The sequence below is a fragment of the Nonomuraea sp. NPDC049637 genome (assembly GCF_040675235.1).
In the GTDB taxonomy this organism is placed as follows: Bacteria; Actinomycetota; Actinomycetes; order Streptosporangiales; family Streptosporangiaceae; genus Nonomuraea.
This window is the reverse complement of record NZ_JBFAOM010000047.1, coordinates 1-55893: the sequence shown is the minus strand read 5'-3', so window position 1 is coordinate 55893 and position 55893 is coordinate 1. Positions and strand designations below refer to the sequence as shown.

Below are 55893 nucleotides of genomic sequence, written 5' to 3'. Positions count from 1 at the left end.
GCGCTGGAGGCCGTCGAGCTGGCCCGCGGCCTGGACGACCCGATGCTGCTGGCCAGGGCGCTGAACAACTACCTGATCGCCGGGTTCGTCCCGGGCCGCAACGACGCCCGGCGCCGGGCGGCCGAGGAGATGCTGGCCGTGCCCGGCCTGCCCAGGGAGGCCCGGCTGGTCGGGCGCGTCCTGCGCATGTCGTGCCTGCTGCGCGCGGGCGACCTGGCCGAGTGGGCCAGGGACCTGGACCGCTGCGAGCAGCTCCTGCACGAGGTCGCCCGGCCCGAGCTGGAGGCCATGGTCCGCGTCTCCCAGACCGCCGCGCACACCCTGCACGCCCGCTGGGACGAGGCCGAGGCCCTGCTCGGCCGCTTCCCCGGTCTCGCGTTCGGCGGCAGCCTGTGGGGGGTCGAGGCGCGCCGCCTGGCCGCCCTCTACACCTGCTGGCGCGGCCAGGGCCGGGGCGCGGAGCTGCTGGAGGAGCTGGTGGCGGCGGGGGAGCGGCCGCTGATGAGCCCGGTGCGGCCACTGGCCGTGCTCGCGGCGCTGGAGGCCGGTCGGCCGGAGCTGGCCAGGGAGCTGATCGGCCGCTGGGGGGTGGAGCTGCGCGAGGACTGGGCCGCGGACTTCCTGCACCCCGTCTGGGGGCTGGTGGCCGCCCGCCTCGGCACGCCCGACCCCGCCGAGCTGTACGAACGGCTGCTGCCCAGCGCCGGCCAGCTCATCGTCATGGGCATGGGCAGCGCCGCCTGGGGCTCGGTGCACGACGTGCTGGCCGAGCTGGCCCGGCGGCTCGGCCGCGGACGGGAGGCGCGCGAGCACAACGAGGCCGCCGTCGAGCTGCACCGGCGGCTCGGGCTGACGTACTGGGAGGCGCGCAGCCGGGGGTGGCGTCCCGGCTGACTGTCGGACCCGCCGCGTATCGTGATCTCATGCCTGACATCGAGGTCGCGGGCCGTTCCGTCCGCGTCACCAGCCCCGACAAGGTGGTCTTCCCGCGGTCCGGCCACACCAAGCTCGACCTGATCCGGTTCTACCAGGCGGTCGGCGAGGCGGCGCTGCGCGGCGTGCACGGGCGGCCGATGGTGCTCAAGCGGTTCGTCCACGGCATCGAGCAGGAGGCGTTCTTCCAGAAGCGCGCGCCGGCCAAGCGGCCCGACTGGATCGAGGTGGCCGAGCTGCGCTACCGGTCCGGGCTGAGCGCCGAAGAGGTGGTCTGCACCGATCTGGCGCAGTTGCTCTGGGTGGTCAACCTCGGGTGCGTCGACCTCAACCCCCATCCGGTCCGCGCCGACGACCTGGCCAGGCCCGACGAGCTGCGCATCGACCTCGACCCCGTCCCCGGCGTCGAGTGGGCCGACGTGCTGGCGACCGCGCAGGTGGCGCGCGAGGTGCTGGCCGACCACGGGCTGGTCGCCTGGCCCAAGACGTCCGGGTCGCGGGGGTTCCACGTCTACGCCCGGATCGACCGGCGGTGGTCGTTCGCCCAGGTGCGCAAGGCGGCCGAGACCGTGGCGCGCGAGGTCGAGCGGCGGGCCCCCGACCTGGCGACCAGCCGGTGGTGGAAGGAGGAGCGCCACGGCGTGTTCGTCGACTTCAACCAGAACGCCTACGACCGCACGGTGGCCTCGGCGTACTCGGTGCGCGCGGTGCCCGACGCCCGCGTCTCCACCCCGCTGAGCTGGGAGGAGGTGCCCGGCTGCCGGCCCGAGGAGTTCACCCTCGACAGCGTGCCGAAGCGGCTGGCCGAGCTCGGCGACCCGTGGGAGGACATGGACCTGCACGCCGGCTCGCTCGACGGCCTGCTGGAGCTGGCCGAGGAGCTCGGGCCCGCGCCCAAGCCGCCCAAGGGCAGCGGGCGCAGGCAGCAGACCATGCCGGTCATCGAGATCGCCAGGGCCCAGCACAAGGAGGAGGCCCTGGCCGGGCTCGACCGCTGGAAGGCCCGCCACCCCGAGGTCGCGGCCCTGCTGGAGCCCGCCGACGTGCTGGTCGACGGCATGCGCGGGCGCAGCAGCGTGTGGTACCGGATCCGGGTCAACCTCCAGCACGTGCCGGAGGGCGAGCGGCCGGCGCAGGAGCCGCTGGAGGCCGACTACGACCCCTGGCAGGGCGCGGGCGGCTCCTGACCTCTCACCGACAAGCGGAGGTCAGCGGCCGGAGACCAGGTTGCCGAGGCGGGCGTAGAGCGAGGTGCCGGTGCCGCGGTCGTTCTCGTGGCGGTCGGCGGCCCGGAACAGCGTGTAGATGAGCTGCACGCCCGCCCACCGCAGCGGCTCCGGCTCCCACTGCCGCACCTGCCGGCCCACCCACGGCAGCGCCGTCAGCTCGGTGTCCCGCCGCAGCACCAGGTCGCGCAGCGTGCGCCCGGCCAGGTTCGTGGTGGTGACGCCGCTGCCGACGTACCCGCCGGCCCAGCCCAGCCCGCTCGCGTGGTCGAGGTGCACGGTCGAGCACCAGTCGCGCGGCACGCCGAGCACGCCGCACCACGAGTGCTGCACCCGCGCGTCGGCCGCCGCAGGGAAGAGTTTCACCAGCATCCGCCACAGCAGCGCCACCGTCCGCGCCTGGGTGGCCCCCCGGTGGTCGGTACGCGACCCGAACCGGTACGGCACCCCGCGCCCGCCGATCGCGATCCGGTCGTCGGCCGTGCGCTGGGCGTAGACGTAGGCGTGGGCCTGGTCGCCGAGCAGCTCGTGCCCGGCCCAGCCGATGTGCTTCCACACCTCGGCGGGCAGCGGCTCGGTGACGATCATGGAGCTGTTCATCGGCAGCCACTGCCGGTGCTGCCCGGCCAGCGACGCGGTGAAGCCCTCGGTGGCGCGGATGACGTAGTCGGCCGAGACGATGCCGAGCGGCGTGTGCGCGGTCGCCTTGCCGCCGCCCACGCGCGGCCGGATCTCGGTCACCGTCGTGCCCTCGAAGACGTCCACGCCCAGCGCGGCCACGGCCGAGGCCAGCCCGACGGCGAGCTTGGCCGGCTGCACGCGGGCGCAGTGCGGCGAGTACGCGGCCTCCAGCGTGCCCGCCACCTGGACGCGTTCGCGCTGCTCGTCGCGGTCCATCAGCCGCATGTCGTCCTCGCCGTAGCCCCAGGAGCGCAGGTCGGCGACCTCCTCGCGGAGCCGCCGCCGCTGGGCCGGGTTGGTCGCCACGTGCACGAGGCCGCCCTTGTGCACGTCGGCGTCGATGCCCTCGGCGCGGGTGACGTCGATGACCTCGTCCACCGCGCGGAACATGGCGTGCTGGAGGTCGATCATGGCCTGCCGGCCGCGGGCCTGGGCGTGCCGCTCGCGGGAGCCGGCGAACTCGGCCGACAGCCAGCCGCCGTTGCGCCCGGAGGCGCCGAACCCGGCGAACTCCTTCTCCAGGATCGCGATCCGCAGGTCGGGCTGGGCCTTCTTCAGGTAGTACGCCGTCCACAGGCCGGTGTAGCCGCCGCCGACGATCGCCACGTCGTACTCGCGGGAGCCGGGCAGCGCGGGCCGCCTGGCGGGCAGGCCGATCTGCCGGTACCAGAACGAGACGCCCCCGTTGGCGTAGTCGTCGGTGAGCGGGATGCCTGTCATGACTGTTCTGCCTCCACGGCTGCTGCTTGCGCGTCCGCTGTCTCCCCGGCGGACGGGGTGGGCGGGCTGATCACCCAGAGCACCTCGGCGGTCTCGTCGCCGTCGTTGACCACCCGGTGCGGGACCGACGTGCGGTACTCCACGCTGTCGCCGGGCCCCAGCGGGTGCGCGGCGGCGGACCCGGCGGGGCCCAGCCAGAGCGTGAGGCTGCCGCGCAGCACGAGGAAGATCTCCTGCGAGTCGCCGTGCGTGTACGGCTCGTCGCCGGTGGAGGCGCCGGGGTCGAACTCGCCGGCGTACATCTCCACGGTGCGCAGCGGGCGCTGGGAGATCAGGAACTTGCGGGTGCCCGGCGCGGTGGCCAGCTCGGGACGCTCGGCGCGGCGCACCACCCGGTGGGCGGGCTCGTCGTCCTCGTTGAACAGGTCGGCCACGGTGATGCCGAGCGCGGAGGCGATCCGGCGCAGCATGCCGATGCTCGCGCTGGTCTGCCCGCGTTCGAGCTGGCTGATGAAGCTGGGGCTCGCCTTGGCCTCGCCGGCCAGGGCGCGCACGGTCATGCCGCGCATGCCTCGGTAGACCCGGATGCGGGTGCCCAGGTCCGTCATCGAACCTCTCGATCGGTCAGGCTGAACAAGTTGTTCAGTGACGGTACCGACGGCGGAGAAAGCCCAGCAAGAGGGGGGTGCCTAACGAATCGGTAACCGGTCCCAGCCGCGGACCGGCGCGGATCGGCTGCGGATCGGCTGTGGGTCAGCCGCGGGTCGGCCGCTGGTAGCCCTCGTCGCCGCCGTAGACGCGTACCGACGGGTCCCGCTCGGGCTGCGTGGCCGGGCTGGTCGGCGAGGCGGTGTGCTCCTCGGCGAAGTCGTCGGAGGGCACGGGCGGCGGCGGGAACAGGTAGTCGTGCCAGGTGATCCGGCCCTTGGGATCGGCCTCGACGGTGAACGCGCCCGCGCGCTGCGCGGCGGCCAGCCGGCCCGGGATGCGCACCGGCAGGCACAGGCGGCGCAGGCGGCGGGCGTCCAGCCAGGTCCTGGTCAGCTCCTCGGTGCCGAGGACCTGCGGGCCGCCGTACTCGACGACGGCGCAGGCCGGGCCGCCGGCCAGCAGCGCGGCCAGGCGGGCGGCGACGTCGTCCACGTGCACCGGCTGCCACAGCAGCGAGCGGTCCACGGGCAGCACGGGCAGCGCCGCCAGGTCGCGCAGCAGCCGGTCCACCGACTGGTGGAACGGGGTGGCGCGGACGACCGTCCAGGCCATGCCGCTCTCCCTGACCAGCCGTTCGGCCTCCAGCTTGTGCCGGTGGCCGGGCGCGCGGTCCGCGCCGGCGATCGAGGGCAGCAGCAGGTGCGCGGCCCCGGCCGCGCGGGCCGCCGCGGTCAGCGTGCGGGTGCCGGCCAGGTCCACCTGGGCGCGGCCCTGCCGGCCGCCGGTGGCCAGGTGCGCGACGGCCTCCACCTGCCGGACGGCCTCGGCGACGCCCTTGCCCGAGGCCAGATCGCCCCACACCCACTCCACGCCCCCGCGGTCCTCGTGCCGGGTACGGCTGAGCGCCCGTACCCGATGTCCCGCCTTGAGCAGGACGGGCACCAGGGCCCTGCCGAGGGTGCCGGTGGCTCCTGTGACCAGAATGCGCATGCCCGGTCCATACCCCCGAATCCCCAGAGATGACAATGATTTTCGTGACGAGGTCTGTGGACGGCGGTGCGGGGTAGAGCCGCCAATATGGCTCGTATCGCATCCGAATCCCTGATCGAACGGCTCGCCGAGTGGGGCGTGGACACCGTCTTCGGCCTGCCGGGCGACGGCATCAACGGCATCATGGAGGGGCTGCGCCGTCATCGTGACCGGGTGCGGTTCGTGCTGGTGCACCACGAGGAGGCCGCCGCCTTCATGGCCACCGGCTACGCCAAGGCCACGGGACGGATCGGCGTCTGCCTGGCCACCTCCGGCCCCGGCGGCATCCACCTGCTCAACGGCCTCTACGACGCCAAGCTCGACCACGTCCCCGTGCTGGCCATCACCGGCATGCAGGAGACCGCCGTGCTCGGCACCGGCTACCAGCAGGAGGTCCACCTCGACAAGCTGTTCGCCGACGTGGCCGAGTACAACATGATGATCACCAACCCGGCCCAGCTGCCCTCGCTGGTGGACCTGGCCGTCCGGACGGCCTACGCGCGGCGCGGCGTCGCCCATCTCACGCTGCCCAACGACATCCAGGTGGCCGAGGCGGGGGAGGACCCGTACCGGACGGTCGCGCCGGTGCGCGCGCCGGAGACCGCGCCGATCTACCTGCGGCCTCCGGGGTTGCCGCGCCAGGAGGACCTGGCACGGGCCGCCGAGGTGCTCAACGCCGCCGAACGGCCCGCCATCCTGGCCGGGCAGGGCGCGCTGCACGCCCGGCAGGAGGTGCTGGCCGTGGCCGAGGCGCTGGGCGCGCCGGTGGTCAAGACGCTGCCCGGCAAGGCCGTCGTCCCGGACGACTCGCCGTACACGACGGGCGGGATCGGGCTGCTCGGCACCAAGCCGAGCGAGGAGCTGATGGACGAGGCCGACGTCCTGTTCATGATCGGCACGAACTTCCCCTACTCGAAGTTCCTCCCCGAGCCGGGCAAGGCGCGGGTGGTGCAGTTCGAGGCCGAGCCGACCAGGGCCGGGGCGCGGGTGCCGACCGACGTGCCCGTGGTGTGCGACGCCAAGGAGGGCCTGCGCGAGCTGCTGCCGCTGCTCACCCGGCGCGACGGCGGCGGGCACCTGGCCAAGTACCAGAAGCTCATGGCCAAGTGGCGCTCCGACATGGACAGCCTGGAGAACCCCGACAGGGACCCGATCGCCCCCCAGTACGCCATGTCCGTCCTGGACGACCTGGCCGCCGACGACGCCATCCTGACCTGCGACAGCGGCACGATCGCCACCTGGGCCGCCCGCCACTGGACGATCCGCGGCGGGCGCGAGTTCTACCTGTCGGGCACGCTGGCCACGATGGCGCCCGGCCTGCCGTACGCCATCGCCATGCAGCACGCCTTCCCCGGCCGGCAGGTCATCGCCTACGTCGGCGACGGCGGTTTCGCGATGCTGATGGCCGAGTTCCTGACCGCCGCCCAGCACCGGCTGCCGGTCAAGGTCGTCATCAACAACAACAACTCGCTCGGCCAGATCCTGTGGGAGCAGATGGTCCTCGGCTACCCCGAGCACGGCGTGCGCTTCGCCCAGCCGGAGGCCGACTACTCGGTCTGGGCCAGGGCGTGCGGCGGGTTCGGCGCCAAGGTCACCAAGTCCGGGGACGTGGCCGCGGCGATCAGGCAGGCGCTCGCCCACGACGGCCCCGCCCTGGTGGACGTGGACGTCAACCCGAACGAGCCGCCCATGCCCGGCAAGGTCTCCTACGACCAGGCCAAGAGCTTCGCCCAGGCGTTCCTGAAGGGGCAGCCGCACAAGGCGGCCATCGCGACCACCCTGTTCAAGGACCGCATCCAGAAGTTCACCGACTGACCGCCCGCCGGGGGCCGGTCACGAGGACCGGCAGGCGGCGGCGATCCGGGCGGCGGTCTCCAGCAGCGGGTCCACCAGCCGGGGCAGCTCGCGGGCGCGCCGCGAGGCCAGCACGATCCCCACGGCCGCCACCGCCCGCCCGTCCACGACGACCGGCGCCGCCGCCGAGCACGAGCCGAGCGTCATCTCCTCGTGGGTCAGCGCGTAGCCCTGCGCCCGCACCGCCGCCAGCTCCCTGGCCAGCCGGCCCGGCTCGGTGACGGTGTGCGGCGTGGGCCGTTCGAGCGCGCGGGCCAGGTACGCCTGCACGAACCACTCCGGCTCGTGGGCCAGCAGCGCCTTGCCCACCCCGGTCGGGTGCATCGGCAGCCGCCCGCCCGTGCGCGAGACGATGGGCACGGCCCGCCTGCCGTACACCTTGTCCACGTACAGGACCTCCAGGCCGTCGCGGACGGCGAGGTGCACGTTCTCGCCGGTGGTGGCGAACAGCTCCTGGAGCCAGGGGTGCGCGCGGCCCTGGAGGCTGCCGGGCGCGAGCTGGCCGAGCTCCCACAGCCGCAGCCCCACCCGCAGCCGCCCGTCGGGGGAGCGGCTGAGCGCCTGCCACTCCTCCAGCTCGGCCACCAGCCGGTGGGCCGTGCTGAGCGGCACCCCGCTCCGCCTGGCCAGGTCGGTCAGCGTGAGCTGCGGATGGGCCGCGTCGAACGCGCCCAGGATGGCCAGCACCTTGGACGTCACCGTCTGCCCCGGACGCCGGGCTCCTCCGGACATGACCACACTCCTGCGCACATCTTCCACTCAGTGGAAGAGGCTACTCGGCTCCGGAGGCCGGCAGGCAGCAGACTTCCCTCATGCGAACTCAGGTCGGGATCATCGGCGCGGGCCCCGCGGGCCTGCTGCTGTCTCATCTGCTCCACCTGCGCGGCATCTCCTCGGTGGTGCTGGAGAAGCGCAGCCGCGCCTACGTCGAGCGGCGGGTCCGCGCGGGCGTCCTGGAGCAGGGCACGGTGGACACGCTCGTCGAGGCGGGCGTCGGCGCGCGCCTGCTGCGCGAGGGCCTGCCCCACCACGGCATCGAGCTGCGGTACGGCGGCGCGGGCCACCGCATCGCCTTCGACGAGCTCGTCCCCGGCCGGGCCATCACCGTCTACGGGCAGCAGGAGGTCGTCAAGGACCTGATCGCGGCCCGGCTGGCGGCGGGCGGCGACCTCCGGTTCGAGGTCGAGGACGTCGAGGTGCACTCCCCGGAGTCCGGGCCGTACCTCACCTTCGGCGGGCAGCGGCTCGACTGCGACGTGATCGCCGGGTGCGACGGCTTCCACGGCGTCTCGCGGCCGAGCGTCCCGGACGGGGCCCTGGAGGTGTTCGAGCGGGAGTACCCCTTCGCCTGGCTGGGCGTCCTGGCGAAGGTGGCGCCCTCGTCGGAGGAGCTGATCTACGCCAGGACCGAGCGCGGATTCGCGCTGCACAGCATGCGCTCGCCCACGGTCAGCCGCTTCTACCTCCAGGTCCCGGCCGACGCCGACGTGGCGCAGTGGCCCGACGAGCGCGTCTGGGCCGAGCTGAAGGCCCGCCTGGAGACCGTCCCCGGCTTCCAACTGGCCACGGGCGAGATCATCGAGAAGGGCGTCACGCCGATGCGCTCGTTCGTCGCCGAGCCCATGCAGTACGGGCGGCTCTACCTGGCCGGGGACGCCGCCCACATCGTGCCGCCGACCGGCGCCAAGGGGCTGAACCTGGCCGTGGCCGACGTCCGGGTGCTGACCGAGGCGCTGGCGGCCTTCTTCGAGCACGGCTCGACGGAGCTGCTCGACGGCTACTCGACGGCGTGCCTGAAGCGGGTGTGGCGGGCGCAGCACTTCTCGTGGTGGATGACGACGCTGCTGCACACCTTCGACGATGACGACGCGTACGGACGGCGGCTCCAGACCTCCTACCTGGACTACGTCACCTCCTCGGAGGCGGCGGCGACCACGCTGGCGGAGAACTACGTCGGCCTGCCCTTCGACTGACCGCGCGACGGCCGCGCGACCGCCCCTGGGTGGGCTGACCTCGGGCGATGCCTTAAGGTTGGCGCGTGGTTTTCGAGGAGGGCTGGGCGCGTTCGCCCCTGCGGTGGTTGATGGACACGCTGGGCCATGCCCAGCTCGCCAGGATGGAGTCCGAGCCGGCGCTGGTCGCGGCCGTGGATCAGCACGCGGCGCTGCTGCGTGACGCGATCCCGCTCGACCGCGAGACCCTCGGCGACTACCTGCTGGGCTTCCTCGACGAGCTGCGCCACCGCGGCTGGATCTTCAGCGGCGACCACGACGCGCCCGCGCTGCGGCTGACGGCGGTCTGCTGGCTCGCCCGCGAACAGGGCTTCCTCGCCGAACCCGCCTGACCCCGCGCCGGACGTCCCGCGCTCAGACGGCCACCACCCGGCACCGGGCCCCGCTCCCGGCCGGCCCGCGAGGCTCACGCTCGCCGGCCGCGCCGCTCACGGCAGGGCCGCCGGGCTCAGGCCCGCCGGTCGGCCGTCCGTGAGGGGTCCGCGTGACCGGGCGCTTGTCCCGGTCACACGGAGCTCAGGTCTCCGGCGGGAGGTCCGCGCGGGTGGCCCCGCCGGTCGGGCCCGTGGTCGGGCCGGTCGTGCCGGGCGCGCCGGGTGTGGTGCGGGCCGGTTCGGCGGGACGGGCCATCGTGCGAGCGTCCTCACGCCCCCGCTGGTACGCCTCGGCGTGCGCCCTGGCCTGCGGCGCCTCCGCCTCGATCCGGCCGATCCAGCGCTCCCAGCGCTGCTGCATCGGGCGGACGAGCCCGCCGCCGAGCCCGATCGCGATGATCGCGCCGATGGTGGCGAGGACGGTGATGAGCACCGGGGTCGTGACGGTCGTGGCGACGCCGATCTGGTTGAGCGCGGCGATGATGCCCAGCGCCCAGATGAAGACGGCCGCCGCGATGCCGAGCCAGCGCCCGTAGGACAGCCCGCCGAGCGCGCCGTCGACGAGATCCCGGACGGCCCGGGCGATCGCCCCGGCGATCACGATGATCACGATGGCGACCACGGCCTTGGGCAGCCAGCCCACCACCCCGTTGAGCAGCGCCGAGATCGGGTTGGGCCCGAAGACGCTGAAGGCGATCTGCAGGGTGATCAGCAGGATCGCGTAGTAGACGAGCTTGGCGAGCAGCCCGCTGGCGTCGTACCGGCTGCTTTCGAGCCAGCGCTGGACGCCGCTGCGCTGCACCGCGCGTTCGAACCCGACGCGGTCGAGGATCTTGTCCACGAGCTTCTGCAGCGCCTTCGCCACGATCCACCCGATGATCAGGATCACCAGGAACGCGACCAGCCTGGGCACGAACGTGGCGACCTGTCGCCAGGCGTCCGTCAGGCCTTGGCCAATATTGATGTCCACGGTTTCCTCCAAAACGAGGAGCTCATGGAGTCGCGGTACCCGGCTGAACTGGGACTATGCACTCATTGCTACCAAATTTTCGCTCAGTGTTACATTTGTACAAGTGTGCGCAGGCGTTAGGAGAGCCGGCGCAGGTCCATCTGGAAGTTCTGGTGCCAGGTCTGGCCGCCGTCCACGGTGGTCTCGCCGATCTCGTGCCAGGCGGTGCCGGTGAACGTCAGCGTGTAGCGGCTGGTGTAGCCGGGCGTCTGGAGGCTCCACTGGAAGGTGTCGTCGCCGACCACCGGCACCACCGTGGTGACGTGGCCGCGGGAGAACGCCTCCCAGCGGTACTGGCCGGTCGCCTCGGAGTAGTTGATCACCGCCAGGGCGCTGTCCACGATCGTGCGCGGGTCGGCCATGTCGCGGCCCTGGCCCTCGACCGAGATCACCAGGTCGCCCGCCTGCCAGCGCACCCGCTCGGTCTGCAGGAACTCCTGCCGGGTGCCGGACGGCGTGACGGTCCACCCCGTCCCGGCCCACGTGCCGATCATGAACGACAGCCGCCGCATGGCCTCCGCCTGCCCGACCGGCGCGGTGGACGTGCGGGCGGCCGCCGTCGCAGGGCCGGGGGAGAGCAGGGCCGCCAGCAAGGCGAGCGGCAGGAGCAGGCGGACCAGTGACTTCATCGAGGCGTCCTCGTCAGTGAGCGGCTGATGCCGAGCCGGGGGTGAGCGGTCAGGTAGAGGCCGGTGGCGGCGTCGTACAGGTCGTTGGCGTCCATGAGCATGGGGGCCAGGGTGCTGCCGGCGGGCGTGACGTCGCGCAGGGCGCGCAGCCCAGCGTCGTGGGCGGCGGCCACCAGCTCGCTCATCGGCGCGGTGCCGCCGGCGGTGGTGGCGTCGGTCAGGTCGGACAGCCCGGCCGTGATCGCGGCGAACGCGTGGCCGGACCGCTCGCCCCTGACCAGGTGCTGGGCCAGCCAGAAGTAGCTGGCCCGGCCGCGGTACTGCCGGTAGACCGACGAGACCATGGTCAGCAGCCGCTGGTAGGCGTTGCGGTACAGGGACTCGTAGAAGCCCAGGGCCTCCTGCTCGCTCACCTCGCCGCGTTCGGCGGCCGTGATCGAGGCCGCGGCCAGCAGGGCGCTGTACATGGCCAGGTGCACCCCGGTCGACAGCAGCGGGTCGAGGAAGCAGGCGGCGTCGCCGGCGATGCGGTAGCCGGGGCCGCAGAAGGAGCCGGCCGCGTACGAGAAGTCCTGCTCGACGCGCACCGGGCCGGTGAACCTGCCGATCAGCCCCGCCACGGCCGGCGACTCGGCCACCACCGCGTGGAACATCTCCTCCAGTGACCGGTGGTGGGGGCGCCGCTCCAGGAAGCGGGTCTGGTGGGTGACGAAGCCGACGCTGAACACCTCGCCGCGCAGCGGGATCACCCAGTACCAGCCCTCCGGCGCGGAGATCACGTTGATGCCGCCGCCCGGCGTGCCGGGAAGGAGGCCGCCGCCCTGGTAGTAGCCCCAGATCGCGACGTTCCTGAAGACGTCGTGCGGTCGCCGGTCACGGAAGTGCTGCGCCGACAGCACCCCGGCGCGTCCGGAGGCGTCGACCAGGTGATCGAAGCGCTCCAGGCCGCGGTCCCACTCGGCGGCGCAGGCGCGGCCGTCCTCGAACAGCACGCGCCTGACCCTGGCCTGCTGGATCACCTCCACGCCCTGGGAGGCGGCGTGGTCCAGCAGCACCTGGTCGAAGTCGTCCCGGTCCACCTGCCAGGAACGCACCTCGGGGCCGAACGTGGCCGCCCAGTTCACCGTCCAGTCGCGCTCGGCGCCCCAGCGCAGCAGCAGGCCCTCCTTGACGGGATAGCCGCGCTCCTCGACCTTCTCGTGCGCCCCGGCGTAGTCGATGATCGTCCGGCAGGACGGCGAGACGGACTCGCCGATGTGGTAACGCGGAAAACGTTCGCGTTCCAGCAGCCGGACGTCCATTCCATTACGGGCCAGCAGAGTCGCGGCGATCGAGCCCGCCGGGCCGCCGCCGATCACTAATACCCTGGTCATCACGAGCCCTTCCGATAATCGATACGTATTACGCAGCGACGGGCCCGGCGTGCGGGGCCCAATACGTAGGCCGATACGTATATTCCGGCGTTATTCTGGACCGCCGGCCCGGCCTGTCCGATGATGCGTCTGAGTTCCGTTCCGTCTTTCTGCAAGGAGCGCGCATGGGATTGAACCTCCGGCTGGTCGTTCCCCTGGTCTACGCCGCCGCGGTGGTCGTGGCCTTCCTGATCGGCAAGACGGTCGGCTCGGTGGTCGTCATCGCCGGCGCCGTCCTGGTGGCCCTGTTCTTCGTGTTGTCCGGCCGGTCACGTCAGCGCGAATAGGGCCCCCCACGGGTCGCGCACGATCGTCGCCCGGGGATGCCCGGGGGCGGTCGTGGCGCCCAGCCGGGCCGCCGCCGCGGCGGTCGCGGCACGGTCGGCGGTCGCGAAGAACGTCATCCACCGCGGCCGCGCCCCCGTCCCCTCGCGGACCGCGGGCGCGGCGCCGAGCAGGTCCCGGTAGAACGCGGCGCCGGCCGACCACAACTCGTGGGCGCACCACGTGCCGGGCTCGCCGGCCAGCACGATCCCGGCCGGCCGGCGCCCCTCCCAGAAGCCGACGGCCGCCCCCGCCGGGTCGGTCGCGAACAGCACGCGCCCGTCCTCGCCGGCCGCCATCGGGCCGAGGACGAGGCTGCCGCCCAGCTCCTTCACCCGTACGGCCAGGGCGTCCACGTCCGGGGCCGCCAGGTAGGTGTTCCAGGAGGCGGGCAGGCCCGGCGGCACCCGGCCGAAACCGGCCACGACCCGGCCGCCCAGCTCGACGAAGGAGTAGCCGCCCTCCTCGCGGAAGGTCCAGCCGAACAGTTCCCCGTAGAAGGCCCGCGCGCCGGCCGGGTCGAGCGCCCCGTAGTCCACCCAGCACGGCTCGCCCGGCTCATAGTGCTCGTGAATCGGCACGCCCGGCCTCCTCCGTCTCGTCGGTTCCCAGGGCCGACAGCCGCAGGTGCGCGGCGACCAGCGGCGCCACGACCTCGGGCCGCTCGATCAGGCACAGGTGTCCCGCGCCGGGGACGGTGACCGTGCGGCACCGGGGGACCGACTCGCGCAGCAGCGCCGCGCCGGCCCGGAACGTCGGCATGTCCCGGTCGCCCACGACCACCAGGGTGCGCGCCCGGATGCCGCGCAGGTCCTCCACCGTGTGCACGTGCCTGCTCAGCCCGTGCATCGCGCCGTCGCGCAGCTCCCGCCACGAGTGCCGGGCCACGATCGCCCGCAGCCCGGCCCGCAGCCCGGGATGGTCCTCGGTGCCGCGGAAGATGTCGGGCGGCGAGGACATCCACAGGTCGGCGAGCTGCTCGCCGTCCGCGCCCATCCGGGCCAGCCCGGCCAGCGCCCGGTAACGCTCGGCGGTGCCCGGCTCGGGAGGCGCGCCGGCGATGGTCGGGGAGCCGACGATCAGCCCGCGCACGTCGCCGGGGTGGTCGACGGCCAGCTGCAGGGCGATCATCGAGCCGATCGACTCGGCCACCACCAGCGTGGCCGACTCCGCCCTGGCCAGCCCGGCCAGCTCGGCCGCCAGCGCGGGCAGCGACGTGCCCGGCCGCAGCGGCCCGGACCGCCCGTGTCCCGGCAGGTCCACGCCGACGTGCCGCCAGCCGGGCAGCAGGTTCCACAGCGGCTCCCACACCGAGGCGTCCATCGTGTAGCCGTGGATCCACAACACGGCCCGGCCCTCGCCGGTCGAGCGCACGTACAGGCTCATGAGGACGCTCCGGCGGAAGCGGGGACGGGGGCGAAGCCCTGGCAGAAGCGGCGGAAGGCGATGACCGGGGTGTCGCCGGCGTCCAGCCGCTGCGGGGCGCCGGTGTCCAGGTGGTCCCAGACGACGCGGTCCTGGTCGAAGGCGTAGCGGGCGCCGTGCACGAGCGCGGGCAGCGAGTCCCGCCGGTCCGGCCGCACGCCGATGGCCACCCGTCCCACGCAGCCCGTCCCGTCCGGCACCGCGCCGGTGACGATCGTGTACGGCGCCGACTCCGTGCCCAGCTCGGTCACCACGAGGTGCGGGCTGTAGGCGCGGGCCACGAACCGGGAGGCGAAGTCGAGCCGCCGCTCCCGCTCCCACGGCGGCGCCTTGGTCCGGAACTCGCCCTCGATGACCAGCTCGTCGTGCCCGCCCATGCTGACCCGCATGCCGCGCACCGAGGGCACCAGGTGGACGGCGCCGAAGTGCTGGGCGTCGAAGGCGTTCTCGACGACGTACTCGGCCGGGACCGTCACCGGCTGGTTCACCGCCGCCACGATCTCCAGGTCCTCGGCCGCCTGCTTGATCACCTGCTCGAAGCCGCGGTCGTCGCCGGGGTCGCCGGACAGCCGGGCGAACAGCGCCGCCCCGGCCCGCAGCGTCCGCAGCTCGCCCACCGACCAGCGGCGGCCGGAGTCGCCCAGCGAGACGCGCTTGCCGTGGAAGGGGCAGATCACGCAGTCGCCGTCCAGCTTGCCGCCGTGGGCCAGATGGGCGCCCCGGTGGGGGCAGGTGGCCTCGAACACCCGGATCCGCTCGCCGTCGCGCACCGCCATCAGGCGCGCGCCGCCCAGCCGCAGCGGGGTGATCCCCGGGCCGATCTCGTCGTCGAGGGCGAGCAGGAACCACCCGCCGTGCAGCTCCCCGTTTCCGGCCGTCATCTCTCCAGCGCCCCAATCACCTCTGTGGCCGCGCGCTCCCCGCTGGCCATCGCCATGTGCGCCATGGGCGGGCCGGACAGGCCGACGGTGGCCTCCCCGGCGAAGAAGACCGTCCCGCCCAGCGGCTCGGCCCAGGCCGGGGACGCCCACAACGTCCCCACACCCGGGTAGGTGTACGCGCCGCCCGCCCACGGGTCGGCGCCCCAGTCGGACACCACCACCTCCGCCTTCAGCCCCTTGGTCCACGGCAGGGCGCGGGCCAGCAGCGCGGCCAGGCCGCCCGGCTCGGCCCACGCGCTCCGGGCCGCCGCGGCGGCCCGGCCCTTGGCCATCACCAGCACCTCGGGCCGCCCGGCGGTCGTGCTGACGAACCCCAGACGGCCGCCGGCGTCGAAGACCACGACGGACTCGGGGGCGGCCACGGGATGGACGGCCAGCCCGCACCAGGCGTCGCCGGGCCGCAGCTCGTAGGCCGCCGCCTGCTTGCGCACCGGCAGGTCGTCCAGCACGAGCCGCCCCTCGGCGACCACCGGCGGCGGCACGGTCACCACGGCGGCGGCGGCGCTCTCCGCCCGCCCCGCGGCGGTCAGCGCCCGCACACGGCCCGGCCTCCAGGACAGGCGGACGACCGCGTCGCCGAGCCGCACCCGCAGCCCCTCGGCCAGCCGCGCGGGCAGCCGGTCGAAGCCGCCGGGCAGCGCGAACTCGCCCCGCCCCGACCGGTCGGCCCGGCGCAGCGCGGCCAGCGCGGGCGCGCTCAGCGCCTCCGGCTCGGCCGCCCAGTTCTGCCGGAACCACTCCGCCGCCGGCTCCAGGGCCTGCGGGCACTGCGCGGTCTCCTCCTTGAGCCACGTCGCGACCGGCACGTCCCAGGGGCTCGCGCCCGCCAGGCGGCGCAGCGGCTCCCGGGCCGCGCCCGACGTCAGCCGCTCCTCCAGCAGCGGCGGCGTGGGCCGCAGCGCGGTCAGCGGGCGCGGCCCGCCGGGCAGCAGCACCCGGGCCGCGCGCCGCGGCACCGGCACCGGCGCCGCCAGGCCGGGCAGCGCCGCGATCGGGTTGCGGTCGCCGTGGATCACCTGCGCGCCCAGCTCCAGCAGGGTCGGCCGGTGGGTGCGGATCCGGCCGCCCACCCGCTCCCTGGCCTCCAGCACCGTGACCGCCAGCCCGGCGGCGGCCAGCCGCGCGGCCGCCGCCAGCCCGCTCACCCCGGCGCCGATCACGACGACGTCAAGCTCTGCCACCGGCACATCCTCTGTAGTAGTTTGTCCTCGGCCTGATCACGAGGAGACGCCATGACGGCACCCCGAACGCTGCCCGGCCACCTGGCGCACCCGTTCTCTCCTCGCGGGCGGCTCGACCCGTATCCGGCGTACCGCTGGCTGCGCGAGCACGATCCCGTGCACTTCGACGTCACCTCGCGCATGTGGCTGCTGACCGCGCACGCCGACTGCGCGCTCGCGCTGCGCGACCCGCGCTTCTCGGCCGCGCTCGGGCAGCGGGAGCGGGTCAGGGACGACGAGCTGCCGCCGTCGATGCTGACCACCGATCCTCCCGAGCACCAGCGCCTGCGCTCGCCCGGCGCGCTGCTGATGGGCCCGGCCGCGATCCGCGGCATCGCCGGCGACATCGAGGCCGGGATCGGCGCGGTGCTCGACGGGCTGGCCGGCCGGGAGGAGTTCGAGGCCACCGCCGACCTCGGCGAGCCGCTGGCCACCGGCGTGCTGGCCAGGCTGTTCGGCCTGCCGGCCGCCGACGTGCCGGCCTTCGCCGGGCTGGCCGCCCGCGTGTCGGTCAACCTCGACCCGCTGGCCGGGCCGCAGGCCGCCGCGGCCGGGCGGGCCGCGATGGGCGAGCTCACCCGCTTCCTCGGCGAGCGCGCCGACGCCGCCGCAGAAGCCGCAGAAGCCGCCGGAGCCGCAGAGGCCGCAGAGGCCGCAGAGGCCGCAGAAGCCGCCGGAGCCGCGGGAGCCGCCGGGAACGGGCCGGGCGGCTCGCCGTTCGGGCGGCTGGCCGCCGACGACCGGCTGACCAGGGCCGAGATGCTCGGCATCGCCGCGCTCACGGTCGTCGGCGGATGGAAGCCGCTGGCCGAGATGGTGGGCAACGCGCTCCACTGGCTGCTGCCGCGCCAAGAGGCCGCCGGCCTGATCAGGGACGGCGGCCCGCAGGCGGCCGAGGCGGCCGTCGACGAGCTGCTGCGGCTGGAGTCGCCGATCCCGTTCACCGCCCGGGTGACCACCGAGGCGGTCCCGCTGGACGGCGGCGTGATCCCGGCCGGGGCGAGGGTGCTGGCCCTGGTCGGGGCGGCCAACCGCGATCCGGCGGTCTTCGACCGGCCCGACGAGCTGCTGGTCACCCGTTCGCCCAACCCCCATCTGGCCTTCGGCGCGGGCACCCATCTGTGCCTGGGCGCGCCGCTGGTCAGGCAGGCCGGCGGGCTGCTGCTGAGCGGGCTGCTGGAGCGGTATCCCGGGCTGCGCCGCACGGGGAAGCCGCCCGCCTGGGCGCCGGGCCTGGTGCCCAGGAGGCTGACCGGCTTCACCCTCGCCATCTGAGCCCCTTCCCCGGTCAGCGGACGTTGGCGCCGCGCCAGCGGAAGGTCAGCAGGCTCAGCAGCAGCGCCGCCAGGCACCAGCCGCCCAGCACCGCGGCGGTCCTGCCCAGCTCCCACGCGCCGGCGGGCTCCACCACCGCGAAGTCGGCCGGCAGGAACACCGAGCGCAGGCCCTGCGTCATCCACTTCAGCGGGAAGAACGCCGCCAGGCTCTGCATCCAGGCCGGCAGCTCGCTGTAGGGGAAGAACACCCCGGAGATGAACTGCAGCACCAGGAACGGCAGCGTGACGATCGCCGCGGCCGAGCGGGCGTTCGGGATGATCGCGCTGAAGGCCACCGCCAGCAGCGAGCAGGACGTCGCCCCGAGCAGCAGCACCCAGGCGAAGGTCAGCCAGTGCCCGGCGTCGGGCGGCAGCGGCAGGCGGAACAGCGCGACGCCGACGCCCAGCAGGATCGCCGCCTCCAGCACCCCGGTCACCACCACCCGGACGATCTTGCCGACGAAGTACGCCGTCTTCGGCATCGGCGAGGAGGCCAGGCGGCGGATCATGCCGTTGTCCCGCTCGATCGCGATGTTGATGGCCAGGCCGTTGAAGCTGACGCTCATGATGCCGCAGGCGATGATCCCGGCCACGAACATCTGCTTGAAGTCGGTGTGCGTGCCGGGGACCGTGCCGGAGAAGATCGAGCCGAGCACCAGCAGCAGCACGATCGGCAGCAGCAGCGTGAAGAACAACGACTGCCGGTTGCGGAAGAACGACTTCAGCTCCACCGACGAACGGGCCGCCGACGCCCGCCACAGCCCCGACCCGCCGCCCGGCGCGCGCACGGGACGGCCCTGCTCGGCCACGATCGCGTTCGAGCTGGTCATGCCTGGGCCCCCTGGTTCTCGCGGATCAGCTTGAGGTAGACGTCCTCCAGCGTGGGCCGGTGGACGCGCAGGTCGGGCAGCTCGTCGGCGCCCGCGTGCGCGGCCCAGGGCAGCAGCGCGGCCAGGGCCCGCGTGGGCGTGTGGGTGAGCAGCGTGAGCGTGCCGCCGGGCACGCCGGGCGTGCAGGACGGGTCGAGCGCGGTGCCCGCGGGCAGGTCCGGCAGGCCGGCCGCGCTCAGCTCGGGGGTGAGGGTGAAGCTCACCGCGGCGGGCGTGTCACGCCGGCCGCCCAGCTCGCTCACCGGCCCGGTCTCGACGATCCGGCCGGCCACGATCACGGCCGCGCGCTGCGCCAGCGCCTCCACCTCGTCGAGGTAGTGGGTGGTCAGCACGGTCGTCTTGCCCTGGTCGGCGAAGAAGCGCACCAGGTCCCACGCCTCCATCCGGGCCTCCGGGTCCAGCCCGGTGGTCGGCTCGTCGAGGAAGATCAGGTCGGGGTCGCCGACGACGCCGACGGCCACGTCCAGGCGGCGCAGCTGGCCGCCCGAGAGGGTCTGGGCCTGCTTGCGCTCCTTGGCGCCGAGGCCCACCATGCCGATCACCTGCGCCGCGGGCAGCGGCGCGGGGTAGAAGGCGGCGAAGTGCTCGACGACCTCGCGGACGGTCAGGTCCGCGTAGGCGCCCGTCGTCTGCGGCACGATGCCGAGCCGCGCCCGCCACTGCGGGGCGTCCTCGGCCGGGTCACGGCCGAGGACTCGCACGTCGCCGCCCGAACGCCTGCGCACGCCTTCGAGGATCTCGACCGTGGTCGTCTTGCCCGCGCCGTTGGGGCCGAGTAAGGCGAACACCTCTCCGGGACGAACGTCCAGGTCCACACCCTGCAGGATGAGAGCGGGACCGTACTGCTTGCGCAGCCCCCGTACGTGGACGGGGTTCGCCTGGTCGTCGGACATGATCTCCTCTACCTCCTCTTGGCGTGCGTGGCTCCCGGCGTCAGGTGCAGCAGCAGCAGGGGCAGCAGCAGCAGTTGACGTCGACGCCGGCCGCGATCGAGTCGAGGTCGCCCTCGCTCAGCTCGGCCATGTCGATCTGCGGCGTCTCGGGGATGTGGAACTCGAACGTCCCGGTCTCCAGCCCGCGCTCCCACAGCGAGACCTGCACGTCGAGGTTCGTGTCGTGGTGGCCGTCGGGAACGTTGCGCACGAGGGTGATCTGGGCGCCCGCGGGAACCTCGAGGCCGGCCTCGGCCAGCGCCTCACGGGGGTTGCCGTCCAGTTTCGCCGAGAATTCCTCGCTCGACCACGCGGTGATCAGGACTCGGGTGTAGGCGTTGACGAATTCGGTCCGCTCTCTGGGGTTCAGGGCCATTGCGTCCTCCTGGAGCTTTTCCCCTTCGGCGCGGTGCGCCGTCTCGGAACGGAGTCTTACACAGCCGAATTCGCAGTGCCTAGACTTAATTTCCGGGGCCCTGGATTAAGTATTGAGAGCCCTCTGCTTAAAAGGTACTCTGCAAATACGCCGACCGGAACAATACGAAGCGATATACGTATTCGATGGCCGGAAATGCGTATCGAGAATACTTGTTTGCGTAAGCCATCGGGAGAACCCATGTCCGGGACGTACGTATCCCCCCGGGTGCCGCCGGGACCCGCCGGAACCCAGAGCCTGAGGGCCATGCGCGACGCTCCGCTGGAGTTCGTCACCGCCATGGCGGCCCTCGGCGACGTCACCCGCCACGACGCCGACGGCGAGCCGGTCTACATGCTCAACCGCCCCGACCTGGCCAGGCACGTGCTGAAGGAGAACGGCGCCGCCTACACCAAGGAACGCACGCCGGACGACGACATGCTCCGCCCCCTGCTCGGCAACGGCCTGCTGACCAGCGACGGCGCCGAGTGGGCGGCCCAGCGCAGGATGTGCGCGCCCGCGTTCCGGCCCGCGGAGGTGGACCGGTTCGACCGGGTCATCGTGGAGGCGGCCGAGAACCTGGTGGCCCACTGGGCCGGCGGCCGGCCCGTACGCGTCGACCACGATCTGACCTCGCTCACCCTCACCGTGATCGTGAAGGCCATGCTGGGCACCGACATCGGCGTCGCGGGCGCGGGCTTCGGCCGCGCCGTGGACGCGGTCAACCGGTTCATCGGCCACTACGTGCCCGGCGACGACCCCGATCCGGCCGACACGGCCGCCCGGCACGCCGGCTTCCTGCGCGCGCGGGCCTTCCTCGACCGGGTCACCAGGCTCATCATCGCCGCCCGCCGGGCCGGCGGCGCGGGCGACGACCTGCTCGGCGCGCTGCTGGCCGAAGGGCACGCGATGTCCGACGCCGACCTGCGCGACCAGGTGCTGACCATCGTCATGGCCGGGCACGAGACCACCGCCAAGTCGCTGACCTGGACGCTCCACCTGCTCGACCGCAACCCGGAGGCGGCCGATGCCGTGCACGCCGAGATCGACGAGGTGCTGGCCGGCCGCTCGCCCACCGCCGCCGACCTGCCCAGGCTGCGGCAATGCCGGCAGGCCGTCCAGGAGGCCATGCGGCTCTACCCGCCGGTCTGGCTGATCTCGCGCCGCGGGACGGCCGGCGACGTCCTGGACGGCTATGACGTACCGGCCGGGTCGCTGGTGTGCGTCAGCCCGTGGGTGCTGCACCGGGATCCGAGGTACTGGGCGGAGCCGGAGGCGTACCGGCCGGAGCGGTTCGACCCCGACCGGGCCGCCCGGCTGCTCAGCCACCAGTACCTGCCCTTCGGCGGCGGCCCGCGCATCTGCGTCGGACGGCACTTCGCGCTGGCCGAGGCCACGCTCGTGCTCGCGGTGATCCTGCGCGGGCTGCGCATGGAGCTGGTGCCGGGCTTCCCCGTCGAGCCGGAGGCGCTGGTCACGCTGCGGCCCCGGCACGGCCTGATGATGACCCCGAGGCCCCGGTGAAGGGCCCGCTGAAGGACCGCCCGACCGGCTCCTACGACGCCGCCAACACCACCTGGGGCGGCGTGGCGGGCGAACTGGCCCGGCTGGAGGCCCAGGCGGCGCTCTCCTTCGAGGAGGAGCTGCGCATCATGCGCGACCTCGGCCTGACCGGCCAGGGCCCGCTGCTGGAGCTCGGCGCCGGTTCCGGCGCGGTCACCCGGAGGCTGCGCGCCGCCGAGCCCGGACTGCCGGTCATCGCGCTCGACGTGGACGCCGCCCTGCTGCGCAACGCGGGCGGCTGCGGCGCGCCGCTGGTCACCGCCGACGGCGCCCGGCTGCCGTTGCGTACCGGCAGCGTGGGCGGCGTGCTGCTGCGGTACGTACTGCAGCACGTGGGCGACCCGGCGCCGATGCTGGCCGAGGCGCTGCGCGTGCTGCGTCCCGGCGGCCGGATCGTGGTCGTCGAGGTGGACAGCATGTTGTGGGGGCTGACCGACCCGATGTACCCGGAGCTGGCCTCCGTCCACGCGACCATGGCGCAGGCCCAGCGCGGCGCCGGGGGCGACCGGCGGATCGGCAGGAAGCTCACCCGGCTGCTGCGCCGCGGCGGGTTCGCCGACGTGGTGCTGCGCCCGTTCGCCACCACCAACGACACCCACCCCACCGCGGCCTTCGCCCCGCACCTGGGGCCCGAACGCCTGGCGCCGCTCGTCGCCTCGGGCGCGCTGCCGATGGCGGGGCTGGCCCTGGCCGCCGACCGCTGGCGGCGCTTCCTGGCCGACCCGGACGCGTGGGTCATGCTGCTCGGCTTCGTCGTCGCCGGGACCGCACCGTACGGACCGGCTCAGCACCCATCGGAAGGAAGCACGTCATGAGTCCGTTCTGGAAGATCTTCATCGCGATCTTCAGCTACATCAGCGCGATCGTGGGCCTCGGGCTGGCCGTCGTGAACGCCAGCGAGAAGCCGCCCTCGACCTCGCTGGCCATCGTGTACGGCGCCGCCGGCCTGCTGTTCCTGGCCGTGGGCGTGCTGCTCAGCCGCAGAGCCCGCTACTGAGGGCGGCCCGGGGCCCGGCCCCTCAGGAGGCCGGGTCGCAGGGACGCACCTCGACGATGTCGCCGGGCGCGTAGGGCATCTTGCGCGCCCACGACTCGGCCTCCTCGGCCGACTGGACCTCGATGACCCAGATGCCGCCGATCTGCTCCCGCCCGACCGCGTACGGCCCGTCGACGGCGGGCCCGTCCGGCCTGACCAGCTTGCCCTCCCTGGACCTGGTCAGCCCCGCGCCGTACTTCACCTTGACCCCCGCCATCGCCATCGCCCGGCCGAACTGGCGGTGGGCCTCGGCCATCCGCTCCCGCTCGCTCTCGCTGAAGGCGTCCCAGAGCGTCTCGTCGCCGTGGATCAGCAGCACGAAGTCCATGAGTCGTCTACCTCCCTGTGGGTTCTGCCCCAAAGGCGTGGTGGGGTGCGGGCAGAGCCCCGGTCGGCACTATCGTGACATCCTTCCACGGTCGCAGCGCCGTAACTCGACCCGGTCGCCGGGCCCGGCCGGCAGGCGTCCGGCCCACTCCAGCGCCGCCTCCTCCGAGGGCAGGTCGAGGATCCACATGCCGCCCAGCTCCGGACGGCCGTCCTCGCGCGGCTCCCCCTTCGCCGCGTCCGGGCGGGCCAGCCGCGCGCCGAACAGCACCGTGACGCCGGACTCCCGCAGCTGCCGCCCGAAGTCGAGGTAGGCGGCGAACAGCGCGGCGCGGTCCTGCTCCGGCAGCTCTGCCCAGGCCCGTTCCGGCCCGTGGATCAGCAGCGCGAACTCCATGACGGCTCCTCCCGTGCGCTCACATCTGCCGCCGCGCCAGCCGCGCGAACAGCCCCTGCTCCTCGGCGAGCAGTTCGTCGTAGGTGCCCTGCTGGACGATGCGCCCGCCGTCGAGCACCAGGATCTTGTCGGCGTCCCGGATGGTGGACAGCCGGTGGGCGATGACCACACGCGTGGCGTTGAGCCGCCGCGTGCTCTCGGCGATGACGTTCTGGGCGGGGTTGTCCAGGGCGCTGGTCGCCTCGTCGAAGAAGACGATGCGGGGCCGCGAGACCAGCGCCCTGGCGATCATGATGCGCTGCCGCTGGCCGCCGGAGAGCGTGTTCGTGCCCTCCGACAGGACGGTGTGCATGCCCATCGGCATGGCCGTGATGTCGTCGGCGATGCCGGCCATCGCCGCCGCCTCCCAGGCGTCGTCGACGGTGTGGTTCGTGCTGCCGACGATGTTCTGCCTGATGTCGCCGGCCAGCAGGGCGCCGTTCTGCAGCACCACGCCGCACTGCCGGCGCACCGCGCCGAGGTCCAGCTCGCCCAGGTCCTGGCCGTCGTAGAGGACCGAGCCGACGTCGGGCTGCTCGAAGCCGAGCAGCAGGCGCAGGATCGTGGACTTCCCGCTGCCGGTCGGGCCCACGATGGCGACGAACTCGCCGGGCTCGATCGACAGGTCGATGTCGGTGAGCACCGCGGGGCCGTCCTCGCCGTAGCGGAAGGAGACGCGCGACAGGCTGACGCGGCCCGACAGGTCACCGGGGTCGGCCTTGCCCGCGTGGTCCTCCGGCTCGGCCTCCAGCACCGGCGCCAGCTTCTCCAGCATCGGCACGACGCCCATGGCCGTGATGGCCGCCCCGGTGAACTGCAGCACCGAGGCGATGAGCAGGCTGAACGCGGCGAAGAAGGCCAGGAACGCGCTGATCGGGAGCTGCCCGCGCAGCGGCCCGGCGGCCACGGCGAAGATCACGACCGAGCAGACCAGCGGGAACCCGGCGTTGAAGGTGGTCACCACGTTCTGCAGCCGCCGGGCCGCGGCCGAGGTGGTCCTGGTGGCCATGAAGTCGCGCGTCCACACGCCGAACGCCTGGTCCTCCGCGGCCGCCACGCGCAGCTTGGGCACCGCCGACAGCAGCTGGAACACTCGCGAGGACAGCCGCTGCTCCTGCTCGTACAGGCGGCGTTGCAGGCGCACCTCGAAGAAGCCGGCGACCGCGCACACCAGCACGCCGGCCAGCACCAGCAGGGTCGCCAGCAGCGCCAGGCCGACGTCGTAGAAGTACACCAGCGCCAGGTTGGCCAGCCCGCCGAACAGCCCGAGCGTCGCCGTGGTCATCACCCCCGACAGCGTCTCCTGCGCCGCGCTCACGCCCAGCACGGTCGTGCCCAGCTCGCCGGTGGAGTACCGGCCGAAGAACGTGACGGGCAGCGACAGCAGCCGCGTCCACGCGCCCGCCTGCACCCGGGCCGACGAACGGCCCTCGATGCGCAGGGCCGCGACGTTCTGCACGATCGACAGCGCCCCCGCCACCAGCGCGCCGCCGATCACCAGCGCCGCGCCCTGCACGATGAGGTCGCGCTCGGCCCGCTGCACGAACGTCCCCAGCACCAGCCCGGTCATCGCGGGCACCAGCAGGCCGATGACCGCCACCAGCGTGCCCAGGGAGGCCAGCACCCACAGGTCGCGGCCGTTGCGGGCCAGGCCGAAGCGCAGCAGCCCGGCCACGGTCCGCACCTCGCGCGGCAGCGGCTGGTACAGCACGTCGGCCTTGCCGCTCAGCGTGGCGGCCACCGCCTTGGTGACCGGCGTGACCCGGCTGTGGCCCGGCTGGGCCACCACGTACCGGGAGCCGATCGGCAGCAGGGCCACCGGCGTCCCGTCGTCGGACCGGTAGCCCACCATGGGCCCGATGTCGCGTTTCCACCAGCCGTCGTCCAGCCGGACCGAGCGCGTGCGCACCCCGGAGGCCAGCGCGACGGCCTGCAGCGGGTCGGCCCCCCTGGCCTGGCCGGGCGGCGGCGCGGTCACGGTGAACCCGCCGTGCGAGGCCACCAGCCTGGCCGCGGCCAGCGTCGGCGGGTCGGCGGTGACGTCGGCCAGGCGCACCTTGGCCTCGGTGTCGCGGAGCAGCGTGTCGAAGCCGCGGCGGGCCGCCCGCGTCGTGCCGGCCTCGCGTTCCTTGCGCCGCCGCAACGCCTCCAGCTCCTGCGCCCGCCGCCGCTCGACCCGGCGGTCCACGGTGTAGAGGAAACGGATGGCGTGCTCGACCCAGCGGGCCCAGATCGTCTCGTCGGCCAGCAACTGCCAGGTCGAACGGGCACGCAGCCGGGCGGGCGCGTCGGCGACCAGCCAGTCCCGCTCGGTCACCGCCAGCTCGGCGCCCGCGGTCAGCACGCCGGCCACCCCGTCGGGCATCTCGACCGCGCCCGCCTCGACGGTCATCCACCGCACGCCGTCCACCGACCGGGCGGCGCGCCCGGCGGGCAGCTCGGTCACCGCGTCGGGCAGCAGCGGGACGAACTCGCGCGGCGGCAGCGCGTCGCGCAGGGCGGTGGCCAGCGCGATCATCCCCGCCTCCAGCCCGCGGACGAACTGCCGCACGGCCAGCCCGTACTCGGCGGTGGACATCGTCGCCGACCGGTTGGTGCCCGACAGCTCGCCCAGCCTGGCCAGCGGCAGGCGCGAGACGCGGGTGCCGAGCACCGGACGGCCCACGATGCCGTGCCGGGGCCCCTTGGGCGAGCCCGGCAGCAGCGTGCCCTGCCGGACCCGGCACAGGTAGTGCCACCGGCCGACCGGACGGCCGCCCTCCAGCCGCACCGCGAACAGGTCGACCGCGCCCTCCTCCACCAGCAGCACCTCGCGCACGCCCGACACCACGAACAGGTTCTCCGCCGAGTAGTCCACCGGCGTGGCGGCGTCGGTGAAGAACGGGGCGAAACCGGCCACCTTCAGCACTGCGCCACCCTCCGTGTCATGCGCCGTGTCATCCGCCCTGTCATCCGTCCCGTCATCCGGCGTCGCCGTTCTTGCGCGAGCTCCTGAGCAGCTCGGCGTAGTGGCCGTCGAGCGCCAGCAGCTCGGCGTGCCTGCCGCGTTCGACCACCTCGCCGCGGTCGAGCACGATGATCTCGTCGGCGTCGCGCACGGTGGACAGCCGGTGCGCGATGATCAGGCAGCCGCAGCCGCGTCTGCGCAGGTTGTCGGCGATGGTCCGCTCGGTCTCGGGGTCCAGGGCGCTGGTCGCCTCGTCCAGGATCAGCAGCGTGGGCTGGATCGACAGGGCGCGCGCCAGCTCCAGCCGCTGCCGCTGGCCGCCGCTGAGGTTCCTGCCGCCCTCCAGCACCCGGCTGTTCAGGCCGCCGGGCCGGGCCGCGATCAGGTCGAACAGCGCCGCGTCGCGCAGCGCCGAGACCGCCACCTCGTCGGGCACGTCGTCGCTCCACAACGTCAGGTTGTCGCGCACGGTGCCCTCGAACAGGGTGATGTCCTGGTCCACGTAGGCGACGGAGGCGGCCACGACGGCCCGCGGCAGGTCGTCGCGCGGCCGGTCGTCCAGCAGCACCCGGCCGCCGGTCGGCGTGTACAGGCCGGCGGCCAGCTTGCCGGCGGTGGACTTGCCGCTGCCGGAGTTGCCGACGATCGCCACCCGGCGGCCCGGCACCACGGTGAACGACAGGTTCCTGATCACGGGGGCGGCGAGCGCGTTGTAGCCGAAGGTCACGTCGGCGAACTCCAGCCGCCCGTCCAGGCGCCCGCCCGGGTCGGCCTGCTCGCCGCCGCCGGCGGCCCGCTCGAACGTCCTGGCCATCGGGTACTTCTCGACGTCGTACAAGCGGCAGATGTCGGCCGAGATGTCCTGCAACTGGCCGCCCAGGTTGGTGAGCTGGGTGACCGGCCTGGACAGGGCGGTGAGCAGCGTCTGGAACGCCACCAGCATGCCGACGCTGATCACCCCGTCCACCACGCGCAGCCCGCCGATCAGCAGGATCAGCCCGCTGTTGACGCCGGCCAGCAGCGGCGGCACGACGGTCAGCGTCGCCGTGGCCACGCCCAGCCGCTGCTTGGCGGTGACCGCCTTGGCCAGGAACCCGGCCCAGCGCTGGAACGCCGTCGGCTCGGCGCCCGTCGCCTTGACGGTCTCCACGAGCTGCAGCGTGTTGAACGTGGTGGAGGTCAGGTTCCCCAGGTCGGCCCGCAGCGCCGCCACCGCGTCCGTCCGCGCCCGCGACACCTGGCGCAGCACCGCGATGTTCAGCAGCGCCATCGACACCCCGACCAGCCCGAGCAGCAGGTCGTAGCGGATGAGCACGGCCGCGTAGAACAGCACCAGGACCAGGTTCACCAGCGTGACGGCCAGGTCCCGGGACAGGATCTCGGCCACGCCGTCGTTGGCCTGCACCCGTTTGGCCACCTCGGCCGGACGGCGCTGGAGGAAGAACTCCACCGGCAGCCGCAGCAGATGGCGGAAGAAGCGGGCCGAGCTGACCAGGCCGAGCCGGATCTCCAGCCGCAGCAGGTAGTGCCGCTGCACCGAGGTCAGCACGAACACCACGACCGCGGTGACCCCCATCGCGAACAGCAGCGGCACCAGGTAGCCGGGGTCGCGCCCGGTCAGGATCCGGTCGATGAACACCCGGCTGAACGCCGGCCCGATGATGCCCGGCACGACCAGCAGCAGGCTGGCCAGCAGCACCAGCGGGAGCGCCCGGCCCGACGGCATCCGCCGGGCCAGCAGGGCCTGCCCGACCCGGGCGGGCCGGCCGCCGGGCCGGAAGTCCGGCCCCGGCTCGAACGTCAGGACCACGCCGGTGAAGCCGGAGTCGAAGTCGTCCCAGTCGATCATCCGGGGGCCGCTCGCCGGGTCGTTGACCGCGACGGCCTTCCTGCCGAACCGGCTGCGCACCCCCTCCAGGACCATGAAGTGCTGGAACGCCCAGAACACGATGGCCGGCTCGGTCAGCGAGCGCAGGTCCGCGGCCTCCATCTGGAAGCCCCTGGCGATCAGCCCGTACCGGCGGGCGGCGGCCACCACGCTGGAGGCCTTGGCGCCGTCGCGGGAGACGCCGCAGGCCGAGCGGAGCTCCTCCAGCGGCACGAACTTGCCGTGGTAGCCGAGGATCATCGCCAGCGAGGCGGCCCCGCACTCCACGGCCTCCATCTGGATCACCGTCGGCGTGCGCCGCCGCCACCTCCACCGTCGCCGCCGCCGTACGGGGGCCGCCGGGGGAGCGGGCGCGGCGGCCTCCCCGGGGCGGTCCGCATGCCCCTGCTCGGGGACGCCGGTGGTGGTCACACGTCCCTCCCGGGGGCGCTGGTCGTGGTCACGCATCCCTCCTCCGGCCGGGCGGCGGCGCACTTCACGCGGCCCACCTCAACGCCCGAGCAGCAGGTCGAACAGCGTCTGGCTGCCCAGCCCGATCGCGCCGCTGACGGACACCTGCGACTGCAGGCCCACCGGCGGCCCCGTCCTGGTCGACCAGGCGTAGCCGGACGGCGTGCCGGCGTCGCGCACCAGGTCCACGATCACCAGCCTGGACGGCGTGCCGCGCAGGTAGCCGCGCGCCGGGTCCTCGCCGCCCACCAGGTCGGCGGCCTGCTCGGTCATCACGGGGTAGGCGCTGACCGACGCGACCCGGCCGCGCAGCAGCCCGTACGCGCCGGGCGGCGCCGAGGAGACCGCCAGATCGACCGGCTTGCCCGGCACCACGCCCATCGCCCGGTCGACCGGCACGAACAACATCGCCACCAGCCGGTCGCCCGGCGCGTCCGTACGCTCGATGAGCAGCAGCTCCTCGCCCTCCCTGACCACGTGCCCCGGCACGGCGGAGCCGGCGACCACCCGCCCGCCGAACGGGCTGCGCACCACCTGCTCCCACCCGCCGTCGGCGGCGATGACCGCCACCGCCTGGCCCTGCCGCACCGCCTCGGCCGGCTGGACGAGCATCGAGCGCACCGTCCCGCCGTACGGGCTCTGCAGCCGCGCCGTGCCGCCGGGATGCGTCAGCAGCCCCGCCGCGGGCACCGTGACCGGCAGCCGTCCGGCGAAGAACCACACCCCCGCGGCCATCACGATGATCAGCACCACGAACGTGGCGATCCACCCGCGCGGAGAGGCCAGCAGCGTCGGCGAGTCCAGCTCGTCGGGCTCCCGCATGCGCTGCAACGCCTTGAACCGGAACTTCATCACGCCGTCCCCTGGGAGCGGCCGCCGGGCCGCCGTCGTGCCGTCATGTGCCCATCACCGCCGGCTGCCGACGATCAGCTCGCCGACGCTGCCCTCGGTCAGGTAGTCCAGGCCGCTGGCCAGCGCGAAGTCGGCGGCGTCCCCGCCGCCCAGCGCGCACACGGCCAGGTCCATGGCCGTGCCGGCCAGGTAGAGCGTCTGGTAGAGCACGCCCACGTGCTTGAGGACCAGCGAGTAGCCGATCGTCTCGTACTTCCACATCACCCGGCCGAAGCGGGCGGTGACGGTCAGCACCACCTGCGGGTCGCCGGTGAGCTGGGCCGCCGACCTGGCGCGCTCGACCAGCGCCCGCACGGCGGGGGTGGGCGGCGAGACCAGTTCCAGCGCGTGCCCGGCGGTGTCGTAGTGCCACAGCCCAGGCTCGGCCCCCTGGCAGGACACGATCAGCGGATAGACCTCCAGCTCGTGCACCGAGCCGCCGGAGGGGTAGGGCCGGTCGGTCAGCTCCTGGCCGTCCGGCGAGGTGAACACGGCCCGCCGCCGCATCGTCCGGTAGAGCAGCTCGCCGAGCTGGGCCAGGGTGATGGGCGCGTCCGGGTCGTGCTCGCGCAGGGAGCGGCGGCGTTCCAGCGTGTCGGTGAGGCTGGGGTCGGTCTTGGCCAGCAGCTCCAGATCGGGGCGCGGCAGCTCGATCCGCTCGCCGGCGAACGGCGGGGGATCGGCGGGCACCGGGCCGAAGCGGGGGGTGAAGGCGTACGTGCCGCCGTAGCGGCCGGTGCAGCGGGGGCCGCGGCTGTGGGCGTGCAGCCACAGGTCGCGCGGGTGCCACTGGGCCTGGCGCAGGTCGTCGTCCTCCGGGCCGGTGGCGAGCACGCCCGCCGCCGCCAGGAACCGCAGCACCTGCGCCCGCCCCTGGCCGCCGTCGTTCGCCAGTTCCGCCGGGGTCGTCCAGGACGCCAGCGCGCCGAGCAGCCCGCAGGCGGCGGGCGACAGCTCGACCGCCGCCGGGCTGCGCGGGGAGCGCACGGTCAGCACGCCCTCCCCGGCGGTGACGACGGCGAAGCGCGACAACCTGATCGGCGTGTCCGCCGCCGGCGCGGGCGCGGGCTCCACGTTCCCGGCGCCGACCGGGCGCAGCCGGGCCCCCGCCGCGGCGTACTCCAGCAGGCCGGCCCTGGACAGGCGGCGTACCAGCAGGTTCCAGCGCAGCAGCCCGGCCTCGCCCACCGTCGCCGCCAGGGCGGTCTCGCCGGCGTCGCCGCCGGCCAGGATCCGCAGGGCGGCCGCGGCGCCGGCGTCGAGCCCGCGCAGGCCGAGCGAGCCGGCCGGCGTGGAGACGCGCACCTCGCCGTCCGCCTCGGTCAGCTCCGCGTCCCGCCGCAGCCGCAGCTTGGTCTCGTCCATGGCCCGCTCCTCTCCGTCACCCAGGGGCCCCGCGAACCGGTCAGAAGAAGACGCTGGTCGGGTTGAGCTCGTCCTCGGCGCGGGGCTCGGGGACCCAGCCGAGCGCGACCGGCACGTCGTACAGCCGGCCGGGGCCGAGCCGCCGCCAGAAGTGCCGCATGCCGGGCGCGATCACCCGGACCACGCTGAGCTCCAGGTCCGGACGGCTCTGGTCGAGCGCGATGACCTCGATCCCGGCCGCGGCGGCCCTGGCCACGCAGGTCTGCACGTCACCGGCCAGGTCGCCGCCGTCCGAGCGGGCGTAGTCGGCCAGGGTGCGGGGACGCGCGGCGGGGTCGGGCACCAGCCACGGCTCCGCGGCCAGCTTGGTCTCCTTCCACCAGGCCAGCGTGGCGACGTCGTCGTCCAGGTAGAGCGTCTCGCCGTGCTCGTCGCGCCGCTCCACCGAGGGCAGGAACTGGTTGACCTCGGTCAGCGTCCTGATGGCGGCGATGCGCGGGTCCAGGTGCGCGCCGAACCCGACGATGACGTCCTCCACCGGGTGCCCAAGCCGGTGCGAGACCCCGACGAACGCCGGGATGCCGAGGTCGGTCGTGATGTCGAGCAGCCACAGGTCGCGGTCCATGCCGCGGTAGAACTCGCGCACGGTGTCGACGTACGGGTCGCGCAGCGAGTCCAGGTCGAAGGCCGGCCGCCGGGCCCGGTTGTACCACCACAGGGCCACCGCGTCGCGCTCGACCAGCTCGCAGAAGCCCTGCAGGACGGCCTCCTCGATCGAGTTGCCCGAGGCGTTGCCGTTGGAGTCGCCCACGCAGTAGAAGTGGCGCTCCAGGTCGGGGTGGCCGTACCAGGCGTAGCCGGCGGGCACCAGCCGCTCCCGCTCCTCGGTCAGCGACCAGGCGGGCGACCAGTCGATCGGCAGATCCGTACGGAACCGCTCGGGCACCAGGTGCAGCCGGTGCGCGGGGTCCTTGTTCCACTCCTCGCGGCCGGCGTACTGGGCGTCGGAGAAGTGCAGCAGCGACTCGGGGTGGACGGCCACCGCAGGGTCGAGGTCGGCGTAGGCGGCCTCGGTGACCGGCTCCTCGCCGCGCCAGACCCCCGAGTAGCGCTCGATGGCCTCGCACAGCGCGCTCACCTTGGCCTGCACCTCGGTCCGGCCCTTGCCGCCGCTCTGCCCCCGCAGGTTGCGCCGCAGCAGGTCCATGTTGTCGCCGATCATGGCGAAGTTGTGGCCGGCGGTGAAGCTGTAGGTGACGCCGTTGTCCTGCTCGGCGAACGTGTGCAGCCGGGTGACCGCGCCGATCAGCGGGCTGATGTGCTTCTCCAGCCGGGCGTACGTGCGCGCGGGCGGCTCGATGCGGTAGCCGCCGTCGGTGACGTGCCGGGCGCTGCGCGCCGACAGCGCGACCTTGGGGCTGCGCTGGCTGATCAGCGTGGGATCGCCGCAGGCCGGGCACTGCGGCAGCCGGACCAGGGTGTGCTCCATGACGCCGAGCGTGCGCAGGTCGACGGTGGTCATCCGGCCTTCCAGCCGCGAGGGGGCCGCCCCGGCGGCGATCCGCGCCAGCTCCACGGCCAGCAGCCCGCCCGCCACGGCCGGACCGGCGGGCGCCGACTCCCGCGCCGGGTGGAAGGGCGCCCCGCCGCCGCGCTTGCCCGCCAGGTACCGCTCGACCTGCCGGTTCCCGGCCAGCCGCTGCGCCAGGCAGGCCCAGCAGCCGGTACGTCCCGGCTGGAGCACCGGGCCGACCCACAGCGTGATCCCGCCCGGTTTCACCAGCGCCCACGGGTGCCCGGCGGCCAGGTAGGCGGCGTTGAGCCGGTCGAGCGCCGGATCGAGGTAGTCGCCGGCCACCACGACCGACATCGTCCCGCCGGGCTCGGCGGCCGCCTCCTCCACGCTCGCCGTACGCATGCGTAGTCCGTGCTCGCGCAGCACCGGGAGCAGCGCCGCGGCGTCGGCCCCCGCGCAGGGCACGACGGTGAATTCGGCGCGGGAGAGCGCCTCATGGGCGTGGACCGGGTCAATTCCCTGCGCGTCCCAGAATGCCAGCGTGCTGTCCGGCCAATCCGGGCGGCCATTGGCGAGATGGCCGAATGCGGCGAATTTGCGAATGGCGATCAGCGTCTGCGGCAGCGGCACTTCGTCGCTCAGCGCGCTCGCGATCTCCGCGACGGTACGCCGTCCGTCCAGGTAGGGAAGGAGTTTCCCGGCCCCCGCCGACCGGACGAGGTAGTGCTGACCCTCGGCCAGGAGAAACACCTTCGACCCGTCGATGACCTGGGGTGTGAAGTGCGCCTTGAGACGTGGGCGGTCCATGGCCCTCCCCGTGTCGGGTCCATATCGGTTGATCGCAGAGTCGCATCGGGCCGGATCCGGTGTAAAGACGTAATTCCGGCGTACGCATTTCACCGGTACGACGGGCGAAAATACGTATTGGTCCGTCGGGAATGCGCATGTGCCGCGGCATGGGCCGACTGTTGAACCTGGTGCCAATAGTCCGGATTAGTCGGATTCGTGCGCCCAGGTATTGACAGCCCGCCCGCCTGAGGCGGCATGATCCTGGTGGACAGTTTCAGGGGGGCCGAACTGTGGGGAGTGGCGATGTCTTCGGGACAGCCGCTGCTACACCGTGACGTCGAGACCGCCGCGATGCGGGAGGCGTTGTCGAGGGTCCGTGCCGGCGGCCCCTCCGTCCTGCTGATCCAGGGGGCCCGGGGCATGGGCAAGACGACCTTGCTCAACGCCGCGCTGGCGGCCAGGGGCGAGGTGGGGGCGCTGCTGCTGATGGCCCGGGGCCACCCCACCGAGCGCGACCACCCGTTCGGCGTGGTCCGCCAGCTCTTCGAACCGCTCATGACCGCCGGGCGCGCGCCGCCGTCCGGCGGGAGCGCCGTCGTCGGCCCCGACCTGGGCGGCGGGCTCGACCGGGGCCACCCCGTCACCCCCGACCTGCTGCACGGCCTCTACCGGGCCACCCGCTCCTTCACCGGCGACCGGCCGCTGATCATCGCCGTCGACGACGTGCACCACACCGATCCGCAGTCCTCCCAGTGGTGCTCCTACATCGCCCGGCGGCTCGACGGCCTGCCCATCGCGATGGTCCTCACCACCGCCGGCGCCGACTCCGGCGGCCCCGACGACCTGGTCAGGGACCTGGCGGCGCTGCCGTACACGCGGCTGCTGCGGCCCGCGCCCCTGTGCGCCCAGTGCGCCGCCCGGCTCATGGAGTCCGTGCTCGGCGGCGGCAGGGAGACCGGGGAGGAGATCGGCGAGGACGTCGCCGCCGCCTGCCACCGGCTCACCCAGGGCAACCCGCTGCTGCTGCGGGAGCTGGCCGGGCGGCTCGGCCGGTCCGGCGTGCGCCCGGTGACCGGCGAGCTGCCCCGGGTGCTGGAGATCGGCGCGCTGGCGCTGACCGAGACCGCGCTCGGCTGGTTGTCCGGCAGCGGCTCCGGCGTGGACGCCGCGGGCGTCGACCTGCTGCGCAGCCTGGCCATCGTGGCGCCCGAGGACGGCATGGAGGTCGCGTCCATGATCGCCGGGCACGGCCAGGACACCGCCAGGGCGGCAGGGGAGACGCTGCGCCGCGCCGGGCTGGTCACCGGCACGCCGCCCGACCGCTTCGCCCATCCGCGCATCCAGCAGGCGGTGCTGGCCGGGATGGACCCGGGCGAGCGCGACCGGCTGCACCGCCGTACCGCGGCGTTGCTGTACCGGCTGGGCGCGCCGCTGCGACGCTCGGCCCGCCACCTGATGTCGGCCGGCCCGACCGGCGACCCGCTCACCGTCACCGTGCTGCGCGAGGCCGCCGGCGAGGCCGCCGCCAGGCACTCGTGGCAGGACGCGACCGGCTACCTGCACCGCGCGCTGGCCGAGAGCGACGACCAGGACACCGTGCTGGAGGTCACCGCCGAGCTGGGCGCCGTGGAGAAGCACCGCGACCTGCCCGCCTGCCTGCGCCACCTGCGCACGGCCTACGGCCGGGTCAGGACGGCCCCGCACGCCCTGATGTCGCTGGCGCCGTTCGCCGACATCCTGGTCACCGCGAACTCCGCCGAGGCCGCCGAGGTCTTCGCCGGCGCGGCCGAGAGCGCCGCCGCCGCCCCGCAGTTCGGCGGGGCCGACCTGCTGCTCGTGTTCGCCGCCCAGGCGCTGCTGTGGGGCCGCTCGGCCGGACGGCTCGGCCTGCGCCGGCTCGGACGCTCCCTCGGCACGCTGGTCAGCCCGGCGGCCCGGGAGTTCCTCAGCGTGCTGGCCCTGGCCACCGGCGCGCGGGGCCGCAGCCTGCCGCGCACGCTCGCCCAGACCCGGCGCTGCCTCGACGGCCAGGGCCCGGTGCCGGCGGCCGCCGTGCTGCCGCTGGTGTGGGGCGACCGCCTCGACGAGGCCTCCTACTGGGCCGAACGCCTGGTCAGCGAGACCCAGGAGGCCGGCTCCGGCACCGGCCTGGCGCTGGCGCTGCTGACCAGGGCCGAGGTGCGCTACCAGCTCGGCAGCCTGGAGGCCGGGCTGGCCGACGCCGAGGCCGCCGTCGCCAGCGCGCGCGAGTGCCAGGCCGAGGGCTTCCACGTGGCCGCCGCCGCCTGCGCCGCCCGGGTGCTGGTGGAGTTCGGCGACCTGGAGGCCGCGGAGTCCGCGCTGAAGTCGGTCGCCCCCTACGGCGACTGGCACCCCCTGATCTCCGGACAGGCCCTCGACGCCCTGGGCCGCCTCCGGCTCGCGCAGGGCCGCCCGCGCGACGGCCTGCTGACCCTGCTGGAGTGCGGCCGCCGCCTGACCGCCGCCGGCATCACCAACCCGGCCTGCGTGCCCTGGGGCACGAACTCGATCCTGGCCTACGTCCTGTCCGGGGAGCGCTCGGCGGCCCGCATCGTGGCCGAACGGGAGCTGGAGCTGGCCCGCGCCTGGGGCGCGCCCACCGTCGTCGCCCGCGCGCTCAGCGCGGGCAGCCTCGCCCACGAGGGCCGGGTCCGGCTCGACATGCTGCACGAGGCCGTCGCCCTGCTGGGCAGCCGGGGCGCCCGGCTCGAACACGCCAGGGCCCTGCTGCGCCTCGGCATCGCCCAGCGGCAGGCCGGCGACGACGGCAAGGCCCACGAGACGCTGGCCCTGGCGCTGCGGCTGGCCGCCGACTGCGGCGCGGGCCGCCTGGCCGCGCTGGCCGACAAGCACCGCGCCGCCACCGCCCCGGCCCGCGTCGCCACCCTCACCCCCGGCCAGGACGACCACGTGCTGACCGTCGGCGAACGCCGGGTCACCGACCTGGTGCTGCGCGGGATGAGCAACCTGGAGGTGGCCACGACGCTGTCGATCAGCAAGCGCACCGTGGACACCCATCTGGCCCGCATCTACCGCAAGCTCGGCATCCACACCCGCGCCGAACTCGCCGTCATCCTCACCGGCCTGTCCGACGACGACCCGCCCGCCGCCGAACCCGTGCCCACCGGCCCCCACGAGTACCTGTGAGCCACCCAGGCCTGTTCCAGGCAGTCAACCGGCTCGTCACCTACGACGAACGCCAGCGGATGGTCCCCCGCGACCGCGGCCTGCTCACCGCACTCGTCGACGCGGCCCGCGCCCGGGACCCCGCCGACCACACCACGCTGCGCGCGCTCGGGATCGGGCTGCTGGTTCTGGGCGAGTACGGCGACGCGATCCGCCACCTGAACCGTGCGCTCGACCTGGCGGACACGAGCGGCAGGCGGATCGCCGCGTCGCTCAACCTGGCCGACGCCCATCGGTACGCAGGGGACGCGGCAGCCTCGGAAGCCCTGTGCCGCGCGATGCTCGCCCTCGCCAGGAAGGAGGTGCCGGAGATGGTGTGCTTCTCGCTCCAGCATCTCGGCAAGACCCTGGCCGACCTGGGCCGCACGCAGGAGGCACGCGAGGTGCTGCAGGAGGCCCTCGCCCTGCGCACGGCCGGAGGCGACCTCGAGCTGATCGCCAGAACCCGGGCGGCCCTGCGATCACTCGACGCGGGCGCCGATCGCTGACTGATCCGCCGGACGGCCGGTCGCCGGGGCTTCATCCTGCTCCCTCAGCCGAGCCGGTACAGTTCACCGCCGCCCTCGCCGGACGTGCCGCCGTACGTGCTCGCGGGAACCCTCGTGCCGTGCTGCCGCACCCACTGGGCGATGGCGGGGTCGCCGCTCATGGGGCCGCTCCGGCCCGGCCCGCCGATCACGATGTGGCGCAGTTCGCCTCGGCGGACGTACTCCTGCAGCCTGGCCACCGTCATCGCCGGGTCCTGCCCGGTGAAGCCGCCCATCGCGATCACCGGCTCGCCGGTCGTCACCACGAGCATGCCGCCCCGCCCTTGGGGCGGCGCCTGACCGTTCCCGGCCTGACCGTTCCCGGCCTGACCGTTCCCCGCCACGATCACCCAGCGCAGCCATGGAATCCAGTCGGGCGTCCGGTTCAGCAGCGCGAACGACCACGCCCCCGTGACAGCGACGCCCCCGGGCAGCACCCACGACCACCGGACCGGCCCCCGGTACGCGCCGTACAACAACATCCCGCCCACTCCGGCCAGTGCGACGATCGCGGGGGCCAGCGACGTGGTGTAGTACGGGTGGAACACCCCCTTGGCGAAGCTGAACGCCACGTAGTTCTCCAGCTCCTGCGCGACCTGCCACGTTCGTCGACGCTGGCGTTGTCGGCGATCGTGATCCGAAACCGGTAAGGGAACGTCTCTGCCAGATAGGTGTGCAGTCTGCGCACGCTGCACGCCAGCACATGCTGCTCGTTGTAGACCGGAATGGCGATCTCCACCATGCGATCCATGACCAACTCCTCGCTCGCTCGAAGGGCCTCTCAAAGGTGTGGCCGCGGAGTCGATCACCTGGCGGCGACGTCCCCTGCGCCGTGACCGGCCGGCATCGGGCTGCGGTGGCCACAGGAAACGTCAGGAGCTCCGTTCTCCTCGTGTCGACCGCCGGACCACCTCAGCCGCCCCCGCCCCCGCCCCCGCCAGGCGTGCCGCCGGTGACAGCCTGTATCTCCCGCCCGGTCAGCTCCTGCAGCGTCCCGCCGTCGGTGTTGCTGAGGATGACACCGACCCAGCCGGTGTACGGGTAGATGTTCCAGCTGGCGCCGACACCGGGGTTGGCGCCGGCGCGCCCGTGCACCCACTGACCGCTGACGATGCGGACCGGCATGTGGTAGGCCCCGAACGACTGCGGCCCGTGGGGGGACCTGGGCGCGGTGAGCACCTCGGCCCAGGGCCGTTCCAGCACCGTGCCTTCGCTCAGGGCGTGCGCGAACCGGACCAGATCCGGTGCGGTGGCGAAGCCCCCGTCCCCTGGGGCGTCGATGAAGCCGCGGCCCGGGTTCTTGCCCGGCGTGGACCGGTTCGAGCTGCTCTTGCCCAGGTTGCGGACGGCGTCCACCACACTGCCGTCAGCCAGCGTCATGTGAGGGTGCGCGATGTGCGCATCGGTGAGCCACTGCCGCCTGGTGTAGAACGCCGAGCCGGTCATGCCGCAGCGTTTGAAGATGTTCTCCTCGACGTAGTCCCAGTACGTCCTGCCGGTCACCGCCTCCACGATCAGCGCCGGAATGACGACGTCGGCGCCGGAGTGGTCGGTGGGGGTGCCAGGGGCGGCCACCAGCTTCGCCTTCCGGGCCCACCGCTCGTAGAACTCGTGCACCTCCTCCCGGCTCCGGAAGATGCGCTGCGGGTCCTCCTCCGGGGTGCTCAGCCCGGAGGTGCCGGAGAGCAGGTGATGGACGGTCACCTGCTCGGCGACGTCCTTGGCGTAGCCGGTCAGGTGGGTGCCCACCGTGTCCGACAGCTTCACCTTGCCCTGCTGCACCAGCTGCAGGACGGCCACCGCGCCGAACGGCTTGCCCGCCGAACTGAGGCTGAACGCGGTGCCCTCGTGATTGCGGATCCCCTTCTCCTTGTCCGCCATGCCGTAGCTGCGGGACAGCACCGTCCGGCCCCGGTGCGACAGCAGCACCACGCCGGAGAACCTGCCGTCCGCGGCCAGCTTCGCCACGTACCGGTCGTAGGCTCCGCCGGGACGGGTGTCCGGCGGGATGCCGGGGCCGGTCGCGGCCGGACGGCGCTGCCGGTTGCCGGGCGGCCCGCCTGCCAGCGGCGCGCCGGCCGCCACCGCGCCGGCCGCCGCGAGCCCGCTCCACCCGAGCAGCCGCCGCCGGCCGACGCCACCTGCAGAGTCCATGATCACGGTCCTTTCCTGACGACGAACCGACCGCTGCAGGTCTGACCGCGCCCGCCGTCGGCAGCCGATCACCACCATGTGGCCGGTGGCACTACTGAAGAGGGAGGACTGTTGCGGTGGCGTATGCGCTTTTCGATACGTCCGCGATACGTCGAATTCCCGACATCAGGGCACTGGCCGCAGGCCGCGCGACAGCCTGGGGCTGTGGCCGGCGGCCCTGGCAGGCCGTCGAACATGGGGGAGACCTCGCCGACGAAGAACGGTCCCTGATCGGGCCGCGCTCACCGCTGGGCGAGCGCGGCCCGAGGCCGGATCTGCGCCGGCTGGGCAACACGGTGACGCGGCGGTTTCGTACCGACGACCTGGGGGACGTGACCTGCCGGGCGAGGACGAGCGGCCGGCCGGCCTGGAGGTCCGAACTCCGTACAGTCCCCGGGGCCGGCGGTCCGACGGCCTGGGGACGGGCTTCCGCAGCCGCGGGCGGGCTTCGCCCGGAAAGGCAGGGTGGTCTTGGTGCCTGGGAGGAGGCCGGCGGCCCGGTCGTCGAAACGAAGAAGCCCCAGTCGTCCGGCATCTGCCGTCCGCTGGGGCTTGACCGCTGTCCGGACCGGACCGAAACCCGGCCTGACTCCGAAGAGCGTGAGTGGACGATACTGGGATTGAACCAGTGACCTCTTCCGTGTCAGGGAAGCGCTCTCCCGCTGAGCTAATCGTCCTTGTTGAGTTGTCACTCAGAGCGGAAGACGGGATTCGAACCCGCGACCCTCACCTTGGCAAGGTGATGCTCTACCACTGAGCCACTTCCGCATGGCGCACTTAACTTTACCGGACCCAGGAGAGTCCGTTGTACCACCGAGGTGGAGACGGGATTTGAACCCGTGTAGACGGCTTTGCAGGCCGCTGCCTCGCCTCTCGGCCACTCCACCAGGAGTATGACTCCGAGCGGAAGACGGGATTCGAACCCGCGACCCTCACCTTGGCAAGGTGATGCTCTACCACTGAGCCACTTCCGCGTGAATCCCCCGCGAACTCGCGGGGCCACGGGAAAACCATATCGTCTTCGCGGAGTGCCCGTGCGCAGCCCGAGCCCCGTGGGGCGAAATTCAGCGGATGACGCGCACATCCTTGGCCTGGACGAACATGACACGATGCCCGAGCTGGATCTGGTGGTACCGGACGGACCCCGTGACCCGCACGTGCCTGGCCGGGTTGAAGGCGCCGGCCGAGTAGAAGGAGCCGGTGAAGGTGCCGCCCAGCGAGTACGACTGCCCCGGCCCGATCCGGTACTGCAGCGGCGTCAGCAGCTGGACCCCGCCCCCGTGGTAGGCCGACCGTTCCGGGTAGGCGCGGCCGTACACCTTGGTGCCCGCGGCCAGCGGCGTGACCAGCGGGCCCTTCGCCGGCACGGCCGTGGGGGCGGAGGACGGGTTGAGGAACCAGGCCCGCTGCCCCAGGTACCAGATCGCCGTCCAGTCGCCCTGCCGTCCGGCCACCGCGAACCGCTGCCCGGTCGAGGCGCGCGCGCTGTGGTCGTAGACGCTGTACGTGCTCGGCTTCCCGGGGTGCTTGCCGGCGTCGGTGACCAGCGGGGCGCTCTCGCTCGGCCGGGTGTGCAGCCACACGCTGGCCGCGCCGTGCTCCGGGCACCGGCGGCCGGGCTTGGTGCTGACGCAGCCGGTGTAGTACGGCCGGTTGTCCTCGTAGGACGGCCGGATGATCACCGACGAGCCCGTCCCGTCGCCTTTGATCGGGTGGTTCATCAGCTCGAAGTAGTGCGCCCAGTCCCAGTAGGGGCCGGGGTCCTCGTGCATGCCGGCGACCGCCTGGGCCGTGGCGCCCGGCACGTTGTCGTGGCCCAGGATGTGGGCGCGGTCGAGCGGGATGCCGTACCGGCCGGCGAGGTAGCGCACCAGCCTGGCCGACGACCGGTACATCGCCTCGGTGTACCAGGAGCCCCTGGCCAGGTAGCCCTCGTGCTCGATGCCGATCGAGCGGGCGTTGAAGTCCCAGTTGCCGGCGTGCCAGGCGATGTCGTTCGTCGGGACGTGCTGGGCGACGTGCCCGTCCCGGGAGCGGACCGTGTAGTGCCAGCTCACGTACCTCGGGTTGCCGACCATCGACGGAATGCCCTGGTAGCCGCCCTCGGTGTCGTGGATGACGATGTAGTCGACCTGGCGGCGGCCCGCGACCCGGTCGTGGTTGCCGTAGCCGCGGTCCTTCTTCCTGCCGTACCTCTCGTGCGCGGCCGGCATCCACTCGCACCTGAGGCTGCTCGGGCACTCGGCCGACGATCCGGCGGAGTCGGCGGCGGTCAGCGGCTGCTCGTCCTGGGCGGGCACGTCCCAGTCGGACTCGTCGGCCGACTCCGAGTCGTCGTCGCCCTCGGGCTCCATGTCGGAGAAGAAGAACGGGTCGTCGTCCTCGTCGGAGTCGTCGCCGGTCGCGCTCTTGGCCGGGGCCGCGGGCGGGCGCAGGCCGGGCACGGCGTCCAGCCGCACGTCGAAGCCGTCGTCCGTGCGGCGCGCGACGCCCTCGCGCAGCACCGCGAACACCTCGTCGGCGAACGACCGCGCGGCGAGCGGGTCGCGCGTGCCCGAGTAGCGGGCGACGGCCCCGTACCAGTCGGCCGGGTCGGGGCTGGGACGGCGCTGGTAGGAGGCGAGCAGGGCGGCGCCGCCCCTGATGTTGGCGCGCGGGTCCGCGCGCAGCGCCCGCGGCGCGACCCCGGCCAGCCGCCCGGCCAGGGCAAGCGTCGCCTCCGGCACCACGCCCGCCGACGTGCCGGCCCCCGCCATCAACCGCGCCGCCGACCGCGCCGCCGACCGCGTCGCCGAGCGGGGGAGCGGGCGGCTGTCGTCGCCTCTGGCGTCGCCCGGCGCGAAGCCCTCCGGGGCCGGGCCCGCCTGCTCGGCGGCCACGACGTCCACCAGGTGCATCGGGCCGTATCCGCCCGCCGTGCTGGGACGGCCGCCGTTGGCGTCCCACCGGGACTCCAGGTACGACACCCCGAGCAGCACGCTCACCGGCACCCCGAACTCCGCCGCGGCCGCCGCGAAGTCGGCCTGCCGCCCCTGCTCACGGACGCCCGCGCCGCCCGCGCCGCCCGTGACGGCGGGCGCGGCCGGAACGACCGGGCCGCCGGCGACGACGCCCACCCCGGCGGACAAGCTGGCGGCCAGGACGGCGGCAAGCCGAAGCTGCATGACATCTCCCCACGGAACGGCACTGCTCGATCACCGAACGTAACCATTCCCAGAAAGGGATGTGTCAGACGGGTCGGATGATACGGATGAGAATCGCTGGCCCGCCGCCCGGGAGATCGGCAGGGGGAGAAGCGAAGCGTCCTGAAGTTAAATCCTGCCCGATTCCGGGCAGGATGTTGGCGTGTCTCGCTCCAGGTGCGTAATGTCCTCGTCTGTGTCCACGGCGCGGCATCCCTACGAAGACCTCATCGCCCATCTCACCCGGACGAGCGCGCTCGACCCAGGAGAGGCGGCCCGCGTGGTCGCCGACGTGTTGTCGTACTTCTCCGAGCCGGTCGAGGAGTTCGTACGCCGCCGTCACGGCGAACTCAAGGCCCGCGGCCTGACCAACGACGAGATCTTCCCCCGGATCGCCGCCGAGTTACCCGCACGCCGGGTAGCGGCACCAGAGCTGTCGCTGCGGCAGCTCCGCAGGATCGTCTACGGATAAAGAGGAGACCTCGATGTGCGGAATCGTGGCCTACGTGGGCCCCAAGGACGCGGCGCCCATCCTGCTGGAAGGGCTGCAGCGGCTTGAGTACCGGGGCTACGACTCCGCCGGGGTCGTGGTGTCGAACAAGGGACTCAAGGTCCGCAAGGTCAAGGGCCGGGTCGCCGACCTGGCCAAGGTCGTGCCGGTGCGGTTCAAGGGCAACCACGGCATCGGCCACACCCGCTGGGCCACCCACGGCGTGCCCAGCGACGAGAACGCCCATCCGCACCTGTCGGCCGACCAGCGCATCGCGGTCGTGCACAACGGCATCATCGAGAACGCCGGCGAGCTGCGCGCCAAGCTTGAGGCCGACGGCGTGAAGTTCCTGTCCGAGACCGACACCGAGGTCCTGGCCCACCTGATCGCCCGCGCCGCCGACGAGAACGACTCCCTGGAGGAGGCGGTCAGGAAGACGCTCAAGACCATCGTCGGCACGTACGGCATCGCGGTGATCGACGCCGAGCGGCCGGGCGAGGTGGTCGTGGCGCGCAACGGCAGCCCGATCGTGCTCGGCATCGGCGAGAAGGAGATGTTCGCCGCCTCCGACGTCGCCGCCCTGGTCCGCTACACCCGCCAGGTCGTGCACCTGGAGGACGGCGAGCTGGCCGTGCTCAAGGCCGACGGCTTCCACACCTTCGCCAGCGACGCCCGCGAGACCGCCAAGGAGCCGCTGACCGTCGACTGGGACGCCGGCCACTACGACACCGGCGGCTACGAGCACTACCTGCTCAAGGAGATCTCCGAGCAGCCCGAGACGATGACCCGCACGATGAGCGGCCGCCTCGACGAGCGCTTCCACGTCGCCCACCTCGGCGGCCTGAACATGGACGCCCGCGAGACGCGCTCGTTCCGCCGGGTGAAGATCATCGGCTGCGGGTCGGCGTACTACTCGGGGCAGATCGGCGCGCAGCTCATCGAGGAGCTGGCGCGCATCCCAGCCGACGCCGAGCCGGCCAGCGAGTTCCGCTACCGCAACCCCGTCGTGGACCCCGACACCCTCTACGTCGCGATCAGCCAGTCGGGCGAGACCTACGACACGCTGGCCGCCGTCCAGGAGCTCAAGCGCAAGGGCGGCCGGGTGATCGGCATCGTCAACGCCGTGGGCAGCGCCATCGCCCGCGAGGTCGACGGCGGCATCTACCTGCACGCCGGGCCCGAGGTGTCGGTCGCCTCGACCAAGGCGTTCACCTCGACCTCGGTCGCCTTCGCGCTGCTGGCGCTGCACCTGGGCCGGGTGCGCGACCTGTCGCCGGCCGACGGGCGGCGCATCGTGGAGGGCCTGCGCCGGCTGCCCGGCCAGATCGAGGAGATCCTCGCCCAGGGCGACAAGATCGCCGAGCTGGCGCAGAAGTACGCCAAGCACCCGAGCATGATGTTCGTCGGCCGGGTCAGGGGCTACCCGGTGGCCCGCGAGGGCGCGCAGAAGCTCAAGGAGATCTCGTACGTGCACGCCGAGGCGTACCCGGCCAGCGAGCTCAAGCACGGCCCGCTCGCGCTGATCGGCCCGGACATGCCGACGGTCGCGATCGTCCCCGACGACGAGCTGCTCGACAAGAACCTCACCACGCTCGGCGAGATCCGCGCCCGCGGCGGCCAGGTGCTCATGGTCGGTCACCGCGAGCCCGACGCCAAGCTGGCCGACGACGTGATCGTGATCCCGAAGAACGAGATCGAGCTCGACCCGCTGCTGCTGACGATCCCGCTCCAGCTGCTGGCCTACCACGCGGCGGTCGCCCTCGGCAGGGACGTGGACAAGCCTCGCAATCTCGCCAAGAGCGTGACTGTGGAATAAATTCCGCCACAATCCTCGCAGGGTAGTGTTATCTGGCTGCGTACCACATAAATTCATTACTGTGCGGCAGTTCGACCCCCACACTCCGAATCTCGCACGCATGTACGACTACATGCTCGGCGGGACGGACAACTTCGCGGTCGACCGCCTGGCGATCGACCAGCTCGCCGAGCTGGTCCCGGAGGCGGTCCCGCTGGCCCGCGCGAACCGGGCCTTCCTCCAGCGTGCCGTGCGCTACGTCGCCGCCGCGGGGATCACCCAGTTCATCGACCTGGGCAGCGGGCTGCCGACGCAGGGCAGCGTGCACGAGGTCGCGCCGTCGGCCAGGGTCGTCTACGTCGACGACGACCCGGTCGTCGCCGCGCACGCCAGGGCCCTGCTCGCCGGCACGGACCGGGCCGCCTTCCTGGAAGCCGACCTGCTCGACCACGAGGAGGTGCTGGCCCGCGCGGGCCGGTTCCTGGACCTGTCGCGGCCGGTCGCGATCGTGCTGGTGTCGATCCTGCACTTCCTGCCCGACGCGGCCGATCCGCAGGGCGCGGTGGCGGCGCTGCGCGAGGCGGTCGCGCCCGGCAGCCGTCTGGTGATCTCCCACGCCACCTCGATGGGACGCCTGTCGGAGGAGGAGAGCCCGCGCAGGGAACGGCGCGGCTCGTCCGGCTCGGGCGGGGCCGACCGCAGCCCGGCCGAGATCCGCGCGTTCTTCGGCGGCTTCGTGCTCGACCCGCCCGGACTGGTGCAGGCCGTGGACTGGCGGCCGGACCGGCCCAAGCTGGTGGGCGACTGGTCGCTGCCGTCGTCCCTGATGGCCGGGGTGGCCACGAAGCAGGACTGACTCCGGTATAGGCCGAAATTTCGGTTAACCGTATCCCGATGTGTAACAGCGAGTGAACTGTCAATAACTTCAGGTAATGGCGGTACTCGCGAAGGTCGGGGGAGGGCGGATGCGCCGTCGGCGGTTCTTGGCATGGACCCTGGGCGCGGCGGCGTGCGCGGCCGGATGCGGGACGGAACACGTCGCCGGCGGCCCGGCCGGCGCGAGGGGGCGGTTCTCGATCGTCGCGGGCGGCGACCGCTGGGCCCGGGTCGGCGAGGCGTTCGCCGCCGCGGCGCGCGCCTCGGGCGTCGGCGCGTCGCCCACCGGCACGCGGATCACCGTGACCGGCCTGCCCGCGCTGGCGGCCTCCGAGCTGAACAACGGGCAGACGCTGCTCGACACCTCGACCCCGCTGTCCAGGCTCACCGGCGACGTCGAGGTCGTCGTCGTGCCCGCCAACTCCCGCTTCGCCGACTTCGACGACTTCGGCGCCCACCTGCGGGCCGACCCGAGCGGGACGATGCTGGCCGGCGGGCCGCAGGGCGAGCCCGACCACCTGCTGTTCGGCCTGATCGCCAAGGGGCTCGGGGCCGACACCAGGCAGATGGACTACACCGGCTACCCCAGCAGCCACGAAGCCGTCTCGGCGCTGCTCGGCGGCAAGGCGGCGGCCGCGGCCGGCCTGCTCGGCGACTGGCGCGCGGCCATCGGCGGCGGCCGGGTCAGGGCCCTGGCCGTCTCCTGCGCCCGCCGGGTGCCGGGGCTCGACGTGCCGACCCTGCTGGAGTCGGGCGTCCGGGTGGACTTCGCGGACTGGGCCGCGGCCGTCGGGCCCGAGAACATGCCGGAGGACAGCAGGGAGTCGGCCGTGCGCATGTGCGACGAGGTGACCTCCTCGGCCTCGTGGCGGCGGGCGTGCCGGAGGGCGGGGTGGATCTCGATCCCCCTCAGCGGGGACGACTTCCGGCTCTGGCTGACCTCCGAGGTCGAGCGCACCCAGGCCGTGCTGCGCGATCTCGGGCTGCTGGCCAGCACCAGAGCCACGACGTGCTGGGGCAGTTGCGGCAACGGCCACTAGCCGAAACGGCGTGTCCGTGCGTATGGAGTGGCGCTTGAGGGCAATGTGACCTTGAAGCGACGTTCTACGACATAGGGGGCGCGAAACGTGCAGTCGCCGGCAGCCTGGCCGATCCTCGTCATCTCGGTGATCGGAGCGGTGCTCCTGGTGGAGGTGGTCCGCCGGGTGCTGATCCGGGTCGGACGAAAATGGGCGCTGGCCCGCCACCTGGTCGAGCACTGCACCTGGCCGGCGTTCTGCGTGGCCGCCACGGTGGCCTGCAACCTGGTCTTCGCCCCCGGCATCTTCGGCGACACCGCCGACGAGCGCGGCCTGGCCCAGTCGGTGGACCGGGTCATCGGCCTGGCCACCATCGGCACGGTGACCTGGCTGATCATCCAGGCCACGTACGCGCTGACGGACGTCGTGCTCGACCGGCTGGTGCTCGTCGAGGGCGAGCGCAACCGCCGGGCGCGGCGGATCAGGACGCAGATCGCGCTGGTGCGCCGCATCGCCGCCGCGGTCATCATCGTCATCGCGCTCGGGGCCATGCTGTTCTCCTTCCCGCAGGTGCGGGCGCTCGGCGCCGGGCTGCTGGCCTCGGCCGGCATCGCCGGCGCCATCGTCGGCATCGCGGCCCAGCCGACCATCGGCAACATGCTGGCCGGGCTGCAACTGGCCTTCAGCGACGCGCTGCGGCTGGACGACGTGGTCGTGGTGGAGGAGGAGTGGGGCAGGATCGAGGAGCTCACGCTCACGTACGTGGTGCTGCGCCTGTGGGACGAGCGGCGGCTGGTGCTGCCCGTCTCCTACTTCACCCAGAACCCGTTCGAGAACTGGACCAGGCACGGCAGCCGGGTGCTCGCCGTGGTGTTCCTGCGGGTCGACTGGGCGGTGCCGGTGCCCAAACTGCGCGAGGCCCTGTACGAGTTCCTCCAGGGCAACCCGCTGTGGGACCAGAAGGACTGGACGCTCCAGGTCACCGACGTGCTGCCCAACGGCCTGGTCGAGCTGCGCGCCCTGATGAGCGCCGCCGACTCGCCCTCCTCCTGGGACCTCAAGTGCGACGTCCGCGAATTCCTCGTCAATTTCGTCCGCGACAACTACCCGGACGCCCTTCCCCGGTTCCGCGTCGAGGCCCCGGAAACGCGCGCCGGGGTGGCCTGGACCAACGACCAGGACCGCGACCGGCGATAAATACGTGGCATTTCCGGCGGCCCCCGGTCTACCGTTGATCTCGTTCCGGAGCGACATTCGACGAAACCACGAGAAAGGCGGCGGCCATGCGCGGACCTCGGCACTCCAGGCCGTCCGGCAACCGGCCTGAGCTGCGGCCAAGGCTTTTCCGGTGATTCCGCGGAGAATCGACCAGGAAAGCCGTCCCGGGCCTCCGCCGGGGCGGCTTCGTTGATTTCATGGCCGAGTGTGGGGCAGTTTGGTCAGCCCGCCTGCCTTGGGAGCAGGAGCACCGCAGGTTCGAATCCTGCCACTCGGACGTACGGCCCTGAAAGAAAAGGGCCGTGGGCTTCGGCCTGGCCGACGGGAATGGCGCCCCCCGGCCGGACACGAGCCCCCGCCCCCGGGTCCGGCCTGCGCCGGGCCGGCCCGGGGCCCACCCTTCTCCTCAGCCGGCCAGTGAGCTGGCCACCCGGAACAGCAGCTCCTCCCGGCCGGGCCGGCAGACGAGCTGCAACCCGACCGGCAGCCCGTCCACCGAGCCGGCCGGCACGGTCAGCGCGGGCAGGCCGAGCACGTTCCACGGGCTGGTCAGGGCCAGCAGCGCGGCCCGGACGGCGACGGCCCGCCCGTCCAGCTCGGTCTGGCGCTGCTCCAGCGGCGGCGCGACGAGCGGCACGGCCGGCAGCGCCAGCACGTCATGGTCGTCGAACAGCGACTCCGCCGCGGCGGCCAGCGCGGGCCGCTCGTCCAGGGCCTTGACGTAGGCCCAGGCGGGCAGGTCCATGGCCGCGCGCAGCCGGTCGAGCACCTCGGGGTCGAACAGCTCGGGCGCCCTGGCCATCCGGTCGGCGTGCACGGCGGACGCCTCCGCGCCCTGCACCGTCGCGTACGTCTCCCGCAGCGCCTCGGCCAGCTCCCCGGGCAGCCGGACCTCCGCCGGTCCCGCGCCCGCCGCCGCCCGCGCCACCTCCACGACGCGCGGATCGCAGGGCGACAGGACGGCGGGGTCGAGCCACCCCACCCGCACCGCCGCCGCCTCACCGGCACCGTCACGGGCGGGCGGCGGCCCGCCGGTCGCGAGCTGGCGGTAGGCGATCAGGCAGTCCAGCGGGCCGGCGGCCAGCACGCCGACGTGGTCGAACGTCCGGGACAGGGGGAACACCCCGGCGGCCGGGATCGCGTCGTAGGCGGGCTTGAACCCGGCGATCCCGCACAGGGCGGCCGGGATGCGCACCGACCCGCCCGTGTCGGTGCCGATCGCCAGCGGCACCATGCCCGCCGCCACGGCCGCCGCGCTGCCGCCGCTCGACCCGCCGGACATGCGCCCGGGGTCGCGCGGGTTGCGCGAGGGGCCGTTGGCCGAGCGGTCGCCGGTGGGGCCGTAGGCGAACTCGTGGGTCGTGGTCTTGCCGACGATCACCGCCCCGGCCTGGCGCAGCAGCGTCACGCAGGCGGCGTCGGACTCGGCGACGTGGCCGGCGAAGTGCCGCGACCCCATCGTGCAGGGCAGCCCCGCGACGTCGATGAGGTCCTTCACGGCGACCGGCACGCCGTGCAGCGGGCCGCGGTCGGCGCCCGCGGCCAGCTCCTGGTCCGCACGCCGGGCGGCGGCCGCCGCGCCCACCGGGTCCACGGTGACGAAGGCGCCGAGCGCGGGGTCCAGGGTGACGGCCGCGTCGAGCGCCAGCCTGGCCAGCTCGGCGGCGGTGGTCCGGCCGGCGCGCAGGTCACGGGCCAGGTCGGTGACGGAGCGGCCGGTGAAGGGGCCGGGCGGTGTGGGCGGCATGAGGTCCTCTCCGGACGGTTCACGGCGACCCCGCCGCGAACGGACGGGCGTGCGGAGCACACTACGCGTCCCGGCCCGCCGACGGGCCTTCCAGGGGGCGCGGCGGGGCTTCCGCCGGAGAAAGCCGGGTTCTGGCGCCGCGGCGGGACTTCCGGAGTGGCCGGAGAAGGCCGGACTTCGCCGGGGTGGCACCGGAAAGCGCCGAGTCCTTTCCTGGCGTGGCGTTACACGGCGGTACGGAGGTGATTACGTACAGTGATCAGCGATGTCACTTCGTGATCCAGGGGGAATCATGAAAGCCAAGCTCATCGTGGCCGGCGGCTTCGCCGTCGCCGCGCTGTTCGGCATGGCGGGGGCGGCCAACGCCAACGTCCACCACGAGAAGTGCGACCTGAGCACGTCCGACGACTCGACCGCGCTGCGCATCACGCCGTGGGGCGTGTCCGCCGGACACCGTGACGCCGACGCCTGCGAGCACCACAGGGACTACTACGGGCGTCCCCACGACGGCTACAACTGGGGCTACTGGCCGGGCCGCGGCTACTGGCCGGGCGGCTGGGCGTACGGCCTGGGCGTGGGCGCCGGCATCTGAGGTCGCATCTCCTGACCCGGGCCGCGCCGTGCGCGGCCCGGGATCCTGCGTTGCCGGGCGCCCCGCGGCGCCCGGCGCTGCCACGCCCCCGCCGACCGGCCGGGGCCCGGACCCCGTCCACCCACGCGATGAGCACACTCGCGCGCGGCCGGGGCTGATCCGGACCGCCGCCGCCCGGTACCCGGCCGGCCCCGGGCGGGGACCGGCCCGCCCGCGCCCTAACGGTCGACGATCTCGTTCTTGCCGATGACCACGACCCCGCCGCGGGTCAGCGCGAAGCGGGTGCGGTCGTAGTCGAGGTCGAAGCCGATGCGCGCGCCGTCGGGGATCACCACGTTCTTGTCGATGATCGCCTTGCGCACGATCGCGCCCCGGCCCACCTTGACGTTCTCCATCAGCACGGAGTCCTCCACCAGCGAGTGCGAGTGGAGCACGACCTTCGGCGACAGGATCGAGCGCATCGCCATGCCGCCCGAGACGATCACGCCGGGGGAGACCAGGGAGTCGATCGCCCGGCCCACCCGGTCGCCGTCATTGTGCACGAACTTGGCCGGGGGCAGCGGGTCGTGCCCGGTGAAGATCGGCCACTTGTCGTTGTACAGGTTGAAGATCGGGTGGGCGGAGATGAGGTCCATGTGGGCCTCGTAGTAGGCGTCGAGGGTGCCCACGTCGCGCCAGTAGCCGCGGTCGCGCTCGCTGGAGCCGGGCACGATGTTGTTCTTGAAGTCGTAGACGTCCGCGCCGCCGGACTTGACCAGCATCGGGATGATGTTGCCGCCCAGGTCGTGCTTGCTGGTCGGGTCGAGCGCGTCCTCGCGCAGCGCGTCGATCATGGCCTGGGTCTTGAAGACGTAGTTGCCCATCGAGGCGTAGACCTCGTCGGGGGAGTCGGCCAGGCCCACGGCGTCCTTCGGCTTCTCCCTGAAGGCCACGATGCGGCGGCCCTCGGGATCGGTCTCGATCACGCCGAACTGGTCGGCCAGCGACAGCGGCTGGCGGATCGCCGCCACCGTCACGTCCGCGCCCGAGTCCTCGTGCTGCTCGACCATCTGCCGCGGATCCATGCGGTAGATGTGGTCGGCGCCGAACACGATCACGTGCTCGGGCATCTCGTCATAGATCAGGTTCAGGTTCTGGAACAGCGCGTCCGCAGAACCGGAGAACCAGCGCGGCCCGAGCCGCTGCTGGGCGGGCACGGGCGTGACGTAGTTGCCCAGCATCGCCGACAGCCGCCAGGTACGGGAGACGTGCCTGTCGAGGCTGTGGTTCTTGTACTGGGTCAACACCACGATCTTCAGGAAGCCGCCGTTCGCGAGGTTCGACAGCACGAAGTCGATCAGCCGATACATCCCCCCGAACGGCACCGCCGGTTTGGCCCGATCCGCCGTGAGCGGCATGAGCCTCTTGCCCTCTCCACCTGCCAGCACAACCGCAAGCACCCTCCGGGACCTCATGTCCAGGACGCTACCCGTAAATGGCCGATCTATCGACGAAACCGCGCACTGTGCTGTGCCGCCGTGTCCTGACTTATCCGCGTTGAGCAGGGGCCGGACTTACCGACATTGGGCTGTATCGATGTGTTCCCTATGCTTGCGACGGTTCACAAGTGCGGTGCCGGAGTTGATGGTCGGCGCAAAACATGCCGCTCGCTGGCGGGTGGCGGGCCCGGCGCGTCGTAAGGTCGTGGGCATGCGTGTTGATCTGCTCAGCAGGGAGTACCCGCCGGACGTCTACGGCGGCGCCGGGGTGCACATGGAGTACCTGGCCAGGGAGCTGCGCAAGCTGGCCGACGTCCGGGTGCGCTGCTTCGGAGCCGATCGCGAGGAGCCCGGCGTGTCGGCCTACCGGGTGCCCGGCGGCCTGGAGCGGGCCAACGCCGCCCTCCAGGTGCTCGGCGTCGACCTGGAGATGGCCGCCGCCTGCGAGGGCGCGGACGTCGTCCACTCCCATACCTGGTACGCCAACTTCGCCGGGCATGTCGCCAAGATGCTCCACGGCGTGCCGCACGTCGTCACCACCCACAGCCTGGAGCCGCTGCGCCCGTGGAAGGCCGAGCAGCTCGGCGGCGGCTACACGGTCTCGTCGTGGGCCGAGCGCACCGCCCTGGCCGCCGCCGACGCGGTGATCGCGGTCAGCGAGGGCATGCGCCGCGACGTGCTGGCCGCCTACCCCGAGATCCCGCCCGGCCGGGTCATCGTCATCCACAACGGCATCGACACCGCCCAGTACGCCCCCGACCCCGGCCTCGACGTGCTGAAGAAGCACGGCGTCGACCCCGACCGGCCCTACGCGATCTTCGTCGGCCGCATCACCCGGCAGAAGGGCCTGGTGCACCTCCTGCACGCCGCCCGCTCGTTCGACCCGGCGGCCCAGCTCGTCCTGTGCGCGGGCGCGCCGGACACGCCGGAGATCGCCGCCGAGGTGACCGGGCTGGTGCGCGGCCTCGACCGCGACGGCGTGCTGTGGATCTCGGAGATGCTGCCCAAGCCGGAGGTCATCCAGCTCCTCACGCACGCCTCGGTCTTCGTCTGCCCGTCGGTCTACGAGCCGATGGGCATCGTCAACCTGGAGGCCATGGCCTGCGAGACGCCGGTGGTGGCCACCGCGACCGGCGGCATCCCCGAGGTCGTCGCCGACGGCGAGACGGGCCTGCTGGTGCCGATCGACCAGGGCCCCGACGGCACCCCGCACGACCCCGAGGCGTTCGCCGCCGACCTGGCCGAGCGGGTCAACGCGCTGCTGGCCGACCCGGCGCGGGCCGCCGAGATGGGCCGCGCCGGGCGGGCCAGGGCCGTCGAGCACTTCTCCTGGGAGCGCATCGCCCGGCGCACTCTCGACCTCTACGCCTCGCTGCGCCGGGACTGAACGTCTTGGGCTGGGATCTGGAGACCCCCGAGGGCGGCTGCCTGAGCGTCAACGCCTGGAACTGGCGTCCGACCCTGTCCCTGCTGGAGGAGGCGCGGGTGCTCGACCCCGAGACCGCGTGCCTGCTCGGCTTCAACGGCCGCATGACGCTCACCGGCGCCGACGCGAGCCGCATCGCGGCCTTCCTCGACGACTACCTCGACGGCCTGCCCGAGCACGGGCGGGTCCGGCTCGACGGCGAGGTGACCGAGGAGCCCGACGACCACCGCCTCCACCGCGACGACCTGGCGCTCAACTACTCGGCGACCGCCTCCTGGCTGCGCGACCTGCGCGACTTCTGCCGGGCCGCCCCCAACGGCTTCACCTGCATGTAGGGGGTGGCGGCGGGTCAGCGGGTGAGCCAGAGGGCGGGCCTGGTCAGGTCGCCCTCGGGGCCGGTCCAGCCCGCCGCGTACACCTCGGTCGTGCCGGGGCGGCGGGCCAGGGCGGTGACCGTGCCGCGCACGGTCGTCGTCGTCCAGCGGCCGGCCGCGTAGTGGTGCAGCCGGGAGCGGGTCGAGTCGAGCACCCACAGGCCCGCCCGGCCGTCGGGCTCGGCCTCGGTGAAGGCCGCGCCCTCCGGGCCCCAGCGGCACCGCCAGGCCGATCCGTCCCAGTGCAGCGCCAGCGGGCGGCGGCGTTCCAGGGGCTCGCCCTGCTCGTCGTACTCGTCGGGCGGGAACCAGGAGACCCCGCCGACCACCCACACGTCGTCCGGCCCGAGCACGGCCACGTCGCCGAGCTCCGTGCGGGCCGACCGCGCGCCGTCGGGCGCGCCCGGCTCGGGCAGGTGCACCGCCTGCCACGCGACGCCGTTCCAGCGGGCGGCGGGGTCGTGCGCGGTCTGGCCGACCGTCCACACGTCCGCGCCCTCGCCGCCGAGAGCCCGCGCCGGGGCGGGCAGCCGGTACGCGCGCCAGGCCGAGCCGTCCCAGCGCAGCGCGTCGCGCCCGGACACGGCCCACGGGCCGCTCGCCGCGGTGCCGTGCAGGCCGATGGCCGATGAGCCCTCCTTGAGCGGCGTGGCGGCGCTCACGTCGCCGTCCGCGACGGCGGCGACCAGGCCGGGACGTTCGTCGTCGCCGGTCCCGAACGCCCACGCCCGCTCGCCCGAGACCGCCCCGACCGCGGTGACCGTCATCCGGGACGGCAGCGCGTACGTGCGCCAGCGCGCGCCGTCCCACCGGCCCAGCCCGCCGGACGTCGTCTCCATCCCGGCGGACGTCTCGCGCTGGACGGAACGCACCGCCCACACCGCCCCGTCGGGGGCGACCGCGAGCCGGTCGAGCGTGCCGTGCCCGTCGCCCGCCGGGACCGTCCGCCACGGGGACCGTACGGGCTCGGCGCGCAGGTCGTCGCCGCCGGGCCGGGGGCAGCGGGCCTGGACCGTGAGACTCACCGCCGGAGCGGACGGGACGTCCCGCCCGGGAGGCCCGGCGCAGGCCGGAAGCGTCAGCAGCACGCCGAGACCGGCCACGCGGGCACGTACGGAACGCCGCACCTCGCCCCCTTCGTGATCATCGGCAGAATACGCTCACCCTGCCCAGGAGACCACGCGTGACGCCGATCAGCCCTGCGAAATGTAGTGGAGGATGACGTTGTGCACGTGGTGGGCCTTGTTGTCGCCGCGGAAGTCCACCTCGTAGGTGTGCGTGCCGACGTGGATGGCGATGGCGCCCGAGGAGAAGAACCCGCCGGCCAGCGACTTGTTGCTGACGACGCTCACCGCCGAGATCTTGGAGTAGGGGATGCTGGTGATCGCGATCCGCTTGCCCACGAACGACTTGTCCTGCACGATCACCCGCCGGTCGGTGAGCCCCAGGAACCCGGTGCCCGCCCCGATCGCGTCGTAGACGGCGATGATCTGCTCGCCGGGGAGCAGGCCGCTCTCGATCTGCTTGAACTGCTCTTTACGGTCGTAGGGGATGTCAGCCATGCCCGGCCAACGAACGGGACGGGCTCCCGCGTTCCGCCCCGGGCTCAGGGCCCCGGCGGGTGGGCGGAAGGGTCGTGCGGGAGGTCGAGCAGGCAGCCGCACGCGCCGGGCGGCTGCGGCAGCCCGAACAGCGCGCGGACCTGGGCCGGAGCGGGGCACGGCGGCTGCTGGCGCTGCACGACGAGGTCGTCGCCGACGTGGCCGGCGCCGGTCGCCCGCTGCTCGTGGACGTCACCATGCAGGGCCCCGACCTGCCCGAGCCGCTGGTCAGAGCCCGGGAACTGGCCCCCGGCGCCGAGATGCTGGCCCGCTTCCACGGCGGCCTGGCCGCGGGCGCGGCGGCGATGCTGGACGGACGGCTCGACGTGTCGTTCGGCCGCTTCGCCGGGCTGCCCGCGGACGTGCGCGCCCGGCTGGCCCAGGTCCCGGTGCGCCTGCAGCCCCTGGCCGTGCTCCTGCCGCGGGACCACCCGCTGGCGGAGCTGGACGCCGTGCCGCTCGGCGCGCTGGCCGCCTTCCCGCTGGACGTCATGGCCGGGAACGCCGGCACGCGGGAGTGGAGCGACCTGGGGGAGCGGCTGGCCGAGGCGTTCGGGCTGCGGCTGGCCCGGCCGCACGCCGCGCCCGAGGGGGCCGCGGAGATGGGGCACTACCTGCGCCGCCATCGCGAGCCGGTGCTGGCCAGTGTGGGGATCGGCGGGATCCCGGGCGCGGTGAACAGGCCGCTGGCCGAGCCCGTGCCGCTCGGCCTGCAGAACCTGGTGCATCCCAAGGGCCTGCGGCACCCGGGCCTCGCCGCGCTCCTGGCCGCCGTCGCCGAGCTGGGACGGGCCCGCCACTGGCTGCGCCGCCCGCCGGGCTCCTGGCTCCCCGAGGCCGACGAGGCCCTGGTGCCCTTGGAGGACTGACGCCTAGTACTGCAGCGAGGTTTTGTGATCTGTAACGTGGAGGCATGCCAGATGACTTAACCACTGCTGATCTTCAGGAGTGGGTCACGGGGCTGGAT

49 protein-coding genes and 5 tRNA genes (1 of these 54 only partly in view) are annotated in these 55893 nt (G+C 73.4%); 22 read left to right on the top strand and 32 right to left on the bottom strand.

All coding sequences use genetic code 11. From position 1 onward, the window contains the following. Both AB0J71_RS40945 and ligD read left to right on the top strand, forming a co-directional pair. A protein-coding gene (locus tag AB0J71_RS40945; protein WP_364419492.1) for a BTAD domain-containing putative transcriptional regulator crosses the window boundary here: on the top strand, positions 1–894 show its end. Its footprint begins 2307 nt before the window's first position; the window shows 894 of its 3201 coding nt (coding positions 2308–3201); its start codon lies off the left edge, out of view; it ends in the stop codon at positions 892–894. Between the two features lie 29 nt (positions 895–923). Continuing rightward, complete coding sequence (gene ligD / locus AB0J71_RS40940) at positions 924–2120, top strand: non-homologous end-joining DNA ligase (RefSeq protein WP_352324235.1); 1197 nt, start codon at positions 924–926, stop codon at positions 2118–2120. 21 nt (positions 2121–2141) lie between these two features. On the opposite strand, the gene AB0J71_RS40935 is transcribed toward ligD, so the two are convergent. From AB0J71_RS40935 to AB0J71_RS40925, 3 genes are all read right to left on the bottom strand, one after another. Continuing rightward, positions 2142–3560 (bottom strand): FAD-binding oxidoreductase, encoded by a 1419-nt coding sequence (locus tag AB0J71_RS40935; RefSeq protein WP_352324236.1) that lies wholly within the window; start codon positions 3558–3560, stop codon positions 2142–2144. Continuing rightward, positions 3557–4168 (bottom strand): cupin domain-containing protein, encoded by a 612-nt coding sequence (locus AB0J71_RS40930; RefSeq protein ID WP_352324237.1) that lies wholly within the window; start codon positions 4166–4168, stop codon positions 3557–3559. Before AB0J71_RS40930 ends, AB0J71_RS40935 begins: the two co-directional genes overlap by 4 nt. A 145-nt stretch (positions 4169–4313) precedes the next feature. After that, positions 4314–5201 carry an SDR family oxidoreductase gene (locus tag AB0J71_RS40925; RefSeq protein WP_364390048.1) on the bottom strand — a complete coding sequence of 296 codons (888 nt, stop codon included), beginning with the start codon at positions 5199–5201 and terminating at the stop codon, positions 4314–4316. Between the two features lie 87 nt (positions 5202–5288). Between AB0J71_RS40925 and AB0J71_RS40920 the strand changes: the two genes are divergently transcribed. Then, positions 5289–7055, top strand: coding sequence for a thiamine pyrophosphate-dependent enzyme (locus AB0J71_RS40920; protein ID WP_352330261.1), 1767 nt, complete (start codon positions 5289–5291; stop codon positions 7053–7055). Between the two features lie 18 nt (positions 7056–7073). On the opposite strand, the gene AB0J71_RS40915 is transcribed toward AB0J71_RS40920, so the two are convergent. Next, positions 7074–7826: an IclR family transcriptional regulator gene (locus AB0J71_RS40915; RefSeq protein WP_352330259.1), complete on the bottom strand. Its 753-nt coding sequence runs from the start codon at positions 7824–7826 to the stop codon at positions 7074–7076. A gap of 80 nt (positions 7827–7906) precedes the next feature. Between AB0J71_RS40915 and AB0J71_RS40910 the strand changes: the two genes are divergently transcribed. Together AB0J71_RS40910 and AB0J71_RS40905 are read left to right on the top strand one after the other, a co-directional pair. Then, the gene (locus tag AB0J71_RS40910; RefSeq protein WP_352330257.1) at positions 7907–9067 is read left to right on the top strand and encodes a 4-hydroxybenzoate 3-monooxygenase; all 1161 of its coding nucleotides are present in this window, start codon (positions 7907–7909) and stop codon (positions 9065–9067) included. A 65-nt stretch (positions 9068–9132) separates the two neighbouring features. Continuing rightward, complete coding sequence (locus AB0J71_RS40905) at positions 9133–9438, top strand: DUF6401 family natural product biosynthesis protein (RefSeq protein WP_364390050.1); 306 nt, start codon at positions 9133–9135, stop codon at positions 9436–9438. A 184-nt stretch (positions 9439–9622) separates the two neighbouring features. Here the strand turns inward: AB0J71_RS40905 and AB0J71_RS40900 are convergent, their stop codons facing one another. From AB0J71_RS40900 to AB0J71_RS40890, 3 genes are all read right to left on the bottom strand, one after another. Further along, a complete protein-coding gene (locus tag AB0J71_RS40900; protein WP_364419490.1) occupies positions 9623–10450 on the bottom strand; it encodes a hypothetical protein in 828 nt (275 codons plus the stop codon). Positions 10451–10566: 116 nt separating this feature from the next. Then, positions 10567–11118, bottom strand: coding sequence for a hypothetical protein (locus tag AB0J71_RS40895; protein ID WP_364419488.1), 552 nt, complete (start codon positions 11116–11118; stop codon positions 10567–10569). Next, on the bottom strand, positions 11115–12491 hold the full coding sequence (locus AB0J71_RS40890; RefSeq protein ID WP_364419486.1) for an NAD(P)/FAD-dependent oxidoreductase: 1377 nt from the start codon (positions 12489–12491) through the stop codon (positions 11115–11117). The genes AB0J71_RS40895 and AB0J71_RS40890 overlap by 4 nt, the downstream gene beginning before the upstream one ends. A 164-nt stretch (positions 12492–12655) precedes the next feature. Between AB0J71_RS40890 and AB0J71_RS40885 the strand changes: the two genes are divergently transcribed. After that, positions 12656–12817 carry a hypothetical protein gene (locus tag AB0J71_RS40885; protein ID WP_352329725.1) on the top strand — a complete coding sequence of 54 codons (162 nt, stop codon included), beginning with the start codon at positions 12656–12658 and terminating at the stop codon, positions 12815–12817. Here AB0J71_RS40885 and AB0J71_RS40880 read toward each other — a convergent pair. The 4 genes from AB0J71_RS40880 to AB0J71_RS40865 are packed head-to-tail and all read right to left on the bottom strand — an operon-like array spanning position 12800 to position 16401. Next, on the bottom strand, positions 12800–13435 hold the full coding sequence (locus AB0J71_RS40880) for a VOC family protein (RefSeq protein WP_352329723.1): 636 nt from the start codon (positions 13433–13435) through the stop codon (positions 12800–12802). The two genes, AB0J71_RS40885 and AB0J71_RS40880, sit on opposite strands and share 18 nt — an antisense overlap. After that, complete coding sequence (locus AB0J71_RS40875) at positions 13413–14240, bottom strand: alpha/beta hydrolase (RefSeq protein WP_352329721.1); 828 nt, start codon at positions 14238–14240, stop codon at positions 13413–13415. The genes AB0J71_RS40880 and AB0J71_RS40875 overlap by 23 nt, the downstream gene beginning before the upstream one ends. Continuing rightward, complete coding sequence (locus AB0J71_RS40870; protein WP_364419484.1) at positions 14237–15160, bottom strand: Rieske 2Fe-2S domain-containing protein; 924 nt, start codon at positions 15158–15160, stop codon at positions 14237–14239. The genes AB0J71_RS40875 and AB0J71_RS40870 overlap by 4 nt, the downstream gene beginning before the upstream one ends. Further along, positions 15157–16401, bottom strand: a complete 1245-nt coding sequence (locus AB0J71_RS40865; protein ID WP_364390054.1) for an FAD-dependent oxidoreductase — start codon at positions 16399–16401, stop codon at positions 15157–15159. The genes AB0J71_RS40870 and AB0J71_RS40865 overlap by 4 nt, the downstream gene beginning before the upstream one ends. Positions 16402–16452: 51 nt before the next feature. Between AB0J71_RS40865 and AB0J71_RS40860 the strand changes: the two genes are divergently transcribed. Continuing rightward, positions 16453–17715, top strand: a complete 1263-nt coding sequence (locus tag AB0J71_RS40860; RefSeq protein WP_364419482.1) for a cytochrome P450 — start codon at positions 16453–16455, stop codon at positions 17713–17715. Between the two features lie 13 nt (positions 17716–17728). Here AB0J71_RS40860 and AB0J71_RS40855 read toward each other — a convergent pair whose 3' ends face one another. From AB0J71_RS40855 to AB0J71_RS40845, 3 genes are read right to left on the bottom strand one after another with little or no spacing between them, the layout of a single operon-like run. Continuing rightward, the gene (locus AB0J71_RS40855) at positions 17729–18586 is read right to left on the bottom strand and encodes an ABC transporter permease (protein ID WP_352326161.1); all 858 of its coding nucleotides are present in this window, start codon (positions 18584–18586) and stop codon (positions 17729–17731) included. Next, the gene (locus AB0J71_RS40850) at positions 18583–19539 is read right to left on the bottom strand and encodes an ABC transporter ATP-binding protein (protein WP_352326162.1); all 957 of its coding nucleotides are present in this window, start codon (positions 19537–19539) and stop codon (positions 18583–18585) included. The genes AB0J71_RS40855 and AB0J71_RS40850 overlap by 4 nt, the downstream gene beginning before the upstream one ends. Before the next feature lie 40 nt (positions 19540–19579). Then, positions 19580–19954, bottom strand: coding sequence for a hypothetical protein (locus AB0J71_RS40845; RefSeq protein WP_352326163.1), 375 nt, complete (start codon positions 19952–19954; stop codon positions 19580–19582). 306 nt (positions 19955–20260) lie between these two features. Between AB0J71_RS40845 and AB0J71_RS40840 the strand changes: the two genes are divergently transcribed. The 3 genes from AB0J71_RS40840 to AB0J71_RS40830 are packed head-to-tail and all read left to right on the top strand — an operon-like array spanning position 20261 to position 22553. Beyond that, positions 20261–21517, top strand: coding sequence for a cytochrome P450 (locus AB0J71_RS40840; protein WP_364419480.1), 1257 nt, complete (start codon positions 20261–20263; stop codon positions 21515–21517). After that, positions 21514–22371: a methyltransferase domain-containing protein gene (locus tag AB0J71_RS40835; protein WP_352326165.1), complete on the top strand. Its 858-nt coding sequence runs from the start codon at positions 21514–21516 to the stop codon at positions 22369–22371. Before AB0J71_RS40840 ends, AB0J71_RS40835 begins: the two co-directional genes overlap by 4 nt. Further along, a complete protein-coding gene (locus AB0J71_RS40830; RefSeq protein ID WP_352326166.1) occupies positions 22368–22553 on the top strand; it encodes a hypothetical protein in 186 nt (61 codons plus the stop codon). The genes AB0J71_RS40835 and AB0J71_RS40830 overlap by 4 nt, the downstream gene beginning before the upstream one ends. A 22-nt stretch (positions 22554–22575) precedes the next feature. Here AB0J71_RS40830 and AB0J71_RS40825 read toward each other — a convergent pair whose 3' ends face one another. The 7 genes from AB0J71_RS40825 to AB0J71_RS40795 all read right to left on the bottom strand — a co-directional run bounded on the left by AB0J71_RS40825 (position 22576) and on the right by AB0J71_RS40795 (position 33219). Beyond that, entirely contained in the window at positions 22576–22920 is a 345-nt protein-coding gene (locus tag AB0J71_RS40825) for a YciI family protein (RefSeq protein WP_352326167.1), read from the bottom strand. A 69-nt stretch (positions 22921–22989) separates the two neighbouring features. Beyond that, complete coding sequence (locus AB0J71_RS40820; RefSeq protein ID WP_352326169.1) at positions 22990–23316, bottom strand: YciI family protein; 327 nt, start codon at positions 23314–23316, stop codon at positions 22990–22992. A gap of 19 nt (positions 23317–23335) precedes the next feature. Further along, positions 23336–26263 carry an NHLP bacteriocin export ABC transporter permease/ATPase subunit gene (locus tag AB0J71_RS40815; RefSeq protein WP_364419478.1) on the bottom strand — a complete coding sequence of 976 codons (2928 nt, stop codon included), beginning with the start codon at positions 26261–26263 and terminating at the stop codon, positions 23336–23338. Between the two features lie 52 nt (positions 26264–26315). After that, positions 26316–28637 (bottom strand): NHLP family bacteriocin export ABC transporter peptidase/permease/ATPase subunit, encoded by a 2322-nt coding sequence (locus tag AB0J71_RS40810; RefSeq protein WP_364419476.1) that lies wholly within the window; start codon positions 28635–28637, stop codon positions 26316–26318. A gap of 42 nt (positions 28638–28679) precedes the next feature. Continuing rightward, a complete protein-coding gene (locus tag AB0J71_RS40805; protein ID WP_364419474.1) occupies positions 28680–29492 on the bottom strand; it encodes an HlyD family efflux transporter periplasmic adaptor subunit in 813 nt (270 codons plus the stop codon). Positions 29493–29546: 54 nt separating this feature from the next. Further along, the gene (locus AB0J71_RS40800; protein ID WP_364419472.1) at positions 29547–30896 is read right to left on the bottom strand and encodes a SagB family peptide dehydrogenase; all 1350 of its coding nucleotides are present in this window, start codon (positions 30894–30896) and stop codon (positions 29547–29549) included. Between the two features lie 40 nt (positions 30897–30936). Next, positions 30937–33219 (bottom strand): TOMM precursor leader peptide-binding protein, encoded by a 2283-nt coding sequence (locus AB0J71_RS40795; RefSeq protein WP_364419470.1) that lies wholly within the window; start codon positions 33217–33219, stop codon positions 30937–30939. Between the two features lie 285 nt (positions 33220–33504). On the opposite strand from AB0J71_RS40795, the gene AB0J71_RS40790 reads away from it, so the two are divergent. Next, positions 33505–36369, top strand: coding sequence for an AAA family ATPase (locus AB0J71_RS40790; RefSeq protein WP_364419468.1), 2865 nt, complete (start codon positions 33505–33507; stop codon positions 36367–36369). Further along, the gene (locus AB0J71_RS40785) at positions 36366–36896 is read left to right on the top strand and encodes a tetratricopeptide repeat protein (protein WP_352328314.1); all 531 of its coding nucleotides are present in this window, start codon (positions 36366–36368) and stop codon (positions 36894–36896) included. The genes AB0J71_RS40790 and AB0J71_RS40785 overlap by 4 nt, the downstream gene beginning before the upstream one ends. 44 nt (positions 36897–36940) lie before the next feature. Here the strand turns inward: AB0J71_RS40785 and AB0J71_RS40780 are convergent, their stop codons facing one another. From AB0J71_RS40780 to AB0J71_RS40750, 7 genes are all read right to left on the bottom strand, one after another. Then, entirely contained in the window at positions 36941–37507 is a 567-nt protein-coding gene (locus AB0J71_RS40780; RefSeq protein ID WP_364419466.1) for a hypothetical protein, read from the bottom strand. A gap of 340 nt (positions 37508–37847) precedes the next feature. Next, the gene (locus AB0J71_RS40775; RefSeq protein WP_364419464.1) at positions 37848–39089 is read right to left on the bottom strand and encodes a serine hydrolase domain-containing protein; all 1242 of its coding nucleotides are present in this window, start codon (positions 39087–39089) and stop codon (positions 37848–37850) included. A 644-nt stretch (positions 39090–39733) separates the two neighbouring features. Further along, positions 39734–39805, bottom strand: a tRNA-Val gene (locus AB0J71_RS40770). 19 nt (positions 39806–39824) lie between these two features. Next, positions 39825–39896: transfer RNA gene (locus tag AB0J71_RS40765), tRNA-Gly, on the bottom strand. 48 nt (positions 39897–39944) lie between these two features. After that, a tRNA-Cys gene (locus AB0J71_RS40760) sits at positions 39945–40015 on the bottom strand. Positions 40016–40030: 15 nt separating this feature from the next. Further along, positions 40031–40102 (bottom strand) — tRNA-Gly (locus AB0J71_RS40755). A gap of 90 nt (positions 40103–40192) precedes the next feature. Then, positions 40193–42292 (bottom strand): peptidoglycan recognition family protein, encoded by a 2100-nt coding sequence (locus AB0J71_RS40750; RefSeq protein WP_364419462.1) that lies wholly within the window; start codon positions 42290–42292, stop codon positions 40193–40195. A 202-nt stretch (positions 42293–42494) separates the two neighbouring features. On the opposite strand from AB0J71_RS40750, the gene AB0J71_RS40745 reads away from it, so the two are divergent. From AB0J71_RS40745 to AB0J71_RS40720, 6 genes are all read left to right on the top strand, one after another. After that, positions 42495–42782: a hypothetical protein gene (locus AB0J71_RS40745; RefSeq protein ID WP_352328428.1), complete on the top strand. Its 288-nt coding sequence runs from the start codon at positions 42495–42497 to the stop codon at positions 42780–42782. Between the two features lie 13 nt (positions 42783–42795). Beyond that, on the top strand, positions 42796–44616 hold the full coding sequence (glmS, locus tag AB0J71_RS40740; RefSeq protein ID WP_352328429.1) for a glutamine--fructose-6-phosphate transaminase (isomerizing): 1821 nt from the start codon (positions 42796–42798) through the stop codon (positions 44614–44616). A 25-nt stretch (positions 44617–44641) separates the two neighbouring features. Then, positions 44642–45451, top strand: coding sequence for an SAM-dependent methyltransferase (locus AB0J71_RS40735; RefSeq protein ID WP_364419460.1), 810 nt, complete (start codon positions 44642–44644; stop codon positions 45449–45451). A 109-nt stretch (positions 45452–45560) separates the two neighbouring features. Beyond that, positions 45561–46511, top strand: coding sequence for a tripartite tricarboxylate transporter substrate-binding protein (locus AB0J71_RS40730; protein WP_352328431.1), 951 nt, complete (start codon positions 45561–45563; stop codon positions 46509–46511). 87 nt (positions 46512–46598) lie between these two features. Beyond that, the gene (locus AB0J71_RS40725) at positions 46599–47687 is read left to right on the top strand and encodes a mechanosensitive ion channel domain-containing protein (RefSeq protein ID WP_352328432.1); all 1089 of its coding nucleotides are present in this window, start codon (positions 46599–46601) and stop codon (positions 47685–47687) included. Positions 47688–47909: 222 nt separating this feature from the next. Then, a tRNA-Pro gene (locus AB0J71_RS40720) sits at positions 47910–47985 on the top strand. Positions 47986–48114: 129 nt separating this feature from the next. On the opposite strand, the gene AB0J71_RS40715 is transcribed toward AB0J71_RS40720, so the two are convergent. Then, positions 48115–49455: an amidase gene (locus AB0J71_RS40715; protein WP_364419458.1), complete on the bottom strand. Its 1341-nt coding sequence runs from the start codon at positions 49453–49455 to the stop codon at positions 48115–48117. A gap of 292 nt (positions 49456–49747) precedes the next feature. Between AB0J71_RS40715 and AB0J71_RS40710 the strand changes: the two genes are divergently transcribed. Then, a complete protein-coding gene (locus tag AB0J71_RS40710; protein ID WP_352331161.1) occupies positions 49748–50047 on the top strand; it encodes a hypothetical protein in 300 nt (99 codons plus the stop codon). Between the two features lie 218 nt (positions 50048–50265). Here the strand turns inward: AB0J71_RS40710 and glgC are convergent, their stop codons facing one another. After that, positions 50266–51501, bottom strand: a complete 1236-nt coding sequence (glgC, locus tag AB0J71_RS40705; RefSeq protein WP_352329862.1) for a glucose-1-phosphate adenylyltransferase — start codon at positions 51499–51501, stop codon at positions 50266–50268. 235 nt (positions 51502–51736) lie between these two features. Here glgC and glgA point away from each other — a divergent pair, with 235 nt between their 5' ends. Continuing rightward, positions 51737–52912: a glycogen synthase gene (glgA, locus tag AB0J71_RS40700; protein WP_364419456.1), complete on the top strand. Its 1176-nt coding sequence runs from the start codon at positions 51737–51739 to the stop codon at positions 52910–52912. Between the two features lie 5 nt (positions 52913–52917). Continuing rightward, complete coding sequence (locus AB0J71_RS40695) at positions 52918–53286, top strand: hypothetical protein (protein WP_352329858.1); 369 nt, start codon at positions 52918–52920, stop codon at positions 53284–53286. 14 nt (positions 53287–53300) lie between these two features. On the opposite strand, the gene AB0J71_RS40690 is transcribed toward AB0J71_RS40695, so the two are convergent. Together AB0J71_RS40690 and AB0J71_RS40685 are read right to left on the bottom strand one after the other, a co-directional pair. After that, complete coding sequence (locus AB0J71_RS40690) at positions 53301–54452, bottom strand: hypothetical protein (RefSeq protein ID WP_364419454.1); 1152 nt, start codon at positions 54450–54452, stop codon at positions 53301–53303. 66 nt (positions 54453–54518) lie between these two features. After that, positions 54519–54887 carry a PH domain-containing protein gene (locus AB0J71_RS40685; RefSeq protein WP_352329854.1) on the bottom strand — a complete coding sequence of 123 codons (369 nt, stop codon included), beginning with the start codon at positions 54885–54887 and terminating at the stop codon, positions 54519–54521. 74 nt (positions 54888–54961) lie between these two features. Here AB0J71_RS40685 and AB0J71_RS40680 point away from each other — a divergent pair, with 74 nt between their 5' ends. Further along, positions 54962–55795, top strand: coding sequence for a LysR family transcriptional regulator (locus AB0J71_RS40680; protein ID WP_364419452.1), 834 nt, complete (start codon positions 54962–54964; stop codon positions 55793–55795). Positions 55796–55893: the final 98 nt, after the last annotated feature.

Coding starts and splice junctions, on each gene's coding strand:
- AB0J71_RS40895 (WP_364419488.1), bottom strand. CDS start 11,118: ATGAAGTCACTGGTCCGCCTGCTCCTGCCGCTCGCCTTGCTGGCGGCC.
- glgC (WP_352329862.1), bottom strand. CDS start 51,501: ATGAGGTCCCGGAGGGTGCTTGCGGTTGTGCTGGCAGGTGGAGAGGGC.
- AB0J71_RS40790 (WP_364419468.1), top strand. CDS start 33,505: ATGTCTTCGGGACAGCCGCTGCTACACCGTGACGTCGAGACCGCCGCG.
- AB0J71_RS40915 (WP_352330259.1), bottom strand. CDS start 7,826: ATGTCCGGAGGAGCCCGGCGTCCGGGGCAGACGGTGACGTCCAAGGTG.
- AB0J71_RS40875 (WP_352329721.1), bottom strand. CDS start 14,240: ATGAGCCTGTACGTGCGCTCGACCGGCGAGGGCCGGGCCGTGTTGTGG.
- AB0J71_RS40890 (WP_364419486.1), bottom strand. CDS start 12,491: ATGACCAGGGTATTAGTGATCGGCGGCGGCCCGGCGGGCTCGATCGCC.
- AB0J71_RS40830 (WP_352326166.1), top strand. CDS start 22,368: ATGAGTCCGTTCTGGAAGATCTTCATCGCGATCTTCAGCTACATCAGC.
- AB0J71_RS40810 (WP_364419476.1), bottom strand. CDS start 28,637: ATGCGTGACCACGACCAGCGCCCCCGGGAGGGACGTGTGACCACCACC.
- AB0J71_RS40885 (WP_352329725.1), top strand. CDS start 12,656: ATGGGATTGAACCTCCGGCTGGTCGTTCCCCTGGTCTACGCCGCCGCG.
- AB0J71_RS40825 (WP_352326167.1), bottom strand. CDS start 22,920: ATGGACTTCGTGCTGCTGATCCACGGCGACGAGACGCTCTGGGACGCC.
- AB0J71_RS40840 (WP_364419480.1), top strand. CDS start 20,261: ATGCGCGACGCTCCGCTGGAGTTCGTCACCGCCATGGCGGCCCTCGGC.
- AB0J71_RS40710 (WP_352331161.1), top strand. CDS start 49,748: ATGAAAGCCAAGCTCATCGTGGCCGGCGGCTTCGCCGTCGCCGCGCTG.
- AB0J71_RS40860 (WP_364419482.1), top strand. CDS start 16,453: ATGACGGCACCCCGAACGCTGCCCGGCCACCTGGCGCACCCGTTCTCT.
- AB0J71_RS40795 (WP_364419470.1), bottom strand. CDS start 33,219: ATGGACCGCCCACGTCTCAAGGCGCACTTCACACCCCAGGTCATCGAC.
- glgA (WP_364419456.1), top strand. CDS start 51,737: ATGCGTGTTGATCTGCTCAGCAGGGAGTACCCGCCGGACGTCTACGGC.
- AB0J71_RS40715 (WP_364419458.1), bottom strand. CDS start 49,455: ATGCCGCCCACACCGCCCGGCCCCTTCACCGGCCGCTCCGTCACCGAC.
- AB0J71_RS40850 (WP_352326162.1), bottom strand. CDS start 19,539: ATGTCCGACGACCAGGCGAACCCCGTCCACGTACGGGGGCTGCGCAAG.
- AB0J71_RS40920 (WP_352330261.1), top strand. CDS start 5,289: ATGGCTCGTATCGCATCCGAATCCCTGATCGAACGGCTCGCCGAGTGG.
- ligD (WP_352324235.1), top strand. CDS start 924: ATGCCTGACATCGAGGTCGCGGGCCGTTCCGTCCGCGTCACCAGCCCC.
- AB0J71_RS40935 (WP_352324236.1), bottom strand. CDS start 3,560: ATGACAGGCATCCCGCTCACCGACGACTACGCCAACGGGGGCGTCTCG.
- AB0J71_RS40925 (WP_364390048.1), bottom strand. CDS start 5,201: ATGCGCATTCTGGTCACAGGAGCCACCGGCACCCTCGGCAGGGCCCTG.
- AB0J71_RS40730 (WP_352328431.1), top strand. CDS start 45,561: ATGCGCCGTCGGCGGTTCTTGGCATGGACCCTGGGCGCGGCGGCGTGC.
- AB0J71_RS40745 (WP_352328428.1), top strand. CDS start 42,495: ATGTCCTCGTCTGTGTCCACGGCGCGGCATCCCTACGAAGACCTCATC.
- AB0J71_RS40910 (WP_352330257.1), top strand. CDS start 7,907: ATGCGAACTCAGGTCGGGATCATCGGCGCGGGCCCCGCGGGCCTGCTG.
- AB0J71_RS40800 (WP_364419472.1), bottom strand. CDS start 30,896: ATGGACGAGACCAAGCTGCGGCTGCGGCGGGACGCGGAGCTGACCGAG.
- AB0J71_RS40775 (WP_364419464.1), bottom strand. CDS start 39,089: ATGGACTCTGCAGGTGGCGTCGGCCGGCGGCGGCTGCTCGGGTGGAGC.
- AB0J71_RS40685 (WP_352329854.1), bottom strand. CDS start 54,887: ATGGCTGACATCCCCTACGACCGTAAAGAGCAGTTCAAGCAGATCGAG.
- AB0J71_RS40870 (WP_364419484.1), bottom strand. CDS start 15,160: ATGACGGCCGGAAACGGGGAGCTGCACGGCGGGTGGTTCCTGCTCGCC.
- AB0J71_RS40750 (WP_364419462.1), bottom strand. CDS start 42,292: ATGCAGCTTCGGCTTGCCGCCGTCCTGGCCGCCAGCTTGTCCGCCGGG.
- AB0J71_RS40845 (WP_352326163.1), bottom strand. CDS start 19,954: ATGGCCCTGAACCCCAGAGAGCGGACCGAATTCGTCAACGCCTACACC.
- AB0J71_RS40805 (WP_364419474.1), bottom strand. CDS start 29,492: ATGAAGTTCCGGTTCAAGGCGTTGCAGCGCATGCGGGAGCCCGACGAG.
- AB0J71_RS40820 (WP_352326169.1), bottom strand. CDS start 23,316: ATGGAGTTCGCGCTGCTGATCCACGGGCCGGAACGGGCCTGGGCAGAG.
- glmS (WP_352328429.1), top strand. CDS start 42,796: ATGTGCGGAATCGTGGCCTACGTGGGCCCCAAGGACGCGGCGCCCATC.
- AB0J71_RS40855 (WP_352326161.1), bottom strand. CDS start 18,586: ATGACCAGCTCGAACGCGATCGTGGCCGAGCAGGGCCGTCCCGTGCGC.
- AB0J71_RS40930 (WP_352324237.1), bottom strand. CDS start 4,168: ATGACGGACCTGGGCACCCGCATCCGGGTCTACCGAGGCATGCGCGGC.